Here is a 56,898-nt window from a genome sequence, read left to right as displayed (position 1 = left end):
GCCGAGGACGAGGGTGCCGGTGGCGAGCGGCCCGGCGGTGCCGTGCACCGTGCCGGACATCCGGATGCTGGCCGGGCCGACGTGGTCGGCGGTCACCTCGGTACGCACCCGGTCCCGGAACCGGGCGCTGGCGTGATAACGCATCCGCGATTCCACGACGACCAGGGAACAATCGTCCCCGGCCAGCACGGAAAGGCCGATGCCGAGCCGTTCGAGATTCTCCAGAACGGCGGTTTCCAGCAACGATGAATAGCGAGTGAAATGGACCACACCGGCGGCGTCGGTGTCGACGTGCTCAATACGTGTCTCGACACTTTGCATTGTCACTTCAGGGCCACCTGGAATGCGCGGGAACCCTCGGCCAGGCGTTTCGCCATTTCCGCGACGTCGGCGGTGGTCGCGATCAGCGGCGGCGCGATGCGCATGGTGGGGAAGACATAACGCATTCCCCGGGTACGCCGCCCGGCCCCCGACATGAACTCCACGTACACGCCGTGCCGGATCAGGGTGGTCCGCAGGTCGCCGAGGCGCTGGGCGGCGGCCTCGGTCAGCTCGACGCCGTGCATCACCCCCACCCCGCGGGCCTCCCGGTAGAGCCCGGGGAACGCGGCGACCAGGTCGGTCAGGGCCGCCGAGATGACGTACGACAGATCGCCGGCCTGCTCGACCAGCTTGGTGTCGGCCAGGTGCCGCAGGCCGGCCCCGATCACCGCGCAGGTCAGCGGGCGCAGGTCGGAGGTGGCCACCGCGCCGGTCTCCCGGGCCGACAGCTCACGCCGGGCGATCACCATCGAGGTGGAGAGCGCGCCCATGCCGAGGCTCTTGCCGATCACCGTGATGTCGGTGCGGATCGGCCCGTCGTCGTCGGTCATCCCGAAGAACCGGCCGGTCTTGGCGAAGGTGAGCACCTCGTCGGCGATCAGCAGGGCGCCGTGCCGGCGGCACAGCCCGGCCATCTCGCGCAGGTATCCGGCCGGCGGGACCAGGATCCCGGCGTCGCCCTGCACCGGTTCGATCACCACGGCCAGCACCCGGTGGCCGTGTTCGGCGAGGAGACCGGCGGCCACGGACGCGTCGCCGTACGGGATGTGCCGGACCGTCACCCCGTGCGGCCCGGCGCTCAGGTCGGGCAGCCCGATCCGGTAGTGACGCCGGTTGAGCAGCGGCAACAGCCCGCCGGTCCAGCCGTGCCAGGCGCCCTCGAAGGCGACGATCAGATCCCTGCCGGCCTTCTCCGGGACCGGCTTGAGGGTACGCATGTCGAACCGCGACTCCAGGGCCAGCCGCAGGGCCAGTTCCATGCCCTCGGAGCCGGAGTTGCGGCCGCTGACGTGGTACTCGTCACCCGGGAACGCGTCGGCGAACAGCCCGCCGTCGCCGAACAGCCCGGTGAGCAGGCGGCCGCGTTCGGCGGAGGCGATCTCGTCGGTGACGTAGCCGGTGGTGCGGACGGCCTCGGCGAGCGCGCCGGCGATCACCGGGGAGCCGGCGCCGAGGCAGGCGCTGGCGTAGCCGCCGCTGGCGTCCATCACTTCGAACTCGCGGCCGGCCGCCGGGCCGTCGAGCTCGACGAAGCGCTGGGTGAGGCCGCTGCCGCCGGTGCTGCCGAACGGCAGTCGTGGGCCGTAGTGGTTCATCTGGAGCCGGCGGTCGGCCCAGGTCTCGGGCCCGCGCACCGGCTCAGACACGCTGGGCCGCCTGCAGGTCGCGGATCAGCGCGGCGACGGAGTTGATGCTGGTGAAGTTCTCCGGGCTGAACTCCTCGTCGGAGATCTTGATCCCGAAGTGCTGCTCGCAGAGCACGCGCAGTTCGACGAAACCGAGCGAGTCCAGGCCGAACTCGGTACGCAGCCGGTCGTCGGCACCGATCTCCGCCTGCGGAACCTCGACGAACAGGTCTTCCACGAGCATTTTCCTGAGAGCGAGCTGAATGTCGTCCATCGGTTTTCCCTTCACAGCTGGGGCGGCGCGGCTCACGCTAAACAAACCTGACCGTGATGATCAACGTGGATGGTGACAATTTTTCACTCTTAACCTGCGGGCCATTACGCATTTACGGACCGTTCTTTTGACAACTTTGTGGACGGTCGTAAACGATCTTCCGTGCGTCAATACAAGGAATGGCGGTGCCGATGCGTGACACCATTTCCCGGAATGGCCTGACCAGCACACAGCAGGCGATCTGGCTGGCCGGGGAGCTACACCCGGGCTCAGCCGTCAACAACGTCGCGGTGGCGTTCCGGCTGACCGGCCCGCTGGACGTGCCGGCGTTGCGCGCCGCGTTCACCCGGGTCCTGGCCCGGCACGGCGTGCTGCGCACCGCCTACCCCGGCGGCGTGCCCCGGGTCACCCCACCGGCCCCGTTCGACCTGCCGCTGACGGACGGCCCCGGCCCGGCTCCGGGCTTGGCCTCCCCCTCGGCGCGGCCGGGCGGTGCGGGAGCGGACGCCTGGGTGGACGCGCCGTTCGATGTGGAGCGCGGGCCGCTGGTCCGGGCCCGCCTGGTGCGCACCGGCGAGCACGAGCACGTCCTCACCGTCGTCCTGCACCAGCTGGTCAGCGACGGGCCGTCCCTGCATCTGCTCTTCGCCGAACTGGCCGCCGGATACGCGGGCGAACCCGCCCCTCCCCCGCTGCCCGCCCAGTTCCACGAACTGCCGCACCACGACGACCCCGGCGCACTCCCCTGGTGGCGTGAGGCCCTCGCCGGCGCGCCGACCCGGCTGGAGTTGCCCACCGACCGCCCCCGCCCGGCGATCCGCGACGCCACCGGAGCCGTCCACCTCTCCGTGCTGCCGGCCGAGGTGATGACGGCCGTGACCGATTTCGCCGGTCGCGAGCGGGTGACCGGTTTCGTGGTGACGCTGGCCGCCTACGGGGTCTGGCTGTCCCGGCACACCGGCCAGGACGACCTGCTCGTCGGCACCCCGGTGAACACCCGCGCCACGGCCGGGACCAGCGCGATGATCGGCATGTTCGCGGCCACCCTGCCGGTCCGGATCGACCTGACCGGCGAGCCCACCTTCCGCACCCTGGTCCGGCGGGTCCGGGACGCCGTCCTGGACGTGCTGACCTTCCCGGCGGTCCCGTTCGAACAGCTCGCCACCGAGCTGGACCCGCACCGCGACCCCGGCCGCACCGCCCTCTACCAGACGTTGTTCACCTACGAGCCGTCCCCGCTGGCCGAACCCCGCTTCCCCGGCCTCGTGGCCACCCCGGTCGACGTGGTCCCGTCGGCCGCCAAGGTGGATCTGGACCTCAACCTGATCCGCCGAACCCCCGGCGGCGACGACTTCCTGCTGACCGTCGCCTACCGCCCGGCCCTGTTCGACGAGTCCACGGTGACCGCTTTCGCCGACCGCTACCGGCGCCTGCTCACCGCCGCGGTGACCACCCCGGACACCCCGGTCCACACCCTGCCCGTGCTCAGCCCCACCGAACGGCGGGCAGTCCTGCACGACTGGTCCGGCGACGCCGAACGGCACCCGCGGACCGACACCGCGCTCGGGCGGATGCGGGCGGAGCCGATCGGGCCGGCCGCCGCGGCGGAAGCGCCGTCGGTGGAGGTGGCGTTCGCACGCCGGGCCGGCGCCACCCCGGACGCCGTCGCCGTACGGCACGGTGGCGTGAGCCTGACTTACGCCGGGCTCGACGCGCTGGCCGCCGGATACGCCGAGAGGCTGCGGGCGGCCGGAGCGGGGCCGGGCGTGCTGGTCGCGGTCCGGCTACCGCGTGGTCCGCAACTGATCGCCGCGCTGCTCGGTGTGCTGCGATGCGGGGCCGCCTACCTGCCGCTGGACGTCGACCATCCGGCGCCGAGGATCGCCACACTGATCGCGACGGCCCGAGCCACCCTGCTGCTCGACGGCCCGCGAACCCCGCCGGCGCCGATCGGTGACGGCGAGGTGACGGGTGAGCCGCACGATGCCGGGCTCGCCTACGTGCTGTTCACCTCCGGGTCCACCGGCGTCCCGAAACCGGTGGCGGTGTCGCGGGCGGCGCTGGGGGCGCATGCCCGGGCGGTCTCCTCCGTCTACCGGCTCGGGCCGGCGGACCGGGTGCTGCAGTTCGCCGGGCCGGCGTTCGACGTGGCCGCTGAGGAGATCTTTCCGACGCTCGCCACCGGTGGATGTGTGGTCCTGCGGGCCGATCCGGCGCCCGCACCCGCCGAACTCAGCCGGTTCCTGGACGACGAGGGTGTCACCGTCGTCAATCTGCCGTCCAGCTACTGGCAGGCCTGGCGGGCCACCCTCACCGGGCGGCCGGCCACGTTGCGGCTGGCGGTGATCGGCAGTGAGCCGGTGGCGGTGGCCGAGACGGCGGCCTGGGCGCGGTTCCCGGGCATCGAGTTGATCAACGCGTACGGCCTGACCGAGACCACCATCACCGCCACCGTCCACCACGTGACCGGTACCGAACAGGGTGCGGTGCCGATCGGCCGGCCGCTGCCCGGTGTGGTGGCCCGGGTGCTCGGGCGGCACGGGGAGCCGGTGCCCCCCGGGGTGCCCGGTGAACTGCACATCGGTGGCAGCGCACCGGCCCTCGGGCATCCCGGCGATCCGGAGCGGAGCGCGGCCCGGTTCGTACCGGATCGGTTCGGCCGGCCCGGTGACCGCCTGGTCCGCACCGGCGACCTGGCCCGCTGGCTGCCCGGCGGAATCCTGGAACTGCTCGGCCGCCGCGACGGCCAGCTGAAGATCCGCGGCCACCGGGTGGAGCCGGGCGAGGTGGAGGCGGTGCTGGCCGCCCACCCGGAGGTGAGCCGCGCGGCGGTGACCGCCTTCCCGGACGGCCGCGGCGGTCACCGGCTGGCCGGGTTCGTGGTCACCCACGGCGGCGGAGGCCGGGAGACCCCCGATGGCCCCCACCGCCGCGAGAGGCGGGAGGTTCCCGGTGATCTTCGGGGCTGGCTGACCGCGCGGCTGCCGTTGTACCTGGTCCCGGAGACGCTGACCGTTCTTGACGATCTCCCGGTGACCGCCGGGGGCAAGATCGACCGGGCGGCGCTGCCCCGGCCGGAGTCCCGCACCGCGACCACGGCGGCCGCGGTGACCGATCCGCCCCGGCCCGGCGCCGAGCAGGACGTCGCCGGCATCTGGCGGAGCGCGCTCGGTGTCGAGCGGATCGGGCGGCACGACAGCTTCTTCGACCTGGGCGGCAGCTCGTTCACCGCGGTCACCGTGCGGGCCGGGCTGGTGGAAGCGCTGGGCCGGGACATCCCGATGGTCACCCTGTTCGAGCATCCGACCGTGGCCGCACTGGCCGCGCACCTGTTCGCACCGGAAACCGCGCCGGAAGGAGCCGGGCCGGAGCCCGGAACGGAGAGAGACCGGCTGCGTGCCGGTCGTGCACGTCTGATGAACCGCCGCACGCCCAAGGAGAAGCCGTGACCACCCGCGCCTGGCCGGTGCCGAGTTTCCGTAACCTCTGGTTCGCCCAGTCGGTGAGCCTGATCGGCACGCAGATCACCCTGCTGGCGTTCCCGCTGGCCGCCCTTCTGCTGTTGGACGCCTCGGCGTTCGAGGTCAGCCTGCTGGCCACCCTGGAGTTCGCCCCGGTCCTGCTGCTCGGCCTGCCGGCCGGGGCGTGGATCGAGCACATGCCGCGCCGCCCGGTGATGGTGATCTCCGACCTGGCGCGGGCCGCCGCCCTGCTGGTGGTGCCGGTCGCGGCCGGGCTGGACTTCCTGAGCATGCCGCTGCTGTACGCGGCCGCCTTCGTCATCGGCCTGGGCACGCTCTTCTTCGACGTGGCACAGATGTCCGCGCTGCCGGAGCTGGTCGACGAGGAGCAGCTGGTCGACGCGAACTCGAAGCTGGAGTTGTCCCGCTCGGTGGCGCAGGTCGGCGGGCCGGGCGCGGGCGGCCTGATCGTGCAGCTCTTCAGTGTGCCGATGGCGATCCTGGTGGACGCGTTCACCTATCTGGCGTCGGCGTTGTTCCTGCTGGGGGTGAAGCCGAAGCGCCCGCCGCAGCCGCCGGAGGAGCCGCCCGCGCTGCTGCGCGACATCCTGGCCGGCATGCGGTACGTGTTCCGGCACCCGGTGCAGCGCCCGCTGCTGATCTGTTCGGCGATCGCCGACCTGGCGTTCGCGGCGGTGCTGGCGCTGCAGGTGGTGTTCGCGGTGGACGAGCTGGGCCTGTCGGCGGGCATGGCGGGTCTGGTGATCGCGATCGGTAACGGTGGCGGGGTGCTGGGCGCGGTGCTGGCCGGGCCGCTGGCCGGGCGGATCGGCACCGGCCCGGCGTTCCTGGTGTCGATCGTGCTGTTCGCGGCGGGTGCGGTGGTGTTGCCGGTGTCGCCGGGGCCGGTGACGTTCGCGGCCGGGTTGTTCCTGGTGTTCACCGGCGCGGTGATCTTCAACGTGCTGCAGATGACGCTGACGCAGGTGGTGACGCCTCCGGCGCTGCTGGGGCGGACCAACTCGATCTTCCGGTTCGTGTCCTGGGGCATGGTTCCGGTGGGCGCCGCGGTGGGTGGTCTGCTGGTCGGCTCGTACGGCCTGCGCGGGGTGTTCTGGATCGCCGCGGTGATCGTGGTGCTGTCGCTGGTTCCGCCGCTGTTCTCGCCGGTGCGCGGACTGCGTGATCTGGAGGCCGACGAGCCGGAGCAGGTGACCGCGTGAGTGACGGGCACATCGCCGTGGTCGGGATGGCGGGCCGGTTCCCCGGCGCGGAGGGCCCGGAGCAGTTGTGGGAGGCGATCAGCTCCGGCACCGATCTGCTGACCCGGTTCCCGGCGAAGGACGGTGACCCGGTCCCGGCGTACGGGATCATGCCGGACGCCGACGCGTTCGACGCCGGGTTCTTCGGGTATCCGCCGGGCGAGGCGCTGATGATCGATCCGCAGCAGCGGGTGTTCCTGGAGTGCGCCTGGAGCGCGCTGGAGGACGCGGCGTGCGTCCCGGACACGTACCCGGGCGTGATCGGGGTGTTCGGTGGCAGCGGCGACACCGATCATCTGGCGAGGCTGCGCGAGCACCGGGACCTTTTCCCGGGGGTGTCCGACTGGCAGTTGCGGCTGGGCAGCGGGATGGACTTCCTGACCAGCCGGGTGGCGTACAAGCTGAATCTGACCGGGCCCGCGGTGACCGTGCAGACGGCCTGTTCGACGTCGCTGGTGGCGGTGCATCTGGCGGTGCAGGCGCTGCTGGCCGGGGATTGTGATCTGGCGCTGGCCGGTGGGGTGACGGTCCGGGTGCCGCATCCGGACGGCGATCCGGGCGACGACGGGGTGCTGTCCCGGGACGGGTTCTGCCGGTCGTTCGACGCGGCCGGGTCCGGCACCGTCTCCAGTGACGGGGTGGGTGTGGTCGCGCTGAAGCGGCTGGACGACGCGCTCGCCGATGGGGACCGGGTGCACGGGGTGATCCTGGGCTCGGCGGTGACCAACGACGGCGCCGCGAAGGTGGGTTTCACCGCGCCCGGGGTGGCCGGGCAGAGTTCCGCGATCCGGGCCGCGCACCTGGTCGCGGACGTCGAGCCGGCGTCGATCGGCTATGTCGAGGCGCACGGGACGGCGACCGCGCTGGGTGATCCGATCGAGGTGCGGGCGCTGTCGGCGGCGTTCGGTTCCGGCGACGCCACGCTCGGCTCGGTGAAGTCGGTGATCGGGCACACCGACGCGGCGGCCGGTGTGACCGGCCTGATCGCCGCGCTGCTCGCGCTGCGGCACCTGACGCTGCCCGCGGTCGCCCATCTCACGCACGCCCATCCCGGGCTGGGGTTGGCGCAGAGCCCGTTCGCGGTACGCACGGAGAGCGCCCCCTGGCCGCCCGGCCCGCACCCGCGCCGGGCCGGTGTCAACTCGCTGGGTCTCGGCGGCACCAACGCGCACGTGGTCGTCGAACAGGCCCCCGAACCGGAGGTACGGCCGGGGCCCGCCGGCCCGTACCTCCTCCCCGTCTCGGCCCGCACCCCGGAGGCCCTGGCCGACGCCCGCACCCGTCTGGCCGCCCGTCTGACGGCCGAGCCGGGCCTGGATCCGCGGGACGTGGCGGGCACCCTGCGGACCGGCCGGCGGGCCTTCGCGCACCGCTCGTTCGTGGTGGCCGGTGACCTGGCCGGGGCGGCCCGCGCGCTGCCGTCGGCGGCCGGGGCGGTGGCCGGGGACGATCGTGCGGTGGCGTTCCTGTTCCCCGGTCAGGGCGGGCAGCATCACGGCATGGCCGCCGACCTGTACGCCGCCGAGCCGGTGTTCCGCACCGCGATCGACGAATGTGCCGAGCTGGCCGGGCCGGAACTCGGCTACGACCTGCGCGACGTCCTCTATCCGGGCGCCGACCGCGAACTCGCCGAGGCCCGGCTGCGGAGCATGACGGGTTGTCAGCCGGTGCTGTTCGCCGTCCAGCACGCCCTCGCCGAACTGTGGCAGTCCCGGGGTGTCCGGCCGGCCGCGGTGCTCGGGCACAGTCTCGGGGCGTACGCGGCGGCGCACACCGCCGGGGTGATGTCCCTGCCGGACGCGATGCGCCTGGTCCTGGCCCGGGGCCGCCTGCTGGACACCCTGCCGGACGGCGCGATGCTGGCGGTCGACCTGCCCGAGGCGGACCTGTTGCCGTGGCTGTCCGGCGAGGCCGAACCCCGCGTGGTCATTTCCGGTGCGGATCGCACCGGAAATGACCACGCGGGTGAAGCCGGCGCCGAGCGGACCGGAAGCGGCCACGCGGGTGAAGCCGGGCGGGTGTCGATCGCGGCGATCAACAGTCCGGGGCAGTGTGTGGTCACCGGGCCCGCCGACGCGATCGAGAGCCTGCGGCGGCGGCTGACCGCCGGTGGGGCCGGGGTGCGGCCGCTGCGGATCAGCGCCGCCGCGCACTCCGCGCTGGCCGACGGCATCCTCGACGACTACGCGGCCGTCGTCGCCACCGTCACCCTGAACCCGCCGCGGATTCCGTGGGTGTCCGACCGTACCGGCGAATTCGTCTCTTCCGTCGACGGCGGCTACTGGGCCGGGCATCTGCGGGACACGGTGCGGTTCGCCGGCGCGCTGGACACCCTGCTCGGGTCCGGTGAGCACATCCTGCTGGAGGTGGGGCCGGGGCGTACTCTCGGCGGTTTCGCCCGGCCACGGCCGGTGATCCCGAGCCTGCCGCACGCCGCTGAGGACGCCGGGGGCGCGGTCACCTTCCTGGAGGCGACCGGGGCGCTCTGGCAGTCGGGTGTCGACGTCCACTGGCCGGATCCGCCGTACGCCCGCCGGGTCTCGCTGCCCACCTATCCGTTCCGCCGCGACCGGTTCCGCCTGGATCAGCGGCCGGTCCCCGATCCGCGGCCGGCCACTGATCCGGAGCCGGAGCCGGTGCCGGCCACGGTCCGGCTGGTGGCGGAGGTGTTCGCCGACGTGCTGGGCCTGCCGGAGATCGGCCCGGACGACGACTTCTTCGCCCTCGGCGGGGACTCGCTGACCGCCACCCGGATCCTGACCGTCCTCAACGGCCGGACCGGCCGCTCGGCCGGCGTGCGCGCGGTCTTCCAGGCCCGCACCCCGGCCGCGCTGGCCGCCGTCTTCGAGGAGGACCGGTGACCTGGCTGCTGCGCCGCCGTCCCCGCCCGCGGGCGCCGCTGCGGATGTACGTGTTCCCGCACAGCGGCGGCACCCCCGGCGAATACCTGCGCTGGGCCGACGCGCTGCCCGATGTCGAGGTGCACGGCGTGCAGTTCCCCGGGCGCGGCGGCCGGTACACCGAGGCCCCGTTCACCCGGATGGCCCCGGCGGTGGCTGCGCTGCTGGCCGCCGTGGAGTTCCGGGCGCCGTTCGTGTTCTTCGGGCACAGCCTGGGCGCGCTGGTCGCCTACGAGACGGCGCTCGCGCTGCGGGCCGCCGGACGACCACAACCCTTGCGGTTGTACGCGTCCGCCTACCGCGCCCCGCACCTGCACGACCCGGGACCGGACCTGTCGGGGCTGGCCGGCGCCGCGCTGGTGGCCGCGATCGAACGGGATCACGGCCCGCTGCCGGCCATCGTCAAGGACGATCCGGAGCTGCTGGAGATGACCCTGCCGGTGCTTCAGGCCGACCTGGGCATCGTGGCGTCCTACCGCTACGCGCCGCGGCCGCCGCTGGACTGCCCGGTCAGTGTGCTCGGCGGCGCCGGCGACCATGAGACCCCCGAACAGCTGGCCGCCTGGGACCGGCACACCACCGCCGGGGCCGACGTGCGGCTGTTCCCGGGCGGCCACTTCTACTTCCGGGAGCGCGACGATGACCTCCTCCAGCACCTCGCCGAGCGTTCTCACGATGATCTATCGCGGACACGTACCGTGGAATCTCCTGACGCCCTTCCCTGACCCGGAGCCGGACCCGGCCGGGGACGCGGCGGTCGCACTGGCCCGCGAGGTGCTCGGCCGGCACGTCGATCCGGTCGCCGGTGGGCTGCCCGACGATCTGCTGCCGGCGTTGCTCGACGCCGGCCTGCTCACCCTGATGATCACCCCGGAGCTGGGTGGTGGTGGCCTGAGCTGGGCGGCCGCCTGCCGGGTGGTGGAGGAGGCGGCCCGCTGGTCGATGGCGGCGGCCTACGCGATCGCCATCAACAACGGCTTCGGTTCCGGTGTCTACCTGACCGCGCTGCCGCCCGGCCCGCTGCGGGAGCTGATCGCCGGCCGGGTCGCGGCCGGCCTGTTCTCCGGCGGCGCGGACGCCGAACCCACCGGAACCGCCAATCAAACCCGGACAACGATTGCCGTACGCGTGGACGACGCCTACGAGTTGACCGGCACCAAGGTGTTCATCGGCAACGCGCCGGTGGCCGGGCTGATGGACGTGTCGGCCACCCTGGACGGCGAGGTGCGGCTGTTCTTCGCCGACACCGCCGCCCCCGGTTTCGAGGTGGTGCACACCCACGAGTTCATGGGCCTGCACGGCGCCCGGATCGGCATGATCCGCCTGGACCGGGTGCGGGTGCCGGCCGGGGCGCTGATGCCGGAGCTGTCCGACGGCTGGCGGATGCGCCCGGACGGCACCGCCGAGCCCGGCGTGCCCGATCCGGCGACCGACCTGGGCCTGCTGGCGCTGCTCGGCCGGCATCTGGTGATCAGCGGCCCGTCGCTGGCCACCGCCCGGGCCGCGCTCGGCTGGCAGCGGGAGTTCGCGGCCCGCCGGCACATCGACGGCCGGCCGCTCGCCACCTATCCCGAGGTGGCCCGCCAGGTCACCGAGACCGAGGCGGACGGCCATCTGATCGAGAGTGTGCACCTGTGGTGTGTGCACGACGGCCGCACCGACCGGCGCCCCGACCTGGAGGCGGCGAAGAACGTGATGTCCCGGGCGGCCTGGCGGGCGGTCGACGACACCCTGTCGATGCTCGGCGGTGAGGGGTACGAGACGGCGGCGAGCAAGTCGGCCCGGGGCGCGGTTCCGTCCCCGGTGGAGCGGGCCTTCCGCGACGCCCGGGGCCTGCGGGTGGCCGGCGGGGTGGACACCATGCTGGACAAGTGGTCCGCCGAGGCCGCCCTGCGCGACTGGTCACCCGCCGCACCGTGGCCCGCCGCACCGCCGGGCGGCTCGGGCTCGGCCGACATGCGCCGGGTGGACGCGGACGCGGCCCGGCTGGCCGGGTACTGCGCGCGGCGGCCCGGGGGCCAGCGCACCCGGATCCTGCTCGGCCGGATCGCCGGCGAGCTGTTCGGCCAGGCGGTGACCCTGGCCCGCGATCCCGGCCACCGCCTGGCCCGGACGGTCTGCGCCCGGTCCCGGTACCGGCTGGCCGCCCTGTTCGCCGAACTGGACGACACCGACTTCGACACCGACTTCGGCACCGACTTCGACACCGAGGAGATCGCATGACCCCCGAACAGCTCGAACCCGCCCTCACCGCGATCTGGCAGCGGGTCTTCGAGGTGGACCGGATCGCGCCGGGCGACGACTTCTTCGCCCTGGGCGGCCACTCCCTGCTGGCCATCCGGATCGCCGCCGAGGTCCGCGGCGAGCTGGGCGTGCCCCTGCCGGTCCGGGCCGTCTTCGACCACCCCACGGTCTCCGGCGTCGCGGCCTGGCTCGCGGCGCGAACGCGCTGACGGGCGTTCGCCGAGGAGGTGTCCCGGTGGCCGCCGACCGCCGGCGCGCTCGGGCCGGGCTGCGCCAGCCGGATCACCTGTTCCTGATCAGCCTGCTCCAGAATCGACGGCGTTGCGCGGGCACCGCGGGCATCGCGGTCGCGGCACCGGAGCCATCGATACGCGGCGTCTGGGCAAGACGCCATTCGTAGCGCCGCCCGGCCGGCTCCCGGTCCCGCCACTCGACGAGCCATCCGGACTTCCCGTCCAGCGGACGGGCCTGCTGGAACTCGCCGAAACTCCGCAACTCGGTGACGACCGGCGGGGGCTTGCCGTCGGCGTAGGGAAACACGAACTTGACCAGGAGGTCACTGAGCACGGAGCCGCCGTTGCTGTCGGCGGGGAGCCGGTCCGTCCAGACGAGGTGGTCGAATCCGTGACGCCGGAGCGGCGCCCAGAGCCCGGCGGGGCGATAGGTGACGACCCAGTCGAACGGCGCGGTGAGTCCCGGATCGAAGACCAGCCAGACCCGCGGCTGGTGGTTACGGGTCAGGGGCAGCGCGGTGATGCTGCCGGCACTGCCGGTGAGATTCGCCTCGAACTCGATCTCCTCGAGCCTGACGAACCGATCGCCGTCGTCGGACACGATCGGGCGGATGGCCCGTTGTGTCACTCGTGGACCCGGCGTGGTCGTCCGGCATTCCTCGATCTTGTCGCCGGCGTCGTCGGCACCGATCGTGACCGTCAGGACCAGGCTCTCCCGGTAGATCAGACCCTCCTGATCGATGATCCGGTCGATCGCGTTGACATACCGCTGATGGCCGACCTCGATGGCCGCCGCCCGCTGGTTGGCCTTGTCGGCTTCGGCCTGCAGCTGCTCGTCACGGCGTACGTAATAGAGAAGGGTGAACCGCACGACCAGGAAGAGCAGGCACGAGACGGCCACGGCCGTCAGGATCCACCGGCCGACACCGCCGGAGAATCCCGCCAGCTGGGCGACTCCGGCCGCACTGCCGACAACCGCGACGGTGTAGTTGAGGAATGCCCTGAGGATCGTGCGCCGTGGTTTCGTCATGATTGACAGCCCTCCGGCCGTCCATCATGCCAAAAGGGTTATCCTGGACATGTCACCCGCGCGGATGACGGCCCGAGCGAATAGGCCAGAAGTGGGTTACCGGCCGGTATCCATTGTGATCTCACAAGACCGCGACCCATGCTTGTGGAGTTCATCGCGATCGATCAGCATGAACGATTCGGATCATTGACGACGGAGACCACATGCGAAAGTCGCCGGAAAGGGACCAGGCCGGGACGGACGGATATCCACCGGATCCCGGCGGCGAAGGCAGCAGCGTCTTCCGGGAACTCCTGGCCGCGCCGACCCTTTTCACCGAGGCGCTGTCACCACCGCTCCTGCTGACGATCTCCCTGCTCCTCTCCGCGCTCCTCGTCGGCCTGGCCACCACCACGTTGACGGCCTGACCAGGCACGCCGATCCCGGGGAACGTGACTACCGGAAGTTGCCGCCCTCGCCACCCGGGCGGGAGTGGGACTCGGCGGTCATGATGTCTGTGGCCAACGTAATCGCATCCTTATGACTGATCTTTTCTTCGGGTCACCCGTAAAGGGCGGAACCACGTCACAGCGTGGCACCACTTCGATTAACTGCCCGCATCCCGAATGGGTGATGTTCCGCGGGGTCGCGAATCCAGCCCGAATATACCGCCCGAACGGATACGGCACTGATCCGATCGACCTATTCATCGCCTTTCAGGGCCCGCAGGGCCAGGGACCAGGGGAAGGCTGCCAGGGCGGCGGCGCCGTCGGCGGTGTCGTGGGGTTCCCACTGGCCGGGGCCGAACAGGACCGTGACGCCCTCCGCGCGCAGCTGGCCGACGCTGCGGCGGAACGGCAGGCGGGCGGCCAGGGCGCGGTTGACGTAGGGCAGGACCACCACCGGGATGCCCAGGCCGGGCGCCTCGGCGAGCAGGCCCAGCACGTAGGTGTCGGCGATGCCCAGGGCGAACTTGTTGACCGTGTTGTAGGTGGCCGGGGCCAGGATCACCGCGTCCGGCCGGGGTGGGCGCGGTTCGCTGGGCAGCCGGTAGTGGCTGCGGACCGGGCGGCCGGTCTGCTCCGCCAGGGCGTCGGAGTCGATGAAGGCCAGCGCCGACGGGGTGGCCACCACCTGCACGGTCCACCCGTCGGCCTGGGCCAGGGCCACCAGCCGGCCGACCTCGCCGGCGGCCCCGGACGCGCACACCAGGACGTACAGCACCCGGCTGTTCGTGATCATCCTTCCACGATATTCATCGCCTGCCAGATCCGGTCGGCGGTGTAGGGCAGGTCGGTCAGGCGGATGCCGATGGCGTCCCGCAGCGCGTTGCCCAGGGCCGGCGAGACCGGGTTGTACGGGGATTCGCTCATCGACTTGGCGCCCAGCGGGCCGATCGCGTCGGTGGTCCTCGCGAAGTGGACTTCGGTGTCGGGGACGTCGGCCACCGTGGGCAGGTGGTACTGCCGGAACGCGGTGGTCGTCACCGTGCCGGAGGGGTCGACGTCGACGTGTTCGGCGAGGGTGGCGCCGAGGGCCTGGGCGACGCCGCCCTCGATCTGGCCGCGCAGCTGGGCCGGGTTCATCACGGCGCCCGCGTCGGCGCTGTGCACCGAGCGCAGGATCCGCACCTCACCGGTGCCGGGGTCGACGGCGACCCGGAAGAACTGGGCGTTGAACGCCACCGACCGGGGGGTGCCGTCGAAGTGCCCGTGCGCGGTGACCGGCCCGCCCGCCCGGGCCAGCAGGCCGGCCGGGGACAGCGAGTCCAGGGCGTGCACCTCGGCGGGGGTGTGCCCGGCCAGCGCCAGCAGCTGGGCGCGCAGCGAGCGGGCGGCCAGCAGCACCGCCTTGCCGGCGACCACGACACCGGTGGAGGCGAACGCGCCGGTGTCGTGGCGGACCACGTCGGTGTCGGACTGCCGGATCACGATCCGGTCGGCGGTGGTGCGCAGCTCGTCGGCGACGATCTGGGCGTGCACGGTGGTGCTGCCGTTGCCGAACTCGGCGGTGCCGACGGCCAGCTCGTACCGGCCGTCGGCCCGCAGGGTGACGCTGGCGTCGGCGTAGTGGCCGCCGGGCGGCCCGGCGGCGATCATCGCGATGGCCATGCCCTCACCGACCAGCCAGCCGGGTGGCGCGTCGTCGGCGGTGGCGGCGGCCGCGCGCATCCGGTCCAGGCACTGGTCCAGGCCGTAGCTGGCGATGCCGAGGTCGGGCGCGTGGCTGCCGGGGGCGGTCAGGTCGTCACCGGGCCGCACCACGTTGATCTCCCGGAAGGTGACCGGATCCATCCCGATCATGCGGGCCACCTCGTCGAGGGTCTGCTCGACGGCGAACGTGACCTGCCCGAGCCCGTAGCCGCGGAAGGCGCCGGCCGGCACGGTGTGCGTGTAGACCGAGCAGGCGTCGGTCCGGATGTTGGCGCACCGGTACACCGCGAGGGTCTCGTGACAGCCGTGGTGCATGACCGAGGGACCATGATTGCCGTACGCGCCGGTGTTGACCAGAACGTTCAGTCGCAGCGCGGTCAGCGCGCCGTCCCGGCGCGCCCCCGCCTTGACGGTGATCACGAACGGGTGGCGGGTGGTCGCCGCGGTGAACTGCTCGGCCCGGGTGTACTCCCATTTCACCGGCCGCCCGGTCCGCAGCACGGCGAGCGCGACCAGGTCCTCGACCAGCATCTCCTGCTTGCCGCCGAACCCGCCGCCGACCCGGCCGGCGACCACCCGCACGGTGTCCAGCGGGCGGCCGAACAGCCGGGCGACGGCCCGCCGGGTCAGGAACGGTGTCTGCGTGCTGGACCGGATGACCAGCCGGCCGGTCTCGTCCAGCCAGCCCACCGCCCCGTGCGTCTCCAGGCTCGCGTGCTGCACCCGGGGGGTGCGGAAGGTGGCCTCGTAGACGGCGTCGGCGGCGGCGAACCCGGCCTCGACGTCGCCGAGGGTGGCGTGCAGCTCCCCCACCACGTTGGCCGACGCCCGCGCGATGCCCTGCGCCACCCCCTTGTCGCCGTGCACGAGCGGTGCGCCGGGCAGCAGGGCCAGGGCCGGATCGACCACCGCCGGGAGTACGTCGTACTCCACGCGCAGTCGCCGCACCCCCTCCTCGGCCGCCGCTTCGGAGACCGCGACCACCGCGGCGACGCGCTGGCCGGTGAACCGCAGCACCTCGTCCAGGACCCGGGTGTCGTAGGGGTCCTCCGCCTCGGACTCGTGCTGCCCGGTGGAGAACAGCCGGTCGGGCGCGTCCTTGTGGGTGAGCACCGCCTCCACGCCGGGGACGGCGAGGGCGGCGGAATCGTCGATCGACACGATCCGGGCGTGCGCGTGCGGGGACCGCAGCACTTTGAGGTGCAGCAGGCCGGGCACGTCGACGTCGAAGGTGTAGCGGGCGGCGCCGGTGACGATCTGTGGCCCGGCGGGCGCCCCGAGGCTGGACCCGACGGCGGCGGAGCCGGGTGCGCGTCCGGCGCGGGGGCGGCCCTCGACGGCGTCGAGGATGGCGCGGTAGCCGGTGCAGCGGCACAGGTTGCCCTTGAGGGCGCGGGGCAGGTCGCTCTTCTGGGCCTCGGTCAGAGCAACCGTGGTCATGATCATTCCGGCCGTACAGAATCCGCATTGGAAGCCCTGTGCGTCCAGGAAACCCTGCTGGACCGGATGCGGTGCGCCGTCGGCGGAGGCCAGGCCCTCGATGGTGGTGACCCGGCGGCCGCGCGCCCGGAACGCCGGGTAGACGCAGGAGTGCACCGGTTCGCCGTCCACGTGCACCGTGCACGCCCCGCAGTCGCCGGCGTCGCAGCCCTTCTTGACCCCGAAGCAGCCCTCCTCGCGCAGGTAGGTGCGCAGGCACTGGCCGGGGCGCGGGGTGCGGTCGTGCGGTGTTCCGTTGATCTCGATGGTCATGCGGTACGCCTTCCTGCCGGCCGCCGGGTGCGGCCGGAAGTGCTGGTCAGGACATCAGTTCAGCCCTGATCTGGGCCGCGTAGCGATGGGTGAGGTGCCGGCGCCAGGCGGGGCTGCCGTGCACGTCGTCCACCCAGTCATCCAGCCCGTCCACATTTTTCACGACATATGGCTTCTTCGTCGCGGCGGTGACCGTCAGCGACAGCTCCCCGTCCGGCTCCACCCGGCCGATCAGCAGCACCGCCGAGCGCCCATGACGGAACAGAGACCCGCGCCGGTACGCGGTACGAGCACTCAGCGTGGCCATGGGCAGCCGGACGGCGCGCAGGAGCTCTCCGTCGGACAGAACGTTCCGTCCCTCACCGGTGACGAAATCAGCGGCCGGCACCTCACGGCTCGACCCGTCCGGCCCGGCCACCACACACGTCCCGGCCATCGCCACGCTCAGCGAGATCATCGGCCCGGCCGGCAGCGACGCGCACAGGTTCCCGCCGACGGTCGCCACGTTCCAGATCTTGAACGAGGCCAGGAACGCGTGACAGCACTCCAGCACGATCGGGAACCGCTCCCCCAGCCCGGCGGCGAGCTGGGCGATCGTGCAGGTGGCGGCCACCTCGACGTGGTCGCCGTGGAAGGTGAGCGGGGGCCATCCGGCAGCCGTCAGGTCGAGCAGCCGGGTGATCTCCGGGCGCGGCTCGCCGAACAGCGCGGTCCCCCCGCCCAGCCAGGCGTCGCCGGGCCGCCAGTCGCCGGGCGCGGCCGGGCTGATCACTGCGGTGACGGTGTTCAGATCCACGGAAACACGCTACGCGCTCGATGTTTCCGTTCTCCGCGATCTTGAAAGCCCCGGGTGAACCTGCCGTCCGTTCCCACGGCTCGGGACTTTCGGCCCTGATCGCGTGAGAAGTGCCTGGTCAAGAGTGGGCATCGACATTGGGGAAAGGACCGCAGTGGAAGCGCTCGATATCGCTCGGTGGCAATTCGGCATCACCACCGTGTATCACTACATCTTCGTTCCGATAACGATCGGTCTATCCTTCCTGGTAGCGGGCATCCAGACGGCCTGGGTGCGAACCGGAAAAGAGAAGTACCTCCGGGCCACCAAATTCTGGGGCAAACTCTTCCTGATCAACTTCGCGATCGGTGTCGTCACCGGCATCGTGCAGGAGTTCCAGTTCGGCATGAACTGGTCGGCGTACTCCCGGTTCGTCGGTGACATCTTCGGCGCGCCGCTGGCCATCGAGGGCCTGCTGGCCTTCTTCCTGGAGTCGACATTCCTGGGCCTGTGGATCTTCGGCTGGGACAAGCTGCCGCAGAAACTGCACCTCGCGACCATCTGGACCGCGGCGACCGGCACCCTGATGTCCGCCTACTTCATCCTCGCCGCCAACTCCTGGATGCAGCACCCGGTCGGCTGGACCATGGGCGACGGACGCGCCGAACTCACCAGCATCGGGGCCGTCCTCACCAACTCCACCACCCTGGTCACCTTCCCGCACACCATCACCGCCTGCTTCCTCACCGCCGGCGCCCTGCTCCTCGCGGTCAGCGCCTGGCACCTGATGCGCGGCAACCAGGAGGAGGTCTTCCGGCCGTCGCTGCGCCTCGGCGCCTGGGTCGCGCTGATCGCCGGACTCGGCGTGATGATCACCGGCGACATCCAGGCCCGGGTGATGACCGAACAGCAGCCGATGAAGATGGCCGCCGCCGAAGCCCTCTACGACAACACCGAGTCCGCGTCCTTCTCGATCTTCACGATCGGCTCGCTGGACGGCTCCGAGGAACTCTACTCGGTGCGCATCCCCTCCCTGCTCTCCTTCATGGCCACCGGGTCGCCGTCCGGCGAGGTCGAAGGCATCAACGACCTTCAGCGGGAGTACGTGCAGACGTACGGCGCGGGCGACTACGTGCCGAACGTGCCGATCAGCTACTGGTCGTTCCGGCTGATGATCGGCTTCGGGGCCCTGGCCATGGCGATCGCGGCGGTGGCGCTGTGGACCACCCGCGGCGACCGCAACCCGAGATCCCGGTGGCTGTGGATCGCCTCGATCAGCACCGTCGCCATGCCGCTGCTGGCCAACTCGTTCGGCTGGATCTTCACCGAGATGGGCCGCCAGCCGTGGACCGTGTTCGGCCTGTTCAAAACCGAGGACTCGGTCTCCCCCGCGGTCTCCACCGGCGAGGCCGCCACCGGCCTGATCGTGCTGACCGTCCTCTACGGCGTACTCGCCGTCATCGAATTCGGGCTGTTCATCAAATACGCCAAAGCCGGCGCGCCGGACATCCCGCCACCCGCGGACAACGACGACGCCGACAAACCACTCGCGTTCGCCTACTGAGGACCCGGAGTCATGGAACTCACCACCGTCTGGTTCATTCTGATCGGCGTCCTCTGGGCCGGCTACTTCCTCCTCGAGGGCTTCGACTTCGGCGTCGGCATCCTGCTGCCGGTACTCGGCCGCGACGAGCGGTCCCGCCGGCTCGCCATCAACACCATCGGCCCGGTCTGGGACGCCAACGAGGTCTGGGTGCTGGTCGCCGGCGGCGCCACCTTCGCCGCCTTCCCCGAGTGGTACGCCACCCTCTTCTCCGGCTTCTTCCTCCCCCTGCTGCTGATCCTGGTCGCGCTGATCGTTCGCGGACTCGCCTTCGAATACCGCGGCAAACGTGACTCGGCCCGCTGGAAACAGGGCTGGGACCTGGCCATCTTCTGGGGCAGCCTGATCCCGGCGATCCTCTGGGGCGTGGCGTTCGGCAACATCCTGCGCGGCGTGCCCCTCGACGCCCAGCACGAGTACGTGGGCGGCTTCTTCAACCTGCTCAACCCGTACGCAATCCTCGGTGGTCTGACGACGTTGACCCTGTTCACCCTGCACGGTGCGGTGTTCCTGGCCCTCAAGACGGACGGGCCGATGCGGGCCGAGGCCGGCCGGCTCGCCTTCCGGCTGTCACTGGCCGCCGTCCCGATCGCCGCCGCGTTCCTGCTCTGGACCGGCATCGTCAACCTCGACGCCTTCGGCATCGCACTGTCCGTGCTCGCCGCCGTCGCGCTGCTCGGCGCGGTCTGGTTCACCAGGGCCCGGCGGGAGGGCTGGGCCTTCACGGCCACCGGCGCCACCATCCTGCTCGCGGTCGCCGCCCTGTTCACCACCCTGTTCCCGAACGTGATGCCGTCCTCGCTGGACCCGGCCGACAGCCTCACCGTGATCAACGCGTCGTCCACCCCCTACACACTCACCGTGATGACCTGGGTCGCCGTCGCGTTCACCCCGATCGTGCTCATCTACCAGGGCTGGACCTACTGGGTGTTCCGCAAGCGGCTCACGCTCAGCGACATCCCGGCCTGACCTTTCCCTGGAAGGAACCCGATGAAGCCGCTGGACCCCCGGCTCCTCAGGTACGCCCGCGCCACCCGCACCTACCTGGTGGCGACCGTCGCCCTCGGCGCCGTCCACGCCGTCCTGCTGATCGCCCAGGCACTACTGCTGGCCGAAGCGATCACCGCGGTCTTCCTGGACGGCGCCGGCGTGACCGCCCTGACGACCGGGATCCTCGGCACCCGCACCCCGCTGCTCGCGGCCCTGGTCCTGGTCATCGCGGCGAAAGCCGCGGTGGCCTGGCTCCAGGAAGTGGCCGCCGCCCGCTCCGCCGCCACAGTCAAAAGCCAGCTCCGCCGCCACCTCCTCGACCACGTCGCCGCCCTCGGCCCGGCCGGGCGCAAACCGGCCGGCGAGATCGCCACCCTCGCCGGCGACGGCCTCGACGCCCTCGACTCCTACTTCGCCAGATACCTGCCACAACTCGTGCTCGCCGCCCTGGTCCCCGGCATCCTGCTGCTGAAACTACTGCCCGCCGACCTGCTCGCCACCGGCACCATCGCGCTCACCCTGCCGCTGATCCCACTGTTCATGGCCCTCGTCGGCATGCACACCGAAGCCCAGAACCGGCGCCAGTTCCGGCTCCTCGCCCGGCTCTCCCACCACTTCCTCGACGTGATCGCCGGACTGCCCACCCTCAAACTCTTCGGCCGGGCCCGCGCCCAGGCCGGCATCATCCGCCGGATCAGCGACGACCAGCGCCGGCACACCATGCGCACCCTCCGGACCGCGTTCCTGTCCTCCCTCGTCCTCGAACTACTCGCCACCCTGTCCGTCGCGCTCGTCGCCGTCGGCATCGGGCTGCGCCTCGTCTCCGGCAGCCTCGACCTGACCACCGCGCTGCTCGTGCTCATCCTCGCCCCCGAGGCGTACCGGCCACTGCGCGAAGTCGGCGCCAACTTCCACGCCAGCGCCGAAGGACTCGCCGCCGCCGAAGAGGTGTTCGCCGTCCTGGAGACACCACTCCCGGCCACCGGCACCCGCACCCCACCCACCGGGGACATCGTGTTCGACCAGGTCGAAGTACGGTTCCCCGACCGGTCCGGCACCGCACTCCGGCTGACCGCCACCATCGAACCCGGCAGTGTCGTCGCGCTCACCGGCCCCTCCGGCTGCGGCAAGTCCACCGCACTGTCCGTACTCCTCGGGTTAGTCACCCCGACCGCCGGGCAGGTGACCGTCGGGGGCGTACCCCTCAAAGACCTCGACCTCGCCGCCTGGCGGCGCCGCATCGCGTGGGTGCCGCAACGGCCGCACCTGTTCGCCTCCACGGTCCACGACAACATCGCCCTCCCGGACGCGCCCTTCCCGGAAGTGGTCGCCGCGGCCCGCGACGCGGGCGCCGACACGTTCATCCGCGACCTGCCGGAGAGCTACACGACACCGCTCGGCGACCACGGCACCGGCCTGTCCGCCGGGCAACGGCAACGGATCGCCCTGGCCCGCGCCTTCCTGCGCGACGCGCCGATCGTGCTCCTCGACGAACCCACCGCCAACCTCGACACCGACACCGCCGCCGAAGTGATGACCGCGATCCGCCGCCTGGCCGCCGGGCGCACCGTGCTGATCGCCGCCCACCGGCCGGAACTGATCGCCCTGGCCGACCGGGTCATCCCCCTGACCGAGAATCTGGTGCCGGCATGACCGCTGTCCCCATACCCGCTCCCGGCCTCTCTGCTGCCGAAACCTCTCTCACCCACACCTCTCCTGGCGGCACCTCTCCTGCCGGCACTTCTCCTGGCGGCACCTCTGCTGCCGGCGCCTCTGCTGCCGGCACCTCTCCTGGCGGCACCTCTGCTGCCGGCACCTCTCCTGGCGGCACCTCTCCTGGCGGCACCTCTCCTGGCGGCACCTCTGCTGCCGGCACCTCTCCTGGCGGCACCGATCACCATCCGGGCGGCTCTGGGGGCGGCCTCAGTCCCTGGTCCCTGATCCGGCCCGCCGCCGGACGGCTCACCCTCGCCGTCATCGCCGGAACCGGCGCCGCCGGAGCCGCCGTCGCACTCACCGCCTGCTCGGCGTGGCTGATCTCCCGAGCCGCCCTGCACCCACCCGTCCTGCACCTGATGGTGGCCATCGTCGCCGTCCGGGCCTGCGGACTCTCCCGCGGCGTACTGCGCTACCTGGAACGGTTGATCGGTCACGACGCCGCCTTCCGGATCCTCACCGACGTACGGGTACGCCTCTACACCCGCCTGGAACGCCTCGCCCCCGCCGGACTCGCCGACTTCCGCCGCGCCGACCTGGCCCGCCGGCTCGCCGCCGACGTGGACGCGGTACTCGACCTGATCACCCGGGTGGTCCTGCCGTACGCGGTCGCCGCCGTCGTCAGCCTCGCCTCGACCCTCGTGGTGTCCGCGCTGGTGCCGGCCGCCGGACTCGTCCTCGCCCTCACCCTGCTGGTCGTCGGGGTGGGCGTCCCGGTCCTGCAGCGGGCCGCGGCACGACGCGCCGACGGCCGGCTGGCACCACTGCGCGCCGAACTGTCCACCGGAGTCGTCGACCTGCTGCACGGCCTGCCGGACCTGACCGCGTACGGCTCCACCCGCGACCGCCTCGACCACCTGGCCGCCATCGACGCCCGCCTCACCGAGACGTCCCGCCGGTCCGCGGCCACCGCCGGCCTGGGCGCCGCGGTCACCGCCCTGAGCACCGGCGCCGCCGTGCTGGCCGGCCTGGTCGCGGGCGCCGCGGCGGTCCACGCCGGCTCCCTGAACGGTGAACTGCTGGCCTTGATCGTGCTCACCCCACTGGCGGTGTTCGAGATCGCCGGCCCTCTTCCGGCAGCCGCCCAGCGCTGGGCCACAGCCCGAACCTCCCTCCACCGCCTGACCGAACTCTGGCAAACCCCCGACCCCCTCACCACCGCACACCACCGAACGCCCCCGACCTCGCGTCCCCACCCGCACAACAGCGCCGCACTCACCTCACGTGCCGACCTACGGCACGAACCGAACCACAGCCCGGCACGCGAGACCACGCTCACCTCACGTGACGACCTACGGCACGAACCGAACCACAGCCCGCGGTGCGAGGGCGGGGTGCCGGAGATGCGGGTGGAAGGAGTCACCGCCGGATGGGTCGCCGGGCGTACCGCGGTGCGCGGGGTTGATCTGGTACTTCCGGCCGGTGGGCGGGTGGCGCTGGTCGGGCCGAGCGGATCCGGGAAGAGCACAGTGGCGGCGCTGCTGGTGCGGTTCCTGGACCCGCGCTCCGGGCGGGTCACCATGAACGGGCGGGACCTGCGGGAGATCCCGGCCGACGAGGTCCGGCGAACCGTGGGCTACCTGCCGGAAGACGCCTACCTGTTCGACACCACCATCGGTGACAACCTGCGGATCGCCGCACCGGACGCGGACACCGGCCGGATGCGCGAGGCACTACGGCAGGCCCGGCTGCTGGACTGGGTGGACAGCCTGCCGGACGGCTTGGACACCCTGGTCGGCGAACACGGGATGGCCCTGTCCGGCGGCCAGCGCCGACGGCTGGCCCTGGCCCGGCTGCTGCTCGGCGACGCCCGGATCCTGATCCTCGACGAACCCACCGAGCACCTCGACGACGAGACCGCGGCGGCCCTGACCCGAGACCTGCTGTCCGCGGCCGGCACCCGCACGGTCCTACTGATCACTCACCGCACCGACCTGGACGGCCTGACGATCACCCGCCTGGGCTGACCGCTGCCGACAGATCCCCACAGACAGGCCCACACCTGACAACCCCACCCCCCCCGACCGATTTGCGGCTAGCCGTACCTCAGACAGGTTATGGGAGTGCGATAAGACCTCTGGTGTACAGCCGGGCTGATCGAGCCGTACGTCAGCGAGGTAATCGACCCACCATTACGTGCCTGAGGTACGGCTAGCCGCAAATTCGGTGGGTCGGTCGGTGGGTGGGTGGGGGTGTGGCTCCTGGTGGGGCGGGTTAGACGTGGGCTGGGGACTTTGCGGGGGCTGGGGCTGCCGGGAGGGTCAGGGTGAAGGTGGTGCCCCGGCCTACCACCGACTGCACCGCGATCGTGCCGCCGTGGTCGCGGACGATGTCGCGGACGATGGCCAGGCCCAGGCCGGGGCCCTGAACCGCCTGGTCCATGGCGTTGCCGGCCCGGTGGAACGGGGTGAACAGGCCGGGCACGTCCTCGGCGGGGATGCCGATGCCGGTGTCGGTGACCGAGATCGCCACGGTACGGGCGTCGGCCGCCATCCGGCAGGTGACGCTGCCGCCGGACGGGGTGAACTTGATGGCGTTCTCCATCAGTTTGCGCAGGGCCCGCTGGAGTTGGGTGCGGTCGCCGCGTACCCAGCCTTCGTCGGCGTTGAAGGTGACGGTGAGGTTCTTGGCGCGGGCCGCGTTGTTCAGTTCGTGCCGGACCATGCCGGCGACGGCGGCCAGGTCGAGGGTTTCGGCGTGTACCGCGGCGCCGTTGTCGGGCCGGTCCAGGAGCACCAGGTCGCCGATGGTGTCGTGCAGGCGGTGGGCGTTGCGCAGGATGGCGTTGAGGGCGCGCTGCTGCATGCTGCTGAGGGCGGTGCCGTCCTCGTCGGCGATCATCTCGGTGTAGCCGAGGATGCTGGTCAGGGGCGTACGCAATTCGTGGGTGACGGTTTGGATGAAGACGTCTTTGCGCTGGTCGAGCATGCGCAGTTCGGTGATCAGGCGGGCCTGGTCGTTCTGCAGGCTGAGCTGGCGCAGGGTGCGTTCGATCTCCCGGCAGACGCCGGTCAGGAGGCGTTGTTCGGCGTCGGTCCAGTCGGGGGTGCCGGGGCGGCTGAGGTGCAGGTATCCGGGTGCGCATTCGGCGTCGCCGCCGACGGTGAGCCAGACGGTGCCGTCGGGGCCGCGTTCGGGGGCGCAGGGTTTGCCGCTGATCAGGGTGACGGTGCGTTCGGTGGGCAGGTCGGGGGTGCCGTCGGGCCAGCCGGCGCGCATCTCGCCGCGGCCGGGGACGGCGAGTTCGCAGTGTACGGTGGCGGCTCCGACGGCGACGCCGACGAGTTCGGTGATGCGGCGGGCGGCGTGGGCGGGGTCGTCGAGTTCCTGCATCTGGGCGGCGACGGCTTGGCGGAGTCCGGCGCGGGCGGCGCGGGCGTGTTCGGCGGCGAGCAGGGTTTCGGTTTGGGCGGCGAGGTCGTTGAGGGCTTCGATGACGGTGCGCAGTTCGGTGGAGCCGGCGGGTTCGGCGCGGACGGAGCGGTCGCCTTCGGCGAGTCGGCGGATGGTTTTCTCCAGGTCGCCGAGGGGGACGAGGAGTTGTCGGCGGCCGACGCGGGCGACGGCGTATCCGATGGCGAGGATGGCGACGACGACGCAGGCGGAGAGGATGGCCATTTCGCGGCGGTTGCCGTCGGCGGTGGCGCGCATGTCGGCGCGTTCGGCGGCGAGGGCCTGGTCCATCTCGGCGTTGACGGTGCGGAGCTGGTCGAAGAGGTGTTTGCCTTGGGTGGCGTGTTCGTCGTCGGTGGTGGTGGGGGTGGTGACCGGGGTGGGGTCGGCGCCGGTGCTGGGCAGGCGGCCGGCGACGATCGGTACGGCGTAGCCGTCGAGCCAGGCGTGGACGGCTTCGCGCTGGCGGCCGAGGAGGGCGGCGACGCGGGCGGTGGTGCTGTTGCGGCCGACGGTGTCGAGGGCGGTCATGGCGGCGGCGCGGCTGTTCTCGTACGGTTCGAGGAAGATCTCGTTTCCGGTGAGCTGGTAGCCGCGTACTCCGGTCTCGGCGTCGGTCATCTCCTGGAGCACGTGGTCGTTGGCGATTTCGGCGCGGGTGGCGCGGTCGGTCTCGCTGTCCTGTTCGGCGCGCAGGATGGCGCCGAACCCGAATTGGATGAGCAGCAGGACCATGAAGAGCCCGAGCATGGCCAGGGAGCCCACGTTGAGGCGACGCTGCACACTCATCGGCGGCGTACCTCGCGGGCGGTCATGCCTCTCAGTTCGGCAGGGTGGGGGTGTGACCTAAGTCGCCGCGCCCTGTTTTAGGCGGCGTGCTCATGGTGGCGGACGGTGCCTTTGCCGGCGGCTTTGGCGGCGTACATGGCGGTGTCGGCCTTCTTCAGCAGTCCGGTGAGGCCGCTGTCCTGCCCCGCCGTCAGGTTCGCCAGGCCGATGCTGCCGCCGACGGTGACGGTGTGGCCGTGGATCCGCATGGGTTCGGCGATCCGTTCGAGTAGCCGCCGGGCCACGTCGCCGGGCTCGGGCGAGCCGGTCAGCAGGATGGCGAACTCGTCGCCGCCGATCCGGCTGACCAGGTCGTCGGGGCGTAGTTCGGCGGTGAGCCGGCGGGCGATCACGACGAGCACGTCGTCGCCGGCCGCGTGTCCGAGGGTGTCGTTGACCGGTTTGAACCCGTCCAGGTCGAGGATCATCGCGGTGACTCCGTGGTGTGGTCCGGCCAGGATGCCGGCGGCCCGGGTTTCGAAGGCGGCCCGGTTGAGCAGTCCGGTGAGCGCGTCGTGGTGGGCCTGGTGTTCGAGGACTTCGGTCATCCGGCCGAGGGTGGCGAGGGTGAGGAATTGGCGGAGCAGGACGAGGGAGAAGGTGGCGAGCAGGGTCCAGACGAGGACCGGGTCGAGTTGTCCGGTCGCGGCTTGCCGGGTGGCGGCGATGGCGACGGCGAAGACGACGGGGACGTACGGCAGCAGGGCCCAGCCCCGGAACACCAGTGAGCGTGGTTGTTCGACGCCTGGTTTGGGCGTCGACAGCCGGCTGGACGCGGCCATCACCAGGGCGGTCAGGATGTAGCCGCCGCCGACGCCGTGGGCGTACCAGACTCCGCCGTCCAGGTCGTTGTGGGTGGCGGTCAGTAGTGTCACCGCTTGGATCAGCGCGGCCATCGCGAGCAGGTGCTGGGCGTTGCCGCTCTGTCCCGGCTCGGCGGCGGCCAGGGTGACCAGGGCGATCACCGCGCCGAACACCAGCAGGCCGACGATGGTGACCCGGTCGCCCGCGCCTCCGTCGGTGACCGGGCCGGCGCTGGACAGGACGAGTTCCCAGGCGAGCGCGAACATCGCGCCGAACACCGCGGTGATGTCGATCAGCAGGCGCGCCGCGGCGAGGCCGCGCGGCCGTGGTGCGGCGAGGATCAGCGCGATGGGGACGAAGCCCGCCGCCACCGTCGACAGGAGCCCGCCCAGCCCGGCGAGTTCGTCGGCGACGAGGATCGAGATCAGCAGGACGACGTTGCCGAGCGACCAGATCGCACATGCCACCGCTCCGCACGCGAAGGCCTGCCGCATCCGCCGGATGTTGCCCGGGTCGACAGCCCTCCGCCGGTAGTGGATCGCCGCGTAACCGCTGGCCAGCGCGATGGTCGCGTCGGAGAGTGCCAGCCCGCCCGCGATCGGGAGCAGGTGGTAGAGGGCCTGGTATGCCACAGCGGTGACCAGACTGGCCAGCAATGCCGTCCGCAACCGCATTCAGACTCCGGTTCCTCGACACCGCGGCACTTGACCGAAAAGTCGATTGTGCCACATTTGTTCAGTCAGTCTCCTTGCGGAGCCGCGACGGTCCGGCCCTTAATCTGGGTGCATCAGACCGCCACGAGGGGGAACCATGTGCCGGAGCATCCATCAGTTGCACAACTTCGAGCCGCCGGCGACCGAGGACGAGATCCACGCCGCGGCTCTGCAGTACGTGCGGAAGATCGCGGGGAGCACCCGGCCGTCGCAGGCCAATCAGGCGGCTTTCGATCAGGCCGTCGCGGCGGTCACCGCGGCCACCGCGGAGCTGCTGGCGGCCCTGGTGACCAGTGCCGCGCCGCGCAACCGGGAGGAGGAGGCGGCGAAGGCCCGGGCTCGCGCCGAGAAGCGTTACGGGTGATAAAAACCCCATCATGGGGCAAAAACTCATCGGGTACGCGTTCCTCGCTCCCAGCCTGATCGGGGTCGGCGGCTTCCTGCTCGTGCCGGTCGCCGTGGTGGCCGGGATCAGCCTGCACCGGTGGGATCTGGTCGGCCCGGCGCACTGGGCCGGGCTGGACAACTACCGGTCGCTGCTCACCGATCCCGGGTTCGGCCGGTCGCTGCTGGTCACGGTGGTGTTCGTGCTGCTGGTGGTGCCGGCGCAGACGGTGCTCGGGCTGCTGGCCGCGGTGCTGCTGGACCGGCGGCTGCCCGGCTCGGTGGTCTTCCGGACCGTCTTCGTCCTGCCGTGGATCAGCGCCCCACTGGCGCTGGGGGTGGTCTGGCGGTGGATCCTCGACCCGTCCGACGGCGCGCTGAACACGATCCTCGGCGTCCGGGTGGAGTGGCTGACCGATCCCGCGCTCGCCCTGCCCACGGTGGCCGCGGTGACGGTCTGGCAGCACACCGGCTATGTGGCGCTGTTCTTCCTGGCCGGGCTGGCCGGCATCCCCCGGCAGTATCACGAGGCGGCCCGGGTCGACGGGGCGACCGCCTGGCAGGTGTTCCGCCGGATCTCGCTGCCGATGCTGCGGCCCACCACCTTCTTCGTGCTGGTGACCACGCTGCTGACCACGTTCCAGACGTTCGACACGGTGTACGCGATGACCCGGGGCGGTCCGGCCGGCGGCACCGACGTGATCACCTCGCTGATCCACCGGGAGGCGTTCGTGAATTTCCGGATGGGCCGGGCCGCGGCCGTGTCCGTCCTGCTGTCCCTGCTGTTGATCACGGTGACCGCGGTGCAGTGGACGCACTTCCGGAGACGGATCACGTACGAGGTGGGCTGATGTCCCGGTGGATGGTCTACCCGCTGCTCGGGGTGGGCGCGGTGGTGACGCTCGCGCCCTATCTGCTGAGTGTGCAGACGTCGGTGAAGACGCCGGAGCAGTTCGCGGCCGAGTCGCCGCTGGCGTTGCCGGATCCGGTCAGTGCCGGGGCGTACACCTCGCTGTTGATCGGTGAGCACACGCTGGCGCCGCCGCTGGTGATCACCGTGCAGGTGGTGGTGCTGGTGCTGGCCGGGCAGCTGACCTGCTCGGTGCTGGCCGCCTACGCGTTCGCCCGCCTCGACTTCCCCGGCCGTGATCTGCTGTTCCGGATCTACCTGGGCACCCTGACGATCCCCCTGGCGGCGACGCTGGTGCCCCGGTTCGTGCTGGTCAGCGAGCTGGGGTTGCGGGACACGTTCGCGGGGCTGGTGCTGCCGGCGCTGTTCGGTTCCCCGTACGCGATCTTCCTGCTCCGTCAGTTCTTCCGCGCCGTCCCCGGTGAGCTGCTGGACGCGGCACGCGCCGACGGCGCCGGGCATCTGCGGGTGCTGTGGCATGTGCTGCTGCCGTTGAGCCGCCCGGCCCTGGCCACCCTGTCGGTGATCACCGTGGTGACGCACTGGAACGACTTCCTCTGGCCGCTGGTGGTCACCGGCGGGGACCGCTGGCGGGTGCTGACCGTGGCGGTGTCCGCGCTGCAGAGCCAGTACCAGGGCGAATGGCCGCTGGTCATGGCCGCCACCACGCTCGCCACCGGTCCGCTGCTGATCCTGTTCGTGGCCCTGCAGCGGCACATCGTCCGGTCGATCACGATCACGGGGATGAGATGAGAGCCTTCGCCGCGCTCCTGCTGCTGCTCGCCGGATGTTCGGTGGCCGGGCCGCCGGACGCCACCGTCACCTTCCAGCTGTGGGACGAGCGGGTGGCCCGGGCGTACCGGGAATCGTTCGCGGTCTTCGAGAAACAGAATCCCGGCATCACGGTGCGGGTGCGGACGGTGCCGTGGGCCGACTACTGGACCACCCTGCCGGCCGACATCGCCGCGGGCACCGTCGCCGACGTCTTCTGGACCAACACCAGCAACTTCGGGTGGTACGCCGACACCGGGCGGCTCCTGCCGGTCGATGATCCGCAGAGCTCCGGCTGGACGAGGCCGGTGGTGGATCTCTACACCCGGGGCGGGACGCTGTGGGGCGTACCGCAACTGTGGGATTCGATCGCCCTCTTCGTCAACCGCGACCTGGTCGACAAGGCCGGCGTCGACCCGGCCGCCCTCGTCTGGAACCCGTCCGGCACCGGCGACACGTTCCTGCCCGCCGTGCGCAGGCTCACCGCCGGGCGGGTGTACGGCTACAACGCCGCCCTCGACAACCAGGCGGTGAGCTGGAACTTCGTCGGCTCCAACGGTGGCACCTGGCAGAACGGCGACACCTACGACTTCGCCGGCCGGCCTCGCACCGTCGAGGCCGTCCAGTACGTCGTCGACCTGATCAACAAGCATCACGTCGCCCCGCCGGCCGCCGACACCATCGTCAACGGCGACAAGACCCTCCAGCTGTTCACCCAGGGCCGGCTGGCGCTGTTCCAGTCCGGCCCGTACCACCTGAAGAGCGTCCAGGACGGCGCCCGGTTCCGCTGGGACGTGGCCCCGATCCCGGCCGGACCGGCCGGGCGGGTGAGCGTGGTGCACGGGGTGGCCGCGGTGGCGTCCGCCCAGACCCGCGACCGGGCCGCCACCGCGAAGGTGCTGCGCTGGCTCGGCTCCGCCGACGGTCTGCGCCCCATCGCCGCGGGCGGCTACGCGCTGCCCGGCGTGGTGGCCGTCGAACCGGAGTTCACCGCGTACTGGCGGCGGCAGGGTGTGGACGTGCGCCCGTTCCTGGACGCCGCCGCCGGCCCCACCTTCCCGGCCCCGGCCGGTCCCCGCGCCCAGGCCGGCGCCGACGCCGCACTCCCCTACCTGCGGGAGGTGTTCCAGGGCCGGCTGCCGGTCGCGGACGGCCTGCGCCGGGCCCAGGACGCCGCCAACCAGGCGCTCCGGGAGTAGACCTGTGTGGTGCGCCGCGGTGCGCATCGCACCGCAGCGCACCACACGTGATCACAGCGGTCCCAGGGCGGCGGCCGGGTCGGCGTCCAGGGACAGGGTCTCCAGGATCGTCAGGAGCAGGCGTTCCTCGTACCGGAAGTGGTTCTCCATGACCGCTCCCAGGCCGTCGACGTGTGTGCGCAGCTCGCCGGGGTCGGTGGTGCGGTCCATCGCGGCGGTCAGGCCACCGATCAGGTACGCGATCATCGAATGGTCCTGCTCCAGCCTGCCCAGCACCGGCCGTAACTCGGGGTGGGCGGCGCCGATCGCCGGGAACAGGGTGCTGTCCTCGCCGCGGTGATGGCCGTCGAGGGCCGTGCAGAAACCACGGCAGTACAGCAGCAGATCACTCAGGGCGGACTCGTCGGCGGAATGCTGGACGAGCCGCAGGGCTTCACGCAGGCGCTCGTGCACCTGACGCATCTCGTTGCTCCAGGCCACCAGCCTGGTCGTCTCGCGCTCAGACACGCGGAGACGAAGGTCGCGACGATGACACGCCGGTCTCCTTCGGTTCGGCGCCTCCATGCCTGACACGGTCTGCCACCGGCACGCGACGCTGCGACGACCCTACCTCACCGGGTGGCCGCCGCGAACCCGGCGAGCGCCTCCAGGTAGCCGGGCGCCATCAGGTCGCGGGGCGTGAAGATCGCGGTGAGGTGGGCGCGGACCGTGCTGTCCTCGACCTCGGAGCGGGCCAGCGAATGGTTGGCGCCGGCGAACCAGCGCACCGTGAGCCGCTTGCCGCCGAGTGCCGTCCGGTAGGCCTTCTCGGTCTCGTGCGCGTCCACGGTGCGGTCGTTGCCGGCCAGGATCAGCAGCACCGGGGTCTTCGCGTCGGCCAGCCGGTGCAGCGAGCCGGTGGCGTCGGACTTGAAGTTGCGCAGCACGAAATCCCACCGGGCCCGGCTCATCCGTTCCCCGGACGGGGCGGCCAGCAGATAGTCGTCGTAGCTGCGGCTGCCGTCGAGCACCCCGGCGACCCGCTGCCAGGAGGCCAGCTCGGCGTCCCGGGTGGCCTGGTCGGCGTGGTCGTGGTCGAGGGTGGCGGTCAGGTGGAACAGGCTCTGCCGCATCCAGTTGATCGCCGGGGAGACCGCGATGACGAAGGCGATCCGGTGATCCGCGGCGGCGACCGCGGGCACCACCCATCCGCCCTGGCCGGCACCCCACAGCCCGATCCGGTCCGGGTCGATGTCGGCGCGCCCGCGCAGGAAGCCGATCACCCCGGCCGTCTCCCGGACCCGGTCGGCCTGGTCCTGGCGCAGCCAGTCGCCGGCCGAACCGCCCACGCCGGGTTTGCTCCACGACACCGACGCCACCCCGGCGCGGGCCAGGGCCTCGAACTGCGGCCGGTACCGTCCGTCGTCCGTCGCGTCGACCGGGCCGTCCCCGTGCACGAACACCACCAGCGGCACCGGGCCGCTCAGTTGTCCGGGCAGCACCAGCACGCCGTCCAGGGCGCCGTCGTTGCCGGGCAGCCGGATCGTCTGCTCGTCCATGGCGAAGGTGCCGCCCCGCACCGCGAACCCGGCGGGCACCCCCACCAGCAGCAGCATCACGCCCAGGAGGACGAGCCAGCGTCGCATGATCCCCATCGTCGGGACGTCGAAGCGGCCCGGCCTCGTGACGGGGCCGGGCCGGATTACGGATGGGTCAGGCGACCGCGCGGGCGATCTGGGTGCGGCCACGGCGGGCGAACCCGGCCGGGCGGCCCTTGCGGGCCCGGGTGATCACGTCGTCGGAGCCCGGGTTGGTCCGGTTCACGGTGCGCCGCAGACCCGGATGCCGGGTCTCCCACGCCTCCCGCACCCGGGACGGCAGGTGCAGGTCCCGCCACACCCGGCGCAACGTGCCCGGGTTGATCAGATCCTCCACCTCCCCGGCGCCGGCGGCCTCGCACAGCACCTGCTCGTAGGCGTGCCGTAACTGGGCCGGATCCTCCAGGTCGTAGCGGCGCCGGCTGGGGTGCCCCGGCGCCATGTGGTGCGGCACCTCCAGGACACCGAGGCTGTGGCCGTGCAGGTCCTCGATCCGGTCAGGGATGGCGGGAGCCCGGGTCGCGGCGCTGCGGTTCTTACGGCCGTCACGGGCGGGGACGAACGACATGCCACTCAGGCTAGGCCCGCCCGTGGCCGCCTTCGCCCTTCTCCCGGCGACCGGTGACGCGAGAGCGCCGGAGTGCAAAATCGGTGGCGGAGTGGCGTGTGCGGTGCCAGGGTGAGGTGTCACAGCGGACTCACGAGGAGAGACGACGATGCGAGCAGCTTCCACGCTCCGGACCCCGACCCGTCCTACCGTGGAGATCTGCTTTGTCCTTGCTGAACCTCGGGATCGTCGCCCATGTTGACGCCGGCAAGACCAGCCTGACCGAGAGGCTGCTGTTCGAGGCCGGCGCGGTGGCCCGGCCCGGAAGCGTCGACGACGGCACCACCCGCACCGACTCGATGGATCTGGAGCGGCGCCGCGGCATCACCATCCGGGCCGCCGTCACCTCGATCAGCCTCGGCGGGCTCACCGTCAACCTGCTCGACACCCCGGGCCACCCGGACTTCATCGCCGAGGTCGAGCGATCGCTCGCCGTCCTCGACGCCGCGGTCCTGGTGGTGTCCGGGGTGGAGGGCGTCCAGCCGCAGACCGTGGCGATCTGGCGGGCACTGCGCCGGATCGGCGTACCCACCATGGTCTTCGTCAACAAGGTGGACCGGCGCGGCGCCGATGTGGACCGCGTGGTCACCCAGCTGCGGCAGCGGCTCGGCGCCCGCCCGGTGCTGTTCGGCGCGGTCACCGGCGCCGGCCGCCGGGACGCCCGGGTGCGCCCGGTCCCCCTCGACGCCGAGCAGGTGGTGGAGACGGTGGCCGAGGTCGACGACACGGTCGCGGCCCGCTGGCTGGACGGCGCGCCGGCCCGCGTCCGCGACGTGCGCCGCGCCGTCCGCCGGGCGGTCCGCCGGTCCGCACTCACCCCGGTGGCGTGCGGTTCGGCGATCACCGGCGCCGGCGTCCCCCAGTTCCGGCGGATCCTGGCCGACCTGCTGCCCCGCTGCCCGGAGACCGGCGGTCCACCGGCCGGCACCGTCTTCGCCGTCGACCGCGACACCCACGGCCGGCGGGCCTGGCTGCGGCTCTGGTCCGGGCAGCTGACCGTCCGCGACCGGGTGGCGATCGGTGCCGGCCGCCCGCAGACGGTCACCCAGATCGCGGTCAGCGAACCCGGCGGGGTGCTGGTGCGCCCCACCGTGGCGGCCGGCCGGATCGCCGCCGTCCGCGGCCTGACCGCCCGGATCGGCCAGCACATCGGCGAACCACCCCGGCGGCACCTCTACCGGTTCCCGCCACCCACCCGGCAGGCCACCGTCGAACCCGTCGACCCGGCCCAGCGCCTGCGCCTGTTCGCCGGTCTGGCCGAACTCGCCGACGAGGACCCACTGGTCGACCCGCGGCTGGACGAACAGCGATCGGAAGCGGTCATCCGCCTGCACGGCGAGGTGCAGAAAGAGGTGATCGCCGCGCTGCTGGAGGACCGGTTCGGGGTGCGGGTGCGGTTCTCCGGAACCCTGATCGCCTGCATCGAACGGGTCAGCGGCACCGGCACCGCCGAGGAACGCATCCGCGAACACGGCAACCCGTACCTGGCCGGCCTCGGCCTGCGCGTGGAAGCCGCTCCCGTCGGGCACGGCATCGAATTCCGCCCCGGCATCGAACCCGGCCGGCTGCCGGCGGCGTTCGTGACGGCCACCGAGGAGGGGGTGCGCGCGGCGCTCCGGCAGGGCCGGCACGCCTGGCCGGTCACCGACTGCGTGGTCACCATGACGTCCTCGCAGTACTGTCCCCGGCAGAGCCGCCCGCACCAGAAGTTCGACAAATCCCTGTCCACCATCGCCGCCGACTTCCGCAACCTCGGCCAGGTGGTGGTCGCCACCGCGCTGCGGCGGGCCGGCACCCGGGTCTGCCAGCCGGTCGAACGCTTCGACGTCAACCTGCCACCCCACGTGCTGGACGCGGTGACCGCCCTGCTCGGCCGGGCCGGCGCGGTCATCGACGACACCACGGCGGCCGGCGGATACCTGGAGGTCAGCGGCGTCCTGCCGTCCACCCGCGTCCCCGGCGTGGTGTCCGCCCTCCCCGACCTGACCGGCGGCGAAGCGGTCCTGACCACCAGATTCGACCACTACGCCCCGATCACCACCGGCCCGGCGCCGTCCCTGCCCCGCCGCGGCCCCGACCCCGCCATCCGCGAGGAGTACTTCCGAGCCGTCCCCCGCTGACCCCCAGCGTCCCCGGCGTCCCCGATGTCCCCCGGTGTCTCGGCGTCCCCGGCGTCCCCCGGCGTCTCGGCGTCCCCCGGCGTCTCGGCGTCCCCCGGCGTCTCGGCGTCTGCCGGCGGCCTGGCGTCTGCCGGCATCTGCGGCCATCCCGCGGCATCCGGCGCGCTTCCGCGGCGTGCGTGGTGCGTTTCGGTGCGTTCCGCGCCGGAACGCACCACGCGGCGTCCGCCTTTCTCCAGGTCGCCGCCCGCCACCGGGTTCACGGTCTTTCCCAACCCTCGGCGGTACGCCCCACGGCCCCACCGAAATCGGGTCGCCCCGTCTCGTCCCCGCGAGCCCGGCGACACCCCGGACCGTCCGGCGCCCGCCGGGCGAATGCGCCGGTCACCGGAAGTGCGGCCTTCCGGTGACACCTCACCGCACCCTTCTCCCCGCTACCCCGCCGCACCCTTCTCACCGCGCCCCCTCACCGCCACACCACCGCGCCCCTCTCACCGCGCCCCCTCACCGCCACACCACCGCGCCCTCCTCCCCGCGCCGCCCCGCCCCGCCCGGCACCGCAGACCACACCGTCACCCCACGCCGCCCCGCCCTCCTCCCCGCGCCCCGCACCGCCCCACACCGCACCGCCCCGCCCCACACCGCAGACCACGCCGTCACCCCACGCCGCCGCGCCCTCCTCCCCGCGCCCCACACCGCCCCGCACCCCGTCACCCCACCGTGCCACCACACCTCACCCCACAGCGTGCCCGCTCACGGGGGCTTTGCTCGGACAGCATTAGTTGGCTTTGGAGGAAGTACTTGCTAATCGAGAAAGTGAAGAGTAACTTTCTCTTCAAGCAAGTACTTTCGGCACGGGGACGAGGAGGACGGACGATGTCGACGACACCTACGCCCGAAGAGGCCCGCCAGACGCTGCGGGGCTACGACCAGCAGCGCAAGGACAGTGCTGCCGCGAGCGGCTATGCGACCGGCTACTGGATCGGCGCCGGTGTGATCGTCGCCGCGTTCGGAGTGTTCACCGACTTCAACCCGGACTGGGCCGGTTCCGGGAGCACCTGGTTCAGCGTGGCCCTGCTGGCCGTCGTGGTGGTGTCCAGCACCCGGTGGGGCAGTGCCCTGTTCGGCCGCCGGGTGCAGGTCCGCCGTCAGGCCACCGCGCGGCGCTGGCTGCTCGGCATGCTCGGGGCGGTGCTGGCCCTGGCCGCCATGTTGGCCCTGGCCAGCCTGGACCTACCGCACACCTTCACCGTGGTCGGCATCGTCTTCGGCCTTCTGCTGGCGATCGGCGGCCCGTGGTGGCAGCGCCGCACCCTGGCCCGCGAAGCAGCCCGGCCATGACCGACAAGCGTCCACCGGCGGCAGGCGACTTCCCGCCCCCGGCCGGCCGGCCGCTCACCAGCGATGACCCGCCGGCCGGCGGTGAACCGGCGGCCGGCAGTGAACCGTCAGCCGGCGGCGACCAGGCCGCCGCTGACGGGCCACGGTTGGAGCCGCTGCTGCTCGACCCGGCCAGGCTGTCCATCATGGCCACCCTGGCCGCGGCCGAGTGGGCCGAGTTCGGCTTCGTCCGCGACACGGCCGGGCTCAGCGACTCCGCCCTGTCGAAGCGGGTCTCCCAACTGGGCGACGCCGGGTTCGTCGAGGTTCGCAAGGGCTACGTCGGCAAGCGCCCCCGCACCTGGCTCAACCTCTCGAAGGCCGGCCGCGCGGCGCTACGCTCCCACATCGCGATGCTGCGAGTGATCGCGGAACAGGCCGGCTGACGCCGACCGACACCACAGCGCCCCATGGCCGCCGGCCGCGACGAGGCCCGGACCCCGCCGACCGAGTGGTGTTTCCGGTGCGATCCGAACCGACGAACCACGCGGACGAACCGGAGCGCCCGGCGGAACGGGGCTTTCACCGGGAGAAGAGCACGCGGTGCGGGCGGGTCGAGGCTCAGACGTAGTCCAGTGGGCGACTGTGGCGGAGTGAATACTCGGCGGCCCGATGGAACAGCGCCACGTAGAAGAGCAGCGGGTCGGTGATCGCCGTGGTCAACGCCATCGGGCCGGTGGGCAGGCCGGTCGGCGGACTCACCTCCGCCGCCATCCGGGTGATCGCCTCCCGGATGCGGTACGCGCTGGACACCGTCGTCACGTCGTCGATGTTGCTCGCGATCGGGAGTTCGATCAGGCCGGTGAAGTCGGCGGGGACGATGAGCAGGGCACCGAAGGCTTCTGTGGTGTCGTGCCTGGCGCACAACTCGGTGAAGGCGTCCATCGGTGGGACGATCTTCTCCTCGAAAGCCTCGGCCGCCGTCGTCGACGGGCGGGGGCAGGGCGGCAGACCTCGCGCGGCCAGCGCCTCGTTCAGCAGGGGTGCTCGTTCGTCTCGCGCCCAGTTCGAGGCGCTGATGTCGACCAGATAGATGCCCACTCCGGCGACTCTAGAGACCAGCCCCGGTTCGTGCGCGGACGTCCGGCACCGCACCCCGCCCGAACCGGCCTGGACCACCGCATTCGGCCCGGCGGGCGCCGGGCGGTCCGGTGTGACGCCTGGATCGCGCGGACGAGGCGGGGCGACCCGATTTCCGCCGGCCCGACGGGCGTACCTCCGAAAGGGTTGGAAACGACGCCCGCCTGGAGATCTTCGCGGGCCTTGGGAGGATGCGGGGGTGGGGATTTCGCCTTATCTGGCTGGGCTTCGGAAGCTGATCGGGCATCGGCAGGTGCTGCTGCCGTCGGTGTCGGTGGTGCTCGTCGGTGATGACGGGCGGATTCTGCTGGTCCGGCATGCCGGGGATCCGCGCTGGTGGGGTGTGCCGGGTGGGGCCGTCGAGATCGGGGAGACGCCGGAGATGGCGGCCGGGCGGGAGATTCTCGAGGAGATCGGGGTGCGGATCGGGGTTCCGCGGCTCCTGCGTGTGCTCGGCGGGCCCGATTTCGAGGTGACTTACGCGAACGGAGACCGGGTCGCCTATGTCACCGCCGTCTACCGGGCGGGGATCGACGGTGGGGTGCCGGCGCCGGACCGGGAGGAGATCAGCGAGGTGGGCTGGTTCGGCGTGGACGAGCTGGCGGGGCTCGATCTGAACAGGTTCAGCCGGGCGCTGCTGCGGGCCATCGGGATGTGCGGATGTGGTGTACCTTGCCCCGTGATCGACTGTCCGTCCACTTAGGGGGAAGAGTGTCCACGAACATGTCCCGCCGCGCCGCGCTCGGGCTCGGTGCCGCCGCCGCTGTCGCCGGTGCCGGTGTGAGCAGTCCCGCGCAGGCCGCGGTGTCCGGGCCGGCCGCCATCCGCAAGGTCTACAAGCGGGAGAAGGCCAGGGCCGGCGGTGTCTGGCACAGCCACATCGCGGCCGTCGACTCGACCGGTGCGATCGCGCCGATCGTCGAGGACACCGCCGACCACGTCATCCACGGCTACAGCGTGCAGAAGCTGTTCGTCGCCACCGCCGTGCTCGACAAGATCGACCGGGGTGAGCTGGCCCTCGGCGCCAAGCTGGACCTGCCGGCCGGCATCATCCTCGGCGGTTCCGGCATCTACCACCTGCACCGGGTGTGGGGCGACGACATCACCGTCGCCAACTTCCTCACCGCCATGCTGCTGGTCTCCGACAACACCGCGGTACGCATGTGTGGCCGCGTCGTGCCCGCCCTGGAGATCAACGAGATTCTGGCGGCCAAGGGCTGGACGCACACCCGGGTGGAGCCGGTCGCCAACCCGAACCGGTTCTTCCTCGGCACCACCACCCCGCGCGAGACCCACGACATGCTCTGGCGCCTGGCCACCAAGACCCTGCTCAGCCCGGAGTCCTGCGACTTCCTGCTCAGTGTCACCCGCTGGCTGAACGGCTACCACGACGGGGTGCGCCGGGTGATGTCGTCGCGGGAGCGGGAGCGGGTCGCCACCAAGTACGGTGCCGACTTCAACACCCTCGGCGAGTCCCGGCACGAGGCCGGCATCATGTTCGGCGCCGACGGGCTGCCGCTGCTGACGTACGCCATGTTCGCCGAGGGCCTGGGCGACCCGGAGAACTACGGGGCCACCCACCCGGCGGTCGAAGCCCACGCCAAGATCGGCCGGACGATGTTCGACAACCTGCCGGCGGTGGCCTCGGTGTCGACGGCCCGGAGCGGGCCGGTGCCGCGCACCCTGCCGAAACCGTTCAGCCCGGTCAACGGCGGCTGATCCGGCCCTTCGCCAGCGGTGGGCCCGGTCGCCGGGCCCACCGCTCAGTACAGCGTGATGATCAGATCCAGTCCGCGGGCGGCGACGTCGCGGCAGTGGTCGGCCCACGAGCGCAGGTCGCGCAGGTTCTGCTCGAAGCTCGCGCCGTACGCCTTGTACAGCCCGTCCGGCCGGTACGACACGCGCGCCGCCTCGACGTCCAGCCCGTCGATCAGCCGCACCGCCTCGCTCAGCTGCGCGGCCGTCGAACACCGCCACCCGATGCCCTGCCCGCTGACGGCGTGCTCGGCGAACCGTTCCGCCCCGAAGATCGCGCGATGGGCCGGATCCGGATCCCTCCCGATCGGGTCCAGCAGGTGTTCGGCCAGCTGATGGTTGCGGCCCTCGAACCAGTCGGCCCGCCACCGGGTCCCGCCGGGCACCACCGCCAGCAGCCGCCGGCTGATCTCCGGCAACTCCTCGCCCGGCCACGGCCGGCTGAACGGCGGCTGCCCGTCGGCGACCGCCCACAGCACCGGGTCGGCGCGGATGGCCCGGACCGGCTCCGCGTCGAGCGGCACGGCGATGCAGGTGAAGTCGAGTCCCATGTTCTTTCCACTGGAAGAGGGTGACGGCCGAGGAGAGCGCGAGCACTGAACGCCGGGTCCCCGGCGAACGAGGGCTCCCGAATCGAACGGAACGAGAAGGAAGCGCCCGCATGGCCTCGGCCGGCACGTCATCATCCGGGTAGCAGCCCGGTGATCCGGTCCATGGTGTAGACCTCCGAACCCTCCGGCAGGCCGTCCGGGGTGTGCACCCCGACGGAGGTGACCGGCCCGTCCGGCCGCTCGGCGAACACCACCGGCAGCGCCACCCGCGCGGATCATGGCATGCCCGACGGGGCCTCAGCCATCGAGTTTCGCGCGCCGGGACGGCTGCCGGTGTGCCGAAACCCCGAACCGCACGTCGCCGAGGCGGCGCTTCCCGACCCGACGGTGACCACCGCATTCGGCCCGGCGGTCGCCGGGCGGTCCGGTGTGTCGCCGGGGCCGCGCGGACCGGACAGGAGGATCCGATTGCGGTGGGGCCGGCTGGCGTACCTCCGTGGGGTTGGAAACGACCGCCTGGCCTGAAGCGGACAGCGGGTTTCGGGCGGGCGTGTGGGGTCAGGCTTTCGCCGGGTGGTGGCAGACGGCCTCCAGGTTGATGCCGTGCGGGTCCAGGACGAAGGCTCCGTAGTAGTCGTCGTGGTATTCCGGGAAGATCGCCGGTGGGAGCAGGTCGGTGGCGCCCGCTTTCAGGGCCGCCTGGTGGAAGGCCGTCACGTCGGAGCGGGTGTCGACGGTGAAGGCCAGGTGCATGTTGGTGCCCACGGTTCCGCCGTCGATCAGCCAGAAGTAGGGCTTCACCTCGGCCAGGCCGAAACCGGTCATCGCGGTGGGCTGGTTCGGGGTGGCGTTCGGGGGGATGTCCAGCATCCTGGTGATGCCGATGGTGGCCAGTACCGGCTCGTAGAACCGCAGCGCCGCGGCCAGATCGGGGACGGCTACGTTGAGGTGGTCGATGCGGGAACCGGAGCGGTCGAGTGTCATGCCGACCAGGCTGCCCGGAATAGAGGTCACTTTTCGACCGGAATCAGCGGCCGAAATGAATCAGGCCGGCCCAGTCCGTGACCGGGCGGTGCAGGGCGGACGGCTGGGCCTTGCGCAGGGCGTCGGCGGGGTGGTCGCCCTGTGCGATGTTGCCATGGAAACTCACCATCAGGTCGGAGGTGGCGCGGTCGGGAAGGTTCCATTGGGCGGCCACCACCGCGCCCGCGCCGGCCGCCAGGAAGGTGGCGGCCAGGCTGAACGCCTCGTCCCAGCCTCTTCCCGAGACGGCGCTGCGGCAGGCGGCCAGAACCACCAGGGCGGGGCGGCGGCCGTTGCGGGTGGCCTCGGCCAGGCGGTCGGCGCTGAGCCGGTCGCCGCCGTCCAGCAGCAGATAGGCCTGGTCGCCGTCGACGCCGCCGTGGCAGGCCAGGTGCAGGACGCCGCCGGTCTCGGTGTCGTCGGCGAGCCAGTCCTCCACCTCGGCGGCGGTCCCGGAACCGTCGACGCCGGCGGTCCCGGAGCCGTCGACGCCGGCGGTCCCGGGACCGTCGACGTCGGCGGTGTGGGCGGGACGGCCGATGTAGCGGGCGTGCGGGTAGAACCGGTCGTGGACGATCTGCGCCTCGATGCGGGCGGCCGGCAGGTCGGCGGCCTGGGAGCCGGTGTCGGGGTCACCGACGATCAGCGCGGGACCGGCGGTGGAGATCGCCGCGGTGGCGGCGCGGCAGAGCATCCGGGCCGAGGGGATGTACGAGATGGTGGCCCGTTCGATCGCGTACGTCTCCCCGGAGCGGGCGGCGTGCCAGGCGACGGTGCCCAGCCGGCCCATCGGGATGAGGACGAGCCGGGGATCACGGCCGGCGAAGTAGCCGTCCAGCAGGGGGCCCATCGCGACACGCCAGGCCCAGTCCTGGTCGTCGTGGAGTTCCGGGTCACCCAGGTCGCGGCCGTCGGTGGTGATGATCGCGATCCGGGGCGGATCGGTCAGGCCGGGTAGTTCGACGAACTCGGCCGGGCCGGCGGCCGGGACGATCACCGCGTGCCCGACCAGGTCGTCCTCCGGCACCAGGTAGATCAGCGCGTCGGCGCCGACCGTGGTCAACGCCGCCCGGATCCCGGCGCCGGACGGCGGGTCGAGGAGCCGGCGGGGTTCGACGAGCTGTTCGAAGACGGCCCGGCGCAGGGCGGCCGGTTTGGCGTCGAGCCCCTCGGGCAGCGCGGCCCACCGGCCGGCGAGGTCGTCGAGGCCGGCGGCGGCGAGCTGCCGGGGCACGTCCCGGGTCTCGGTGGCGGCGTGCAGGATCAGGGCGCGGCCGGCTTCCAGCGCGGCGGCCGCCCCGTCGGCGTCGCCGTCGCCGCTGTGCCATCCGGCGACCAGGAGCGCGTCGACGGCCGCCCAGCCGACCACCGCGGACGCGGCGGCGGTGTGCGCCTGCATCAGCACCTGCCACATGTGCCCGCGCAGGGCGGCGGTCCCGGCCTCCCGGGCCGCGGCGTCGTGCCCGGCGAGCCGGTGGCCCAGGCCCAGCCGCATGCAGATCATCGCCCAGTGCGGGTGCCCGGCCCAGCCGGCCAGGTCCCGGGCCTGTTCCAGGTGGCCGATCCCGGCTGCGACGTCGCGCAGCGCCCCGGCTCCGGGGCGCACCGACGTGCGGATGATCATCCGGGCCAGTGGGCCGGGCGCCCGGAGGGTGTCCTCGGCCCGGTCGAGCAGGGCGTCGGCGAGCATCAGCAGGTAGTACGGCCGAAACGGATCACCTTCGACGGCGTGCCGGACGGCGGTACGGAAGTCGCTGATCGCGAGCCGGCGCATCAGCGGGTGCCCCTGCCGGACGCTGATCATGCCGAGCTGGGCGAACAGGTTGGCGCGTTCCATGGGGGTGAGCTCCATCAGTGTCACGTCCCGGCGTAACCGGTGGATCGCCCGGGGTGACACCGCCTCCTCCGTGGCGAGCATCGCCAGGCCCCGCCGGACCGGCTCCGGCAGCGCGCCGGGGATCGACGGCACGGCGCCCGGCTGGAGGGTGCCCTCCGCCAGGAAGCCGGCCATCTCGATGTATTTCTCGATCAGCGCGGACTCCGGGCTGTCCGCGGGCAGTCGGGTCCGTAGTGCGGCCATGCGTTCCGGCAACCCGGTCAATGCCGCCACGTCCCGGTGGTGGTAGGCGGTCAACGGCTCGGCGGCCAGCCGCAGTGCCGCGATCACGTCGTCGTTCGCGTGCCCGGCCAGCCTGTCGATCGCTGCGGTCAGGTCGTCGGGCCCGACGCCGGGACGGCCCGTGGCCAGCGCGTCGAGCACCCGCTGGAATTCGGCCGCCGCCGCTGCCCCGTCATCCTCGTCCACGACTGACACTGACGGACCGGTCAGGGGGCCAGGGCGATCTCCTCGCAGCGGGCCAGGTTGCGGCTGATCGAGTCGGCGTCCAGGCCGAGCAGGGCGGTCAGCCAGATGCCGTTCTGGATCACGTCGACGTCGGCGGCCCGCCGGTTGGCCTCGGCGATCGGCAGTGCGGGGCGGGCGGCCCGGATCAGGGCGGCCAGCTCGGCGCGGTAGGCGGCCTGCGCCCGGGTGTTGATCTCGGCATAGTCGGGGTGTGCGGAGGCCAGGGCCCACAACTGCAGACGGAGCGAGAGGTACGCCGGGGTCAGGAACTCCGGGTCGGCGACCCGCCGGAGCGCCGTCCGCAGCCGTTGCCCGGGCGGCTGGGCCGGGTCGACGGCCAGCAGGGCGAGGTCCTGTGCCTCGATCCGCTCCAGGGCGGCCCGGATCAGGCCGGTCTTGTCGCCGTAGTAGTAGTTGACCAGGCCCTGCGCCACCTCGGCGCGGCCGGCCACGGCGCGGATGCTGACCCCGGAGATGCCGTGCTCGGCGAGCAGGGCGAGCACCGCGTCGAGGATCCGGCTGCCGCGCGCTTCTTCCACGTACCGGATCATAACGGGTTTGAACGATCGTACAAATCCATATACCTTCTTGAATATGTCGAGCGTGAGCAGGCGGGACATCGAGGACATCGGACTGGGGTATGACAGCGACCCGGCCCGGTCGATGTCACTGCGCTCCGGGGCGTATGTCGATCCGAAGTGGGTGGATCTGGAACGGCGGGCCGTCTTCGCCCGCACCTGGCAGTGGGTCTGCCACGCCGGGAGACTGCGCGAGCCGGGCGCCTACGTGGCGGCGACGGTGGCCGGGATGCCGATCGCCGTGGTCCGGGACCGGGCCGGTGAGCTGCGCGCCTTCTGGAACGTGTGCAAGCACCGCGCCCACGAGCTGCTCAGCGGCGAGGGTGTCACCCGCACCATCGTGTGCCCCTACCACGCCTGGGTCTACGACCTCGACGGCAAGCTGCGCAACGCCCGGCTGACCGGTTTCGACACGTCCGGCATCCGCCTGGACCGGATCGGGGTGGAGGAGTTCGGCGGGTTCGTCTACGTCAACCTGGACCCGGCCGCCGCTCCCCTGGGCGTACAGGCGCCGGATCTGGCCGCCGAGATCGCCCGCTGGGCGCCGGACGTCGAGGATCTGGTGCACGCCAGAAGGCTCACCTACGACATCCGGTCGAACTGGAAGAACGTGGTCGACAACTTCCTGGAGTGCTACCACTGCCACATCGCGCACCGGGAGTTCGTGGCGCTCGTCGACATGGACACCTACCGGGTGCGCACACACGGGATCTGGTCCAGCCATTTCGCCGAGGCGGGCAGGAGCGACAATCCGGCGTACGACATCCGGGGCGCCTCGGTCACCCAGCACGCCGTGTGGTGGCTGTGGCCGAACACCTGCCTGCTGCGCTATCCGGGCCGGGGCAACTTCATGGTCCTGCAGATCGTCCCGGACGGCCCCGATCGCACCGTGGAGACCTGGGACTTCTGGTTCGAGACGGCCGAGCTGGAGCAGGCCGAGGTGGAGGCGGTGCGCTACATCGACGAGGTGCTGCAGCGGCAGGACATCACCATCGTGGAGAGTGTGCAGCGCGGCATGGCCACCCCGGCGTACGACCAGGGGCGGATCGTCGCCGGCCCGGCCGGTTCAGGGCTCGGTGAACACGGGGTGCACCACTTCCACGGGCTGCTCCTTCAGGCGTACGAGGCGGGCGTGGCTCTCACCGCCGGGGATGGCGGTGCAGACGGCGAGTGACTGCGACCGGTCCGGGTCGATCACATCCAGCACTGAACCCGGTCAGGCTCGCCGGGCGAATCTCTGCCCGGCGAGCCAGTCGCCGAAGGTCTGCGTTCCGCGCGGCCCGTCCGCCGTGGGGAGCAGGCCCCCGCCGCTCATCCCGCCGGGGAAGTACACCGGCAGGACCGGGCGCTTGCGGGCGCCGCCCGCGGCCATCAGGCGCCGGGCCATGTCCGGCAGGGTCTCCCGGCGCGGCCCGGCCAGCTCCGGGGCCATCCCACGGGGCGTGGAGGACACCAGCCCGGCCAGCCCGGCGGCCACCTCGCGTACCGCAACCGGCTGGACTCCTCCGGACGGGACCAGCGCGACCGGACCGGGAACGCCGGCCAGAAGCTGCCCGGCGAACTCGTGGAACTGGGTGGCCCGCAGGATCGTCCAGGGCACCGCGCCCTCCCGGACGATCGCCTCCTGCCGCAGCTTGCCGGCGTAGTAGGGGTTCTTCACCCGGTCCACGCCGACGATCGACAACGTCACCAGGTGCCGGACGCCGGCCCTCGCCGCGGCGCCGGCCAGATGACGGCCAGCCCGGTCGAAGAAGTCCACCGCGACCGCCCGGCTCATCGTGGTCACGTTGCTGACGTCGACGATCGCGTCCGCCCCGGCCAGCGCGGCGTCCAGCCCGGCCCCGGTGACCAGGTCGACTCCCCCGGCGCGGGACAGCGGGACCGCCGCGTGCCCGCCGGCCTCCAGCACCGCCACCACCAGCCGCCCGGTCAGTCCCGTGCCCCCGGCAACTGCAATCCTCATGGTCGTCCCCATCCCTCAGCGAAGTGTTCCGGAACAGGGACGACACAGGCCACCGAAATGTGACGGCCCGCCGCGAACCGCGGCTCGGCCGAACGACCGATCGGTTCCGTGACCGGGGCGGCTATCTTGGGCTCGGGAGGGCAGCCGCATGTTGATCACCATCACTTCGCCGGACGACCCGAGCCTGTTCCGGCTGGCACGCTGGCTCGAAGAGGACGGCCATCACGTCTCCGCCCGGTCGTCCGGGTCCCGGCCCGGCGCGCAGAGCCCCCTGGACCTGATCGACGTGGTGGTCAGCAACACGATGGCGCTGGGCTCACTGCTGGTGTCCTACGCGACCTGGCGGGCCGCCAAACCCCACCCGGAGAACCCACGCTTCACCTTCCGGCGCGGCGACGTCGAGATCAGCCTTGAGAACCCGACCGACGAGGAGATCAAGCGGGCGGTCGAGGCCCTCTCCGACGAGGAGCCGTGAGACTGCCCGATCCGGCCCGCTCCCGGGCCGTCCTGATCGGAGCCGCCCGGTACCGGAGCATGGCCGACCTGCCCGCGGTCGCGGCCAACCTCACCCGGCTCGCCGACCTGCTGAGCGATCCCCGGGTCTGGGGCCTGTCACCGGAGCACGTGACGGTGGTGCCCGAACCGGAATCCCCCGGTCAGGCCCTCGACCAGGTGCGGCGGGCGGCCACGGCGGCCGGGGACACCCTGCTCGTCTACTACGCCGGGCACGGTCTGCTGGACGACGACGACAACCTGCTGCTCGCCCTGCCGGGGACCGATGTGCGGCGGCCGTACACCGCGATCCGCTTCGACGACCTGCGGGCCCAGGTGCGTGCCGCCAGCCGGGGGTCGGCCCGGGTCGTCATCCTGGACTGCTGCTACAGCGCGCGGGCCATCGCCGGCGGGATGGGGCCGGACGGCACCGCCGCCGACGACCTGAAACGGCACGCGGCGGTGGACGGCACCTATCTGATGGCGGCCGCCGCCGAGACCAAGATCGCGGTGGCACCGCCCGGGGAGACCTACACCGCGTTCACCGGCGAGCTGATCAAAGTGCTGGAGGAGGGTATCGACGGGTCCCCCGAGCTGATCACCGTGGATCAGATCTTCTGGCAGGTCCGTGGCGAGCTGGAGGCCAAGGGGCGGCCCCGGCCGGAACAGGGCACCCGCAACGCGGGCGCGGCGATCGTGCTGAGCCGCAACCGGGCCGCCCGCCACCCCGGACCGGCCGCGGCCCCGCCCCCGCCGGTGGTGGCCCCGCGAGTCGAACTGCCCGCCACCATCGCCGCCGTGATCGCCGCGGCCGCGCGGCCCGGCGCCGACGCGGATCAGCTCCTCCACACCGCCGGTGCGGTCAAGCCGGATCAACAGGTGGCCGGCCTGGTGCTGCGACTCGACGACCGGGACGCCACCCGGGTGCTGGACGGCGTCGCCACCCGGCCGCTGCCGGACATCGAGGCGATCCTCGATCTGCTCAAGAGTTTCGGAGCGGCGGAGCGCGTGCGCCTCCTCCTGACGCGGGTGGCGGCCGGGTCGCCGCAGCGCACCGTCGAACTCGTGGCGGCGCTCGCCCGGACCGATGCCGGACTGGGCACGACGCTGCTCGACCACGCGGTCGCGGCGGCGGCCGACCGGCCGCACGCGGTGATCGACCTGGTGGCGGGCCTGTCCCGGCGCGGGATGAAGGACGCCGCCGACGCCGTGGTCGCCGGGGCGGTCACCCGGCTGAGCGGCCCGGCGGCGGTCGAGGTCGCCGACGCGCTGCGGGAGGTCGGACGAGACGCCGACGCGGTCCGGTTGTACGTGTCCGCGCTCGCGGAGATCGCCCAGCGCACCCCGGAACAGGTCGCCGCCGTCAGTGCCGAACTGCTCCGGCAAGGGCTCACCGGCGACGCCGAGGAGTTGGTGACCCGAGCCGCCGGGCGCAGCCGCCGTGTGCGGATGCTGAACGCGCTGGCCGCCGATCCGGCGCTCGCCGGCCTGCGATCCGGCCTGATGGCGACGCTCGGCGCCAGTCTCGGCGCGACGGAGCGGCATGCACTGGCCGACGAGCTGAGCGCGAGTGGCGGCGACCCGCTCGACATCTACCTCGCGGCGGCGGCCTCCGGGCCGGTCGAGGTGATTCTGGGCGGCCTCGGGAACATCCTCGACCAGGACCGGCCCCGCGACGCCGCCCGGCTGGTGGAGTGGGCCGCCACCCATCGGCCCGCCGACGACCTGATCCGGCTGAGCGAGGGTTTCACCGAGCCGTACCGTGCCGGACTGCTACGGCGGCTGCTGGCCGGGATCCCCGGGGCCGAACTGGCCGCCTTCCACGAGCGGGCCCGCGAACGGGACGAGGACCTGGCCGCCGCGGCACTGCGCGAGATGGGCACCCGGCCGCCCGCCGAACGTCTCGGCCTGGCCGCTGAACTGGCCGCCCGGAACGAGATCGGCCTGGCCGCCGGGCTGCTGAACGAGCACGCCGACCCCGGCGCGCTCACCGGAGCCGACCGCGCCCACCTGCTCACCGCCCTCGCCCCGGCCCCGGGCACGCGGGACCTTCAGATCAGCCTGGCCGTGGAACAGTTGCGGACCGACGGCCCGGCCGACTGGTCACTGGCCGCCATGCCACCCGAGGTGATCGAGGCGGTGGCCGGCGCGGTGAACGAGGAGGCGCTCTGGCGGTACCTCAGCCACCGCTCCGGGGACGAGTGCGCGGTCGTCCTGGACACCCTGCCGAACCCGGCCCGGATGCTGAGCCGGCTCGCCGGCAGCGAGGTGAACCTGGTCGCGGAGGTGCTCAGCGGCCTCCAGCGCACCGGCCGCGGCCGGCTCGGCAACCAGTTGGCCGAACGGTACCGGGCGATCGCCTCGAAGGGCGACGCCGCCCGGGTCGGTTCACTCCTGCGGCACGCCGGCGCCGAGGGTGTCGTCCAGCGGTTCCTGGAGGGCCGGCTCTGGCTGCCGCCCAGCCAGGCCGTCGACACGGTGGCCGTGGCGGTGGCGGACTACCTGCACCGGGTGGACCTCCGGGGCCAGACGTGGCGTTTCCCGGTCGATCCGGCGATCCGCCGGGAACTGGCCGGCACCGGCCAGCTGGCGATGGGTGAGACCGGTCTGCTGGTGTGGCAGTGGGCGATCGCCCCGGTGCGGGAGCGGATCGTGTTCACCGCCGAGGAGGTGCGGCCGTGGGGCGGCCGGCCGGTGGCCCGGATCCGGAACATCACCGAGGTGGACACCCACGACCGGGGCCTGACGGTGACGTCGTCGCGGGGTTCGGTGATGTGGAACCTCGACTCGATGTTCCTGGCCCCGGCGCTGCGGGACGTCCTGCTGGCCCTCCGGGACCTGGCCCGAGAGGCCCGCGCCTAGGGTCTGCCGGCCACCGCGCCGACCGGACCCGCGGGGGTGGGGCACCCCCGCGGGCCCGGCTTGTCAGCCGTCGATGCCGTGGACCGGCGGGACGGTCAGGGTGCGCTGCTCCGGCGTACCGCCGAGGATGATCTCGCGGAACGCGGTGTTGTTGGTGATGTCCAGCTCGGCCAGCTTGTTGTCCGGGTTGGCCAGCACCTCGATGAAGTAGCTGCCGTTGGGCAGATCGGTGATCTCGAACGACTGGCCGGGACGATCCTGGCTGTACGTGTCACCGTTGCCGATGTCGAGCACCTCACGCACCGCGACCACGGTGTCCGCGCCGCACGAGGTCTCCAGCGAGGTGTTCTCCGGCTTCCACTTGGCGCCGGCGATGGTGTAGTCGACGGCGTCGGTGTTGGCCAGGCAGAACGCCTCCTTGCCGCTGCGCACGGCCAGCTTCTTGTCGGCGGTGAGCAGGTTGTACTGGGCGAAGTCGGTGAAGTGCCAGTGCTTGTGGCCCTCCCGCGGGTCCCACTCCATGGTGCCGGCCTCCTTGGAGCCGACCTGGTTGCCCTTGGCGTCGAAGAAGTACTGGTAGGCGTCCATCAGTTCGGTGCCGGACCGGCGGAAGCCGTCGACCAGCAGCGGGGAGGTTCCGGCGTTCCAGACGGTGGCGCCGAAGTTGACGTACGTCTTGCCGTCCTCCTCCTCGGAGAGCGAGATGCCCCAGGCCGGCAGCGACCGCAGGTCCGGCTTCGGGCCGTTCTTCGGGGCCGCCTTGAGCAGGCTGGTGGGGCGTTTCGCCGGGGCCCGGAACTCGGGCAGGTACGACGACACCTGGCGGGTGGCGTCGCCCTCCCCGCCGTGCAGGCCGTGCTCGCTCGCGGCCGCGGGGACCGGCTCGTCGGCGGCCGCGGCCTTCTTCGCCCGCGCCAGTCCGGCCTTGTCGTCCTGGGTGGCGTCGACGACGGTGACGGCCACGGTGGCCGACGACGAGGACGCCGGAATGCCGAACAGTTTCTGGTACGCCGGGTTCACGGTCGCCGTGGCGGTGTACTTGCCGGGCGCCAGGTCGAGCGACGACGGGCCGCGCCCGTCGTACCCGGGCTGGTCCACGATCTGCGCGTTCCAGCCGGCCTGCACACCCCACACCCCGCCGAGGGTGAACGGGTTCCAGCCGTTGCAGCCGCTGGGGTACGGGTTGGTGGCCGGCGCGTCCGGCCGGGTCCGCGCCGAGCCCCACGTGTTGCCGCAGAACGGGGTGGAGTACTCGGTGACCGGCTGCCCGGCCTCGTCCACGATGCTGATCTTCGTGAAGTCCTTGAGGCCGTGGAAGTCGGCGACGATCCCGGCCGGCAGCGCGACCCGGGTCTTCCTGCCGTTCTTGACCACCACCTGCTCGGCGGTGATCGGCTTGTCGTAGCCGGTGCGCTTGGCCCAGATCTCGAACGGGTCCTTGCCGGCGATCACGTGCAGGCCCAGGTCGAGCCCGAGCCAGACCTCACCGTCGTAGTCGTAGCGTTCGGCGGTGACCGCGCTGGTGGCGGCGACGAAGGCGAGCGGCGGCGGGGTGGCGGCGGCCTGGGCCACCCCGACCCCGGCCGCGGTGAGTGCCAGCGTGCCGGTGACGGCGCCCAGCGTGAGCAGGCGTGATCGGCGCTTCCTCGGTTCGGTCATGCTGTCCCTCCGGTCGGGCGGCCGGTGGTGGCCCGGCCGCTGCCGGACCATCCAAAAGGGACACCTGTGAACATCCTGTGAAATAGATGGCCGTTGGCACGAATCCGGGAGACATCGAGAACGATCAGTCCCGCGGGAAGTCCCACAGCAGATAGGCGCCGACCTGGGTGAAGCCCATCCCGGTGTAGAGCGGAAGCCCGTCCGGGGTGGCTTGAAGGACCGCGGTGGCCGCTCCCCCGGCGGCGCCGTCACCGATCACCCGCGCGGTCACCGCACGCCCGAAGCCCCGGTTGCGGAATTCCTCGCGAACACCGACAAAATAGACGCCTATCGTACGATCCTTCGGTACGGCCACCCCCACGCCCACCGCCACGCACCTCCCGGTCGCGTCCCGTCCCAGGTAGAGCCGGAACCGGTCGTCGGCGATCGTCTCCGGCCCGGCGATCGGGTCGAGCAGCTCAGGCGTGTACCCGAAGGCGCCGGTGGCGCACTCCACGAACTCCCGCACGTCGTCCACCGTCGTCGCGACCGTGACGGTCAGCCCGTCGACCGGCGCCGCCGCGTCCTGGGCGGCCACCGCGTCCCGGCTCAGAATCGGGTAGAGCGGCTCCCGCCCGGTCCCGCGCACGCTGGTGACTCCGGCCGGCCCGGAGCTGACCACCCGCCAGGGCAGTTCCCGCTTCCCGAAATACCCGGCCGCCTCGGCGATCGACTCGTCGTCGTCGGCCGCACAGTGCACCTGGTTGAAGGCGGCACTCGCGATCCCGGTGTCGACCATCACCCCGCGGGGCAGCTTCCAGTAGGTGCCGCCGGCACACCGGGCCAGGTGAAGCCAGAAGGACAGATGGTTCGTATGCAGTTCCCGTAACACGCCATCATGCTATCAGCGCGGTAGCATGGAAGCATGCTCTATGCGATGCCGACGCTGGACGCCGCAGACCTCCGAGTGCTGGCGGAGGTGGGTGCCATGCGCTCCGAAATCGACGTGCATCTACGCGCCAAGCCTCGCTGGGAGGGGCAGCTGCGCCGAAGCCTGTTCGCCGCCGCCATCCAGGGATCCAACTCGATCGAGAACATCTCGATCGGGGATTCGGACGCCCGGGCCCTGGTGGAGCACGCTCCGATGTCAGCGGCGGCCGACGACGAGACCCAGCAGGCGGTCATCGGTTACCGGGACGCGATGACGTACGTCCAGCAGACGCCGTTGATGGGGTTCTTCGACTACTCGGAGACCGCGCTGTCGGCCCTGCACTTCATGATCACGAAGTATCAGCCGCAGAAGTGGCCCGGCCGCTATCGGGCCGGCGGGATCTTCGTGCCGGGCCCGGACCGGTTCGAGCCGATGTACACCGGACCGGACCCGGACCTCGTCCCCGGCCTCATGCGGGAGCTGATCGACTGGCTGCGCGCCGGGGACCCGGACGCGCCGGCGTATGCCCGGGCCGCGATGGCCCATCTGAACCTGGTGGCGATCCACCCGTGGCGGGACGGCAACGGGCGGACGGCGCGGGCGCTGCACACCCTGGTGCTCGCGCACAGCGGGGAGCCGGTCCCGGAGTTCTCGTCGATCGAGGAGTGGCTGGGCGAGCAGATCAACACGGTGCGGTACTACCAGGCGCTCCGTCTCACCCAGGGCGGAGGCTTCCAGCCGGGCCGGGACACCGGCCCGTGGATCAAGTTCGTCTTCACCGCGCACCACCGGCAGGCGCAGCGGGTCCGCCGCCGCTTCGAGTGGACCGTGCGATTGTGGGCCGATCTCGCCGTTCTGGCCGGTGAGCGGGGGCTGGCCGAGCGGACGGTGGCCGCCCTCTACGCCGCGGCGGCCGGTGAGCTGCGGCGCACCACCTATCAGCAGGACGAGGGGCTGAGCCGGGACCAGGCGATCCGTGACATCCAGACGCTCACCCGCGCCGGGCTGCTCACCCCGCACGGCCACGCGACCGGCCGGGTCTACCGCCTGGCCGGGGTGGCCGACGAGATCTCGGAGGCCGCGGTCGCCGCCGTGCGCGGGCCGGGCCGTGACCCTTACCTGGAGCCGTTATGAGTCCTGTTTCCCGGCGGCCTTGGCCTCGCGGCGGCGGTCGATCGTGTCGACGAGTTTCTCGCTGACCTCCCGGCGGGCCTTGCGGAGCAGGAAGACCGAGAGCACCAGGCTGGCCGCCATCGCGATGATCGCCCGCAGGAAGATGTCCATCTCCAGCGGGAGCAGGGTCAGCACCAGGAAGACCGCGAGGAAGAGGCCCAGCCGGGCGGTGGCGAGGAACAGCACGGGACGCATGCGTTCCATCATGACCGACCCGGCTGGGAACTCTCTCAGGAGACCCGGCGGAAGGTGGCGTCGGCCCGTTCGGTGGTGGTGCTGACCGGGTCGATGCGGAGGACATAGTTGCTGTGCCGGATGTACCGGTCCGGGAAGTTGTACGACTGGAACGACTGCCACGAGCTGTCGGCCAGCCCGGCGACCTGCCGGAACGTGGCGTCCTGGCGGTACGTGGTGGTGCCGGTGTTGGGTTCCAGGCGGAGCACGTAGTTGTTGTGCCGCAGGTAGTGGCCGGGGAAGTTGACCGATTCGAAGGAGACGGCACCGCTGTCGGCGAGGCCGGGCACGATCCGGAACTGGGCGTCCAGGGCGGGCGTGACGGCCGGGTCGACGCGGACGGCGTAGTTGCTGTGCCGTACGTACCGGTCGGGGAGGTTGTAGCTCTGCAGCCGCTGCACGGTGACCGCGCCCGGGTTGCCCAGCTCACCGGAGGGGCCGGCCTGGACCGTGGCGTTCGAGACCGGCACGCCGAGGCTGGGGGTGCCGTCCGGGTTCCAGGCGATCCGCTGGGCCCGGCTGGTACGGGTGGTGCCGCAGCCCTGGGAGGCGGCGTCGTTGGCGTGGTAGACGATCCAGTCCTCGGTGCCGTCGGGTGACTTGAAGAAACTGTGGTGGGCCGGCCCGTACACCCCGTTGGTGTCGTTGCGCTGGAACAGCGGGCTGGCCATCTTGGTCCAGGAGCTTCGTGCCAGGGGGTTGGAGCCGGTCAGTTCGAGCGACCCGATCTTGTAGTCGGGGGTGCCGCAGTAGCTGGCCGAGTAGGTCAGGAAGGTGCGGCCGTTGCGCTGGAGCGGGTACGGGCCCTCGTTGACCGGGTTGCCGACACGTTCCCAGGCGTACGTCGGTTCGGAGATCAGCGTGCCGATGCCCGCCGGGGTCCACGGGTTGGTCAGCCGGGTGATGTAGAGGCTCTGCAACCCGCCGTTCTCGAACCCGCTGTTGTTGTTGAACGCCGAGTAGACGAAGTAGTTGATCCCGTTGACGGTCAGCACGCTGCCGTCGATCGACCATCCGTTGTTCGGCATCAGGACCAGGGCGCCCTTGTAGGTGTACGGCCCCATCGGGTCGCTGCCGGCACTCTCCAGCACGTGCTGTCGCTGGCCGCCGCAGCAGGCGCTGGGCCCGGCCGAGTAGTAGAGGTACCACCTGCCGTTGAGCAGGTGCATGCTGGGCGCCCACATGTTCGACACCGCGTTCGGCTGGGACATGGTGAACACGGTGGTCTCCGGGGCGGTGCGCAGCCCGGCGAGGGTGGCCGACTTACGGATGTAGATCCGGCCGGTCCAGGTGGTGGCGGTGTAGTAGTAGCTGCCGTTGTGGTAGCCGAGCCAGGGGTCGGCGCTGTTGGGCGTACCGACGATGGGGTTCTGGAAGTTCGCTCCGGGGGCGGCGCTCGCCGGTGTGGCGGGGGCGGCCACGACGAGGGCGATCATCATGAGGACGGCGGCGATGGCACGCATGCGGCTCCGTTCGGGGGCACGTTAGCGCTCACATGGATGGCCGGAATATTACAAGCGTCGATATGCGCGCGCAACGAAACGATTTCGCCGATGTTTCTTGACGTGACATCTCATCGACGGGCATGTTAGCGATCACACGTCCCCGCCCCCGAAGGAAACCCCCATGCGAAGAGTCGTCTCGGCCGTGCTGGCCGTCGCGGTGATGCTGCTGGCCGGGTTCAGCGCCCCGGCGCACGCCCAGTTCATCACCGTGAACAACCCGGTCATCAAACAGCGCGCCGACACCGCCGTCTACAAGCACACCGACGGCTACTACTACATGACCGCCTCGGTCCCCGACTACAAACGTCTCGAACTGCGCCGGGCCACCACCCTGCAAGGCCTGGGCAGCGCCGCCACCAGCAACGCGTTCGTCGCCCCGGCCAGCGGAGCGCTCAGCGGCTGGATCTGGGCGCCCGACATCCAGTACGTGGACGGCGCCTGGTACATGTACTTCTCCGCCTCCCCGAGCAGCGCCGTCTTCGACCAGCGGCTCTACTGGGTCCGCAACACCAGCGCCAACCCGATGACCGGCACCTGGAGCGCGCCCCAGCGATTCAACACCGGCTGGGAGTCGTTCCAGCTGGACGCGGCCTCGTTCGTGAACCGGGGTGTCCGCTACTTCACCTGGGCGCAGGACAGCCCGTCCACCAACTTCAACAGCCACATGTACATCGCCCGGATGAACGGCCCGACCGCGATCACCGGCGCCGCCGTGGAGATCGCCCGGCCCACCGTCGCCTGGGAGAAGGAGGGCGTGGCCGGCGTGGTGGAGGGCCCGTCGCCGCTGGTCAAGAACGGGCGGGTGTACATCGCGTACTCCGCCTCGGCCACCGACTCCCGCTACAAACTCGGGCTGCTGTCGTCCTGGGACAACGTCGATCTGCTCAACCCGGCGTCCTGGTACAAGCACCCGAACCCGGTGTTCCAGACCGCCAACGGCGTCTACGGCCCCGGCCACGGCAGCTTCACGGTGGCCGAGGACGGCGTCACCGACATGCTGGTCTACCACGCCCGCGACTACGCCACCCCGACCCCGGACGCGCTCACCGACCCGAACCGGCACACCCGGATGCAGCAGCTGCTGTGGCGGGAGAACGGCGACCCGTTCTTCGGCCAGCCGATCCCCAGCACCGTGGTCAACCCGGGCATCCGCGGCCAGCACAGCAACCGGTGCGTGGACAACTGGAACCGGGACACCACACCCGGCGCGCTGGTCCGGCTCTACGACTGCAACGGCGGCACCGCCCAGCAGTTCGAGCTGAACTACCGGGCCGGCACGTACTACGAGATCCGTAACCGCAACACCGGCACCTGCCTGTCCAACATCAACGCCGGCACCGCGTCGAACGCCGACGTCGGCCTGTCCGCCTGCAACGGCTCCACCGCCCAGCAGTGGATCGTGCAGGACCGGAACAACGGCTGGTTCTCGCTGCGCAACGTCGCCGGCAACATGTGCCTGGACAACTTCGAGTGGAACGCCGCCAACGGCGCCCGCCTGTCCCTCTACGCCTGCAACGGCCTGGCCGCCCAGTTGTGGCGCCTGGGCTGAGACCCGGGGCCGGGAGGTGCCCACCGCCTCCCGGCCGTCAGCGCCCAACCTCTCCCCGGACGGCAAGCCGGTGTCCACGCCCCCGCCCCAGGCCACCGCGCCGCGCCACCAGGGCCAAGATCAAATACCACATTCAAACCCTTGAGAGGTACGCCAATCGGCTCCAAGCAAGACGGACCGTTCTGTCTGGTCCGCGCAAGGCGTCCGACACACCGGACCGCCCGGCGACCGCCGGGCCGAATCCGGTGGCCCAGGCCAGACCCCTCAAGCAGATCTCGGCGGATTCCCCACCGCCCCACCGCCACCCGATCCGCCTCCCGCGGCAGATCTTGGTCGGTTTTCCACCCACCGGAAAGAGTCTTGTTCTCAGCGGCCTGATCACTCACGGTCAATCCCTCATGCGGCGACCCGCTCGGCTGAGATCTTGGTGGATTACCACCGGAAAGAGCCTTCTTCTTCGTTGGCAACCGGCCCCCGGCCGATTCCCCGCGCGGC

48 protein-coding genes (1 of these 48 only partly in view) are annotated in these 56,898 nt (G+C 71.8%); 25 read left to right on the top strand and 23 right to left on the bottom strand.

What is annotated here, in order from left to right; all coding sequences use genetic code 11:
* The 3 genes in view from ACQ0O7_RS35245 to ACQ0O7_RS35235 are tightly spaced (at most 4 nt apart) and all read right to left on the bottom strand, a layout consistent with a single transcriptional unit that may run on beyond the window.
* A protein-coding gene (locus tag ACQ0O7_RS35245) for an acyl-CoA thioesterase (RefSeq protein ID WP_430788898.1) crosses the window boundary here: on the bottom strand, positions 1-321 show its 5' portion. 75 nt of this gene lie to the left of the window's left edge; 321 of the gene's 396 nt are visible here — the first part of the coding sequence; it begins with the start codon at positions 319-321; its stop codon lies beyond the left edge, outside the window.
* Positions 322-323: 2 nt separating this feature from the next.
* Complete coding sequence (locus ACQ0O7_RS35240; RefSeq protein WP_430788864.1) at positions 324-1,676, bottom strand: aminotransferase class III-fold pyridoxal phosphate-dependent enzyme; 1,353 nt, start codon at positions 1,674-1,676, stop codon at positions 324-326.
* Between the two features lie 4 nt (positions 1,677-1,680).
* Positions 1,681-1,941 carry an acyl carrier protein gene (locus ACQ0O7_RS35235; protein ID WP_430788862.1) on the bottom strand — a complete coding sequence of 87 codons (261 nt, stop codon included), beginning with the start codon at positions 1,939-1,941 and terminating at the stop codon, positions 1,681-1,683.
* A 191-nt stretch (positions 1,942-2,132) separates the two neighbouring features.
* On the opposite strand from ACQ0O7_RS35235, the gene ACQ0O7_RS35230 reads away from it, so the two are divergent.
* The 6 genes from ACQ0O7_RS35230 to ACQ0O7_RS35205 are packed head-to-tail and all read left to right on the top strand — an operon-like array spanning position 2,133 to position 12,017.
* A complete protein-coding gene (locus ACQ0O7_RS35230) occupies positions 2,133-5,390 on the top strand; it encodes a non-ribosomal peptide synthetase (protein WP_430788860.1) in 3,258 nt (1,085 codons plus the stop codon).
* On the top strand, positions 5,387-6,625 hold the full coding sequence (locus ACQ0O7_RS35225) for an MFS transporter (RefSeq protein ID WP_430788858.1): 1,239 nt from the start codon (positions 5,387-5,389) through the stop codon (positions 6,623-6,625). Before ACQ0O7_RS35230 ends, ACQ0O7_RS35225 begins: the two co-directional genes overlap by 4 nt.
* Positions 6,622-9,525, top strand: coding sequence for a type I polyketide synthase (locus tag ACQ0O7_RS35220; RefSeq protein ID WP_430788856.1), 2,904 nt, complete (start codon positions 6,622-6,624; stop codon positions 9,523-9,525). The genes ACQ0O7_RS35225 and ACQ0O7_RS35220 overlap by 4 nt, the downstream gene beginning before the upstream one ends.
* Positions 9,522-10,289: a thioesterase II family protein gene (locus ACQ0O7_RS35215; protein WP_430788854.1), complete on the top strand. Its 768-nt coding sequence runs from the start codon at positions 9,522-9,524 to the stop codon at positions 10,287-10,289. The genes ACQ0O7_RS35220 and ACQ0O7_RS35215 overlap by 4 nt, the downstream gene beginning before the upstream one ends.
* Entirely contained in the window at positions 10,240-11,787 is a 1,548-nt protein-coding gene (locus ACQ0O7_RS35210) for an acyl-CoA dehydrogenase family protein (protein WP_430788852.1), read from the top strand. Before ACQ0O7_RS35215 ends, ACQ0O7_RS35210 begins: the two co-directional genes overlap by 50 nt.
* A complete protein-coding gene (locus tag ACQ0O7_RS35205; protein WP_430788850.1) occupies positions 11,784-12,017 on the top strand; it encodes an acyl carrier protein in 234 nt (77 codons plus the stop codon). Before ACQ0O7_RS35210 ends, ACQ0O7_RS35205 begins: the two co-directional genes overlap by 4 nt.
* 73 nt (positions 12,018-12,090) lie before the next feature.
* Here ACQ0O7_RS35205 and ACQ0O7_RS35200 read toward each other — a convergent pair whose 3' ends face one another.
* On the bottom strand, positions 12,091-13,071 hold the full coding sequence (locus ACQ0O7_RS35200) for a hypothetical protein (RefSeq protein WP_430788848.1): 981 nt from the start codon (positions 13,069-13,071) through the stop codon (positions 12,091-12,093).
* Between the two features lie 203 nt (positions 13,072-13,274).
* On the opposite strand from ACQ0O7_RS35200, the gene ACQ0O7_RS35195 reads away from it, so the two are divergent.
* Positions 13,275-13,478 (top strand): hypothetical protein, encoded by a 204-nt coding sequence (locus ACQ0O7_RS35195; protein ID WP_430788846.1) that lies wholly within the window; start codon positions 13,275-13,277, stop codon positions 13,476-13,478.
* Positions 13,479-13,752: 274 nt separating this feature from the next.
* Here ACQ0O7_RS35195 and ACQ0O7_RS35190 read toward each other — a convergent pair whose 3' ends face one another.
* From ACQ0O7_RS35190 to ACQ0O7_RS35180, 3 genes are read right to left on the bottom strand one after another with little or no spacing between them, the layout of a single operon-like run.
* Complete coding sequence (locus tag ACQ0O7_RS35190) at positions 13,753-14,292, bottom strand: flavoprotein (RefSeq protein ID WP_430788844.1); 540 nt, start codon at positions 14,290-14,292, stop codon at positions 13,753-13,755.
* The gene (locus ACQ0O7_RS35185; protein ID WP_430788842.1) at positions 14,289-16,955 is read right to left on the bottom strand and encodes a molybdopterin-dependent oxidoreductase; all 2,667 of its coding nucleotides are present in this window, start codon (positions 16,953-16,955) and stop codon (positions 14,289-14,291) included. Before ACQ0O7_RS35185 ends, ACQ0O7_RS35190 begins: the two co-directional genes overlap by 4 nt.
* Before the next feature lie 46 nt (positions 16,956-17,001).
* Complete coding sequence (locus tag ACQ0O7_RS35180; RefSeq protein ID WP_430788840.1) at positions 17,002-17,751, bottom strand: FAD binding domain-containing protein; 750 nt, start codon at positions 17,749-17,751, stop codon at positions 17,002-17,004.
* A gap of 154 nt (positions 17,752-17,905) precedes the next feature.
* On the opposite strand from ACQ0O7_RS35180, the gene ACQ0O7_RS35175 reads away from it, so the two are divergent.
* Genes ACQ0O7_RS35175 through cydC form a run of 4 tightly spaced genes read left to right on the top strand, consistent with a single transcriptional unit; the run spans position 17,906 to position 24,006 of the window.
* Positions 17,906-19,294 (top strand): cytochrome ubiquinol oxidase subunit I, encoded by a 1,389-nt coding sequence (locus ACQ0O7_RS35175; RefSeq protein WP_430788838.1) that lies wholly within the window; start codon positions 17,906-17,908, stop codon positions 19,292-19,294.
* Between the two features lie 12 nt (positions 19,295-19,306).
* Positions 19,307-20,302, top strand: coding sequence for a cytochrome d ubiquinol oxidase subunit II (cydB, locus tag ACQ0O7_RS35170; RefSeq protein WP_430788836.1), 996 nt, complete (start codon positions 19,307-19,309; stop codon positions 20,300-20,302).
* A 21-nt stretch (positions 20,303-20,323) separates the two neighbouring features.
* Positions 20,324-21,976, top strand: coding sequence for a thiol reductant ABC exporter subunit CydD (gene cydD, locus ACQ0O7_RS35165; protein WP_430788834.1), 1,653 nt, complete (start codon positions 20,324-20,326; stop codon positions 21,974-21,976).
* On the top strand, positions 21,973-24,006 hold the full coding sequence (cydC, locus tag ACQ0O7_RS35160; protein ID WP_430788832.1) for a thiol reductant ABC exporter subunit CydC: 2,034 nt from the start codon (positions 21,973-21,975) through the stop codon (positions 24,004-24,006). Before cydD ends, cydC begins: the two co-directional genes overlap by 4 nt.
* A gap of 247 nt (positions 24,007-24,253) precedes the next feature.
* On the opposite strand, the gene ACQ0O7_RS35155 is transcribed toward cydC, so the two are convergent.
* Both ACQ0O7_RS35155 and ACQ0O7_RS35150 read right to left on the bottom strand, forming a co-directional pair.
* On the bottom strand, positions 24,254-26,221 hold the full coding sequence (locus ACQ0O7_RS35155; RefSeq protein ID WP_430788830.1) for an ATP-binding protein: 1,968 nt from the start codon (positions 26,219-26,221) through the stop codon (positions 24,254-24,256).
* A 77-nt stretch (positions 26,222-26,298) separates the two neighbouring features.
* Positions 26,299-27,738 carry a diguanylate cyclase domain-containing protein gene (locus ACQ0O7_RS35150; protein ID WP_430788828.1) on the bottom strand — a complete coding sequence of 480 codons (1,440 nt, stop codon included), beginning with the start codon at positions 27,736-27,738 and terminating at the stop codon, positions 26,299-26,301.
* A 136-nt stretch (positions 27,739-27,874) separates the two neighbouring features.
* Between ACQ0O7_RS35150 and ACQ0O7_RS35145 the strand changes: the two genes are divergently transcribed.
* Genes ACQ0O7_RS35145 through ACQ0O7_RS35130 form a run of 4 tightly spaced genes read left to right on the top strand, consistent with a single transcriptional unit; the run spans position 27,875 to position 31,041 of the window.
* The gene (locus ACQ0O7_RS35145) at positions 27,875-28,141 is read left to right on the top strand and encodes a DUF2277 domain-containing protein (RefSeq protein WP_430788826.1); all 267 of its coding nucleotides are present in this window, start codon (positions 27,875-27,877) and stop codon (positions 28,139-28,141) included.
* Between the two features lie 13 nt (positions 28,142-28,154).
* Positions 28,155-29,012, top strand: a complete 858-nt coding sequence (locus ACQ0O7_RS35140; RefSeq protein WP_430788824.1) for a carbohydrate ABC transporter permease — start codon at positions 28,155-28,157, stop codon at positions 29,010-29,012.
* Positions 29,012-29,824: a carbohydrate ABC transporter permease gene (locus tag ACQ0O7_RS35135; protein ID WP_430788822.1), complete on the top strand. Its 813-nt coding sequence runs from the start codon at positions 29,012-29,014 to the stop codon at positions 29,822-29,824. Before ACQ0O7_RS35140 ends, ACQ0O7_RS35135 begins: the two co-directional genes overlap by 1 nt.
* Complete coding sequence (locus ACQ0O7_RS35130) at positions 29,821-31,041, top strand: ABC transporter substrate-binding protein (RefSeq protein ID WP_430788820.1); 1,221 nt, start codon at positions 29,821-29,823, stop codon at positions 31,039-31,041. The genes ACQ0O7_RS35135 and ACQ0O7_RS35130 overlap by 4 nt, the downstream gene beginning before the upstream one ends.
* A gap of 51 nt (positions 31,042-31,092) precedes the next feature.
* Here ACQ0O7_RS35130 and ACQ0O7_RS35125 read toward each other — a convergent pair whose 3' ends face one another.
* From ACQ0O7_RS35125 to ACQ0O7_RS35115, 3 genes are all read right to left on the bottom strand, one after another.
* On the bottom strand, positions 31,093-31,548 hold the full coding sequence (locus tag ACQ0O7_RS35125) for a hemerythrin domain-containing protein (RefSeq protein ID WP_430788818.1): 456 nt from the start codon (positions 31,546-31,548) through the stop codon (positions 31,093-31,095).
* Positions 31,549-31,652: 104 nt separating this feature from the next.
* Entirely contained in the window at positions 31,653-32,666 is a 1,014-nt protein-coding gene (locus tag ACQ0O7_RS35120) for an alpha/beta hydrolase family protein (RefSeq protein WP_430788816.1), read from the bottom strand.
* Positions 32,667-32,733: 67 nt separating this feature from the next.
* Positions 32,734-33,186: a hypothetical protein gene (locus ACQ0O7_RS35115; RefSeq protein WP_430788814.1), complete on the bottom strand. Its 453-nt coding sequence runs from the start codon at positions 33,184-33,186 to the stop codon at positions 32,734-32,736.
* A gap of 203 nt (positions 33,187-33,389) precedes the next feature.
* On the opposite strand from ACQ0O7_RS35115, the gene ACQ0O7_RS35110 reads away from it, so the two are divergent.
* The 3 genes from ACQ0O7_RS35110 to ACQ0O7_RS35100 all read left to right on the top strand — a co-directional run bounded on the left by ACQ0O7_RS35110 (position 33,390) and on the right by ACQ0O7_RS35100 (position 37,111).
* A complete protein-coding gene (locus ACQ0O7_RS35110; RefSeq protein WP_430788813.1) occupies positions 33,390-35,345 on the top strand; it encodes a GTP-binding protein in 1,956 nt (651 codons plus the stop codon).
* 876 nt (positions 35,346-36,221) lie between these two features.
* On the top strand, positions 36,222-36,686 hold the full coding sequence (locus ACQ0O7_RS35105) for a hypothetical protein (protein WP_430788811.1): 465 nt from the start codon (positions 36,222-36,224) through the stop codon (positions 36,684-36,686).
* The gene (locus ACQ0O7_RS35100) at positions 36,683-37,111 is read left to right on the top strand and encodes a winged helix-turn-helix domain-containing protein (RefSeq protein ID WP_430788809.1); all 429 of its coding nucleotides are present in this window, start codon (positions 36,683-36,685) and stop codon (positions 37,109-37,111) included. The genes ACQ0O7_RS35105 and ACQ0O7_RS35100 overlap by 4 nt, the downstream gene beginning before the upstream one ends.
* A 175-nt stretch (positions 37,112-37,286) precedes the next feature.
* On the opposite strand, the gene ACQ0O7_RS35095 is transcribed toward ACQ0O7_RS35100, so the two are convergent.
* Positions 37,287-37,766: a hypothetical protein gene (locus ACQ0O7_RS35095; protein ID WP_430788807.1), complete on the bottom strand. Its 480-nt coding sequence runs from the start codon at positions 37,764-37,766 to the stop codon at positions 37,287-37,289.
* A gap of 238 nt (positions 37,767-38,004) precedes the next feature.
* Here ACQ0O7_RS35095 and ACQ0O7_RS35090 point away from each other — a divergent pair, with 238 nt between their 5' ends.
* Both ACQ0O7_RS35090 and ACQ0O7_RS35085 read left to right on the top strand, forming a co-directional pair.
* Positions 38,005-38,508, top strand: a complete 504-nt coding sequence (locus tag ACQ0O7_RS35090; protein ID WP_430788805.1) for an NUDIX domain-containing protein — start codon at positions 38,005-38,007, stop codon at positions 38,506-38,508.
* Positions 38,509-38,516: 8 nt separating this feature from the next.
* Complete coding sequence (locus ACQ0O7_RS35085; RefSeq protein WP_430788803.1) at positions 38,517-39,524, top strand: serine hydrolase; 1,008 nt, start codon at positions 38,517-38,519, stop codon at positions 39,522-39,524.
* A 44-nt stretch (positions 39,525-39,568) separates the two neighbouring features.
* On the opposite strand, the gene ACQ0O7_RS35080 is transcribed toward ACQ0O7_RS35085, so the two are convergent.
* The 5 genes from ACQ0O7_RS35080 to ACQ0O7_RS35060 form a co-directional block, all read right to left on the bottom strand.
* Positions 39,569-40,111 (bottom strand): hypothetical protein, encoded by a 543-nt coding sequence (locus ACQ0O7_RS35080; protein WP_430788801.1) that lies wholly within the window; start codon positions 40,109-40,111, stop codon positions 39,569-39,571.
* Between the two features lie 131 nt (positions 40,112-40,242).
* The gene (locus tag ACQ0O7_RS35075) at positions 40,243-40,377 is read right to left on the bottom strand and encodes a hypothetical protein (RefSeq protein WP_430788799.1); all 135 of its coding nucleotides are present in this window, start codon (positions 40,375-40,377) and stop codon (positions 40,243-40,245) included.
* A gap of 292 nt (positions 40,378-40,669) precedes the next feature.
* Positions 40,670-41,125, bottom strand: a complete 456-nt coding sequence (locus ACQ0O7_RS35070) for a VOC family protein (RefSeq protein WP_430788797.1) — start codon at positions 41,123-41,125, stop codon at positions 40,670-40,672.
* Between the two features lie 13 nt (positions 41,126-41,138).
* Positions 41,139-43,439 carry a CHAT domain-containing protein gene (locus tag ACQ0O7_RS35065; protein WP_430788795.1) on the bottom strand — a complete coding sequence of 767 codons (2,301 nt, stop codon included), beginning with the start codon at positions 43,437-43,439 and terminating at the stop codon, positions 41,139-41,141.
* Between the two features lie 20 nt (positions 43,440-43,459).
* Positions 43,460-44,017 carry a TetR/AcrR family transcriptional regulator gene (locus ACQ0O7_RS35060; protein ID WP_430788793.1) on the bottom strand — a complete coding sequence of 186 codons (558 nt, stop codon included), beginning with the start codon at positions 44,015-44,017 and terminating at the stop codon, positions 43,460-43,462.
* A gap of 64 nt (positions 44,018-44,081) precedes the next feature.
* Here ACQ0O7_RS35060 and ACQ0O7_RS35055 point away from each other — a divergent pair, with 64 nt between their 5' ends.
* Positions 44,082-45,230, top strand: coding sequence for an aromatic ring-hydroxylating oxygenase subunit alpha (locus tag ACQ0O7_RS35055; protein ID WP_430788791.1), 1,149 nt, complete (start codon positions 44,082-44,084; stop codon positions 45,228-45,230).
* A gap of 42 nt (positions 45,231-45,272) precedes the next feature.
* Here ACQ0O7_RS35055 and ACQ0O7_RS35050 read toward each other — a convergent pair whose 3' ends face one another.
* Positions 45,273-46,019, bottom strand: a complete 747-nt coding sequence (locus ACQ0O7_RS35050) for an SDR family oxidoreductase (protein ID WP_430788788.1) — start codon at positions 46,017-46,019, stop codon at positions 45,273-45,275.
* Positions 46,020-46,167: 148 nt separating this feature from the next.
* Between ACQ0O7_RS35050 and ACQ0O7_RS35045 the strand changes: the two genes are divergently transcribed.
* Positions 46,168-46,494: an effector-associated constant component EACC1 gene (locus tag ACQ0O7_RS35045; RefSeq protein ID WP_430788786.1), complete on the top strand. Its 327-nt coding sequence runs from the start codon at positions 46,168-46,170 to the stop codon at positions 46,492-46,494.
* On the top strand, positions 46,491-49,373 hold the full coding sequence (locus ACQ0O7_RS35040; RefSeq protein ID WP_430788784.1) for a caspase, EACC1-associated type: 2,883 nt from the start codon (positions 46,491-46,493) through the stop codon (positions 49,371-49,373). The genes ACQ0O7_RS35045 and ACQ0O7_RS35040 overlap by 4 nt, the downstream gene beginning before the upstream one ends.
* Positions 49,374-49,436: 63 nt before the next feature.
* Here ACQ0O7_RS35040 and ACQ0O7_RS35035 read toward each other — a convergent pair whose 3' ends face one another.
* Both ACQ0O7_RS35035 and ACQ0O7_RS35030 read right to left on the bottom strand, forming a co-directional pair.
* Complete coding sequence (locus tag ACQ0O7_RS35035; protein ID WP_430788782.1) at positions 49,437-51,032, bottom strand: lysyl oxidase family protein; 1,596 nt, start codon at positions 51,030-51,032, stop codon at positions 49,437-49,439.
* Between the two features lie 124 nt (positions 51,033-51,156).
* Positions 51,157-51,903 (bottom strand): GNAT family N-acetyltransferase, encoded by a 747-nt coding sequence (locus ACQ0O7_RS35030; protein ID WP_430788780.1) that lies wholly within the window; start codon positions 51,901-51,903, stop codon positions 51,157-51,159.
* A 33-nt stretch (positions 51,904-51,936) separates the two neighbouring features.
* On the opposite strand from ACQ0O7_RS35030, the gene ACQ0O7_RS35025 reads away from it, so the two are divergent.
* Complete coding sequence (locus ACQ0O7_RS35025; protein WP_430788778.1) at positions 51,937-53,076, top strand: Fic family protein; 1,140 nt, start codon at positions 51,937-51,939, stop codon at positions 53,074-53,076.
* Here the strand turns inward: ACQ0O7_RS35025 and ACQ0O7_RS35020 are convergent.
* Complete coding sequence (locus ACQ0O7_RS35020) at positions 53,071-53,310, bottom strand: DUF4229 domain-containing protein (protein ID WP_430788776.1); 240 nt, start codon at positions 53,308-53,310, stop codon at positions 53,071-53,073. The genes ACQ0O7_RS35025 and ACQ0O7_RS35020 overlap by 6 nt on opposite strands.
* Positions 53,311-53,345: 35 nt before the next feature.
* On the bottom strand, positions 53,346-54,812 hold the full coding sequence (locus ACQ0O7_RS35015; RefSeq protein WP_430788774.1) for a family 43 glycosylhydrolase: 1,467 nt from the start codon (positions 54,810-54,812) through the stop codon (positions 53,346-53,348).
* Positions 54,813-54,975: 163 nt separating this feature from the next.
* On the opposite strand from ACQ0O7_RS35015, the gene ACQ0O7_RS35010 reads away from it, so the two are divergent.
* Positions 54,976-56,403 carry a family 43 glycosylhydrolase gene (locus ACQ0O7_RS35010; protein WP_430788772.1) on the top strand — a complete coding sequence of 476 codons (1,428 nt, stop codon included), beginning with the start codon at positions 54,976-54,978 and terminating at the stop codon, positions 56,401-56,403.
* Positions 56,404-56,898 lie beyond the last annotated feature (495 nt).

Source organism: Actinoplanes sp. G11-F43 (genome assembly GCF_050589265.1).
GTDB lineage: Bacteria > Actinomycetota > Actinomycetes > Mycobacteriales > Micromonosporaceae > Actinoplanes.
Note: the sequence above shows the minus strand (reverse complement) of the source record. Positions and strands in the feature narration are given on the sequence as shown.

What these genes read in the sequence shown, in the direction of transcription:
- ACQ0O7_RS35235 (WP_430788862.1), bottom strand. Translation starts at nt 1,941, where the DNA reads ATGGACGACATTCAGCTCGCTCTCAGGAAAATGCTCGTGGAAGACCTG.
- ACQ0O7_RS35230 (WP_430788860.1), top strand. Translation starts at nt 2,133, where the DNA reads ATGCGTGACACCATTTCCCGGAATGGCCTGACCAGCACACAGCAGGCG.
- ACQ0O7_RS35210 (WP_430788852.1), top strand. Translation starts at nt 10,240, where the DNA reads ATGATCTATCGCGGACACGTACCGTGGAATCTCCTGACGCCCTTCCCT.
- ACQ0O7_RS35205 (WP_430788850.1), top strand. Translation starts at nt 11,784, where the DNA reads ATGACCCCCGAACAGCTCGAACCCGCCCTCACCGCGATCTGGCAGCGG.
- ACQ0O7_RS35200 (WP_430788848.1), bottom strand. Translation starts at nt 13,071, where the DNA reads ATGACGAAACCACGGCGCACGATCCTCAGGGCATTCCTCAACTACACC.
- ACQ0O7_RS35195 (WP_430788846.1), top strand. Translation starts at nt 13,275, where the DNA reads ATGCGAAAGTCGCCGGAAAGGGACCAGGCCGGGACGGACGGATATCCA.
- ACQ0O7_RS35190 (WP_430788844.1), bottom strand. Translation starts at nt 14,292, where the DNA reads ATGATCACGAACAGCCGGGTGCTGTACGTCCTGGTGTGCGCGTCCGGG.
- ACQ0O7_RS35185 (WP_430788842.1), bottom strand. Translation starts at nt 16,955, where the DNA reads ATGACCATCGAGATCAACGGAACACCGCACGACCGCACCCCGCGCCCC.
- cydB (WP_430788836.1), top strand. Translation starts at nt 19,307, where the DNA reads ATGGAACTCACCACCGTCTGGTTCATTCTGATCGGCGTCCTCTGGGCC.
- cydD (WP_430788834.1), top strand. Translation starts at nt 20,324, where the DNA reads ATGAAGCCGCTGGACCCCCGGCTCCTCAGGTACGCCCGCGCCACCCGC.
- cydC (WP_430788832.1), top strand. Translation starts at nt 21,973, where the DNA reads ATGACCGCTGTCCCCATACCCGCTCCCGGCCTCTCTGCTGCCGAAACC.
- ACQ0O7_RS35155 (WP_430788830.1), bottom strand. Translation starts at nt 26,221, where the DNA reads ATGAGTGTGCAGCGTCGCCTCAACGTGGGCTCCCTGGCCATGCTCGGG.
- ACQ0O7_RS35150 (WP_430788828.1), bottom strand. Translation starts at nt 27,738, where the DNA reads ATGCGGTTGCGGACGGCATTGCTGGCCAGTCTGGTCACCGCTGTGGCA.
- ACQ0O7_RS35145 (WP_430788826.1), top strand. Translation starts at nt 27,875, where the DNA reads ATGTGCCGGAGCATCCATCAGTTGCACAACTTCGAGCCGCCGGCGACC.
- ACQ0O7_RS35140 (WP_430788824.1), top strand. Translation starts at nt 28,155, where the DNA reads ATGGGGCAAAAACTCATCGGGTACGCGTTCCTCGCTCCCAGCCTGATC.
- ACQ0O7_RS35135 (WP_430788822.1), top strand. Translation starts at nt 29,012, where the DNA reads ATGTCCCGGTGGATGGTCTACCCGCTGCTCGGGGTGGGCGCGGTGGTG.
- ACQ0O7_RS35130 (WP_430788820.1), top strand. Translation starts at nt 29,821, where the DNA reads ATGAGAGCCTTCGCCGCGCTCCTGCTGCTGCTCGCCGGATGTTCGGTG.
- ACQ0O7_RS35120 (WP_430788816.1), bottom strand. Translation starts at nt 32,666, where the DNA reads ATGCGACGCTGGCTCGTCCTCCTGGGCGTGATGCTGCTGCTGGTGGGG.
- ACQ0O7_RS35115 (WP_430788814.1), bottom strand. Translation starts at nt 33,186, where the DNA reads ATGTCGTTCGTCCCCGCCCGTGACGGCCGTAAGAACCGCAGCGCCGCG.
- ACQ0O7_RS35105 (WP_430788811.1), top strand. Translation starts at nt 36,222, where the DNA reads ATGTCGACGACACCTACGCCCGAAGAGGCCCGCCAGACGCTGCGGGGC.
- ACQ0O7_RS35100 (WP_430788809.1), top strand. Translation starts at nt 36,683, where the DNA reads ATGACCGACAAGCGTCCACCGGCGGCAGGCGACTTCCCGCCCCCGGCC.
- ACQ0O7_RS35080 (WP_430788801.1), bottom strand. Translation starts at nt 40,111, where the DNA reads ATGGGACTCGACTTCACCTGCATCGCCGTGCCGCTCGACGCGGAGCCG.
- ACQ0O7_RS35050 (WP_430788788.1), bottom strand. Translation starts at nt 46,019, where the DNA reads ATGAGGATTGCAGTTGCCGGGGGCACGGGACTGACCGGGCGGCTGGTG.
- ACQ0O7_RS35045 (WP_430788786.1), top strand. Translation starts at nt 46,168, where the DNA reads ATGTTGATCACCATCACTTCGCCGGACGACCCGAGCCTGTTCCGGCTG.
- ACQ0O7_RS35035 (WP_430788782.1), bottom strand. Translation starts at nt 51,032, where the DNA reads ATGACCGAACCGAGGAAGCGCCGATCACGCCTGCTCACGCTGGGCGCC.
- ACQ0O7_RS35025 (WP_430788778.1), top strand. Translation starts at nt 51,937, where the DNA reads ATGCTCTATGCGATGCCGACGCTGGACGCCGCAGACCTCCGAGTGCTG.
- ACQ0O7_RS35020 (WP_430788776.1), bottom strand. Translation starts at nt 53,310, where the DNA reads ATGCGTCCCGTGCTGTTCCTCGCCACCGCCCGGCTGGGCCTCTTCCTC.
- ACQ0O7_RS35015 (WP_430788774.1), bottom strand. Translation starts at nt 54,812, where the DNA reads ATGCGTGCCATCGCCGCCGTCCTCATGATGATCGCCCTCGTCGTGGCC.
- ACQ0O7_RS35010 (WP_430788772.1), top strand. Translation starts at nt 54,976, where the DNA reads ATGCGAAGAGTCGTCTCGGCCGTGCTGGCCGTCGCGGTGATGCTGCTG.